Consider the following 55,867-nt stretch of genomic DNA (forward strand, 5'->3'; position numbering starts at 1 on the left):
AAGACGGTGATCGTCATCCTGGCCCCCATGGACTACGACAACATCGCCACCGCCCCGGCCTGGACCGCGGAGGGCTCGATCGGCAACGGCTACGTCGTCATGACCCAGATGGCCAACCAGATCGCAAAGTTCATGCGCGGCCTGGGCTACCATGCCGTCGGCGCCGGCAACGACCTGAGCGCGAGCGTGCCTTATGCGATAGCGGCCGGGCTCGGCGAGGGCGGGCGCAACCAGCAACTGCTCGCGCCCGGCATCGGGCCGCGTCTTCGCATCTGCAAGGTGTACACAGACTTCGAGGACGTCGAGTACGACCAACCCCGCAACTGGGGCATCACCGAGTTCTGCTTGAGCTGCGGCAAGTGCGCCGAGGCCTGCCCTTCCGACGCCCTGCCCAAGCTCGAGAGCGTGGATGGCGGCTTCGGCTTCAAGCCGACCTACGAATTCAGCGACGAGTCGGGCTACACCTGGAACAACCAAACCGGGATCAAGAAGTTCCACGCGGACGCCAAGAAGTGTTACAACTACTGGATTGACAACGACAGCTCCTGCGGCAATTGCATTGCCGCCTGCACGTTCAACGAAGCCGACTACTGGCATCACTGGTTCATCATGGGGATCACCCATGCATCGCCGGCCTTCCTCCACAACTGGATGTCCGAGCTGCATCCGGTTTTCGGCTACGGTTCGGTCAACGACCCGGCGAAGGTGGCGAAATTCTGGCAGACCGGTGAGGGCATGCGCGTCAACGTCAAGATGAAAAACAACATCGGCACGTCCAACAAGTCCTAGGGAGGAGTGAAGATGGAAAGCGTTCAGTGGTTCCTGTTGGGCGTCGTGACGACGCTCTGCGTGCTCGGCTACGCTTATCTCTCCGTGCGCATCAAAGCACCCTGGTACGCCTGGGCCGTGCTGATCGGAGGTACGGTGGCGGTGTTGTTCGGTATCGCTTGGGCCGGATCTTCACTCCACGAGGGCGTCCCGGCGTCCAGTGCCATGGGACTCATGGTCTTCTGCGGTCCCGGAATCGTCGCCATGACGCTCGCTTGGCGCTTCTGGGTGGCGCCCGGTCTGAAGTCCGAGTGACGGGTCCGGTCTGACTTCGGTAATGGAGCCTTGAGGGGAGGGGTCTGTGGCGGTTAGCGAGAGTCTCAAGTCCGTGTGGCAGCGCCTCGCCTTCCCCTTGGCGTTCACCTCGCTGGTCGCCGCCTTCGTCATCGGGCAGATCGCGGCCCAGCCCGACTTCAAGGCGCTGCTTCAGAACCAGCTGCCCGATGCCAAGCTCACCCTGCTGACGGAGGCGGAAGGCGGGCAGGTCGTGTTCCGCGACGAGACCGCGGGGAACTATGTCGTCATCTCCGAAGCCGCGGGCTACGGCGGCCCTCTGGTCGTCGGGATCCGCGCCAGCGGGGAAGGCGAGATCGCCGAGATCCTCAGCCTGCAGAACAAGGAAACCCCGGCCTACTTCGACAAGATGCGCAAGAAGCGCTTCTTCGAGCAGTTCGGCGGAAAGAAGGTCTCCGACAACTTCCGCCTGGGCGACGACATCGACGCGGTCTCGGGCGCCACCATCTCGTCGATCGGGTTTACCGCCGCGGTGCGCAAAGCGATGCACATCGCCGCGACCGAGCACTTCAAGCTGGAGCCGACGTGGCCGGAAACAGAGTGGCTCTTCGGGCTCGACGAGATCGGTCTGATTGCCGTCTTCGCCCTCGCGTTCCTCGTGTCCTACGTCAGGGGACCCGTCGCCAAGTACGGCAAGTTCGTCATGCCGGTGGTCGCCCTGGCTTTCGTTGGATTCTACACCAACACCTCGGTGTCGATCGGCCAGCTCGCCGGGATCGTCATGGGCTACGTGCCGGACTTCAAGCAGCACCTCCTCTGGTGGATCATGATGGCGGGGGTCTTCGGCAGCGTCATCATCCTGGGCAGAAACATCTACTGCGGCCAGGTCTGTCCCTTCCAATACGTGCAGCGGGGCCTCAACAAGGTCAGCGGCGTCAATCTGGCGGTCAGGCCCGGGGTGCAGAAGAGCGCGCGCCAGGTCGTCGGCTGGATGACCTGGGCCGCGCTAATGCTGATCTTCCTCTCGGCCCATCCCACGCTCGGGTCCTACGAGCCCTTCTCGATGATGTTCTCGCTGACCGGCGCGGGGGTGCAGTGGTACGTGCTGCCGCTCTCCATCGTCGGCTCCTTCTTCGTGTTGAACTTCTGGTGCCGGCTGTTCTGCCCGGTCGGCCTGGTCCTGAACGAAATGGTCCGGCTGCGGCGGTCGCTGCTCAAGAGGATTCCTGGCCGTTCGAAAGCGGCTCGTCCGGCCCCCGTGCCGGAAGACAAGGGTGACCTATGGCGAAACGAGAGCTGAAACCTTGGCACTACCAGGTGACGACGGCGCTCGCCGTCGTCACCTTGCTGTGCGTCCTTGCCTTCTTCGTTCAAACCTTCAGGACCTTCTTCCTGACCGACCACGACCCCGTGCTGATGGCGGTCGATCGGATCAAGGAGAAGGTCGAAGAGCGCTGAATTGGCCCTCAGATTGAGTTCGAGCCTATGCCCGAATAAAAGTCTTTGAGCGGCCACCGAGCCACGGAACGATGAGCGACACGACCAGGAAACCCGACACCCGCGAGAAGGCGCTGGACATCAACCTGGATTCCGGCCGTTACGGGACTTTTGCCGAGATCGGCGCCGGCCAGGAGGTCGTGCGCTGGTTCTTCGCCGTGGGCGGCGCGGCGGGCACCATCGCGAAGAGCATGTCCGCCTACGATATGCAGGTCAGTGACGACATCTACGGGTCCGCCAAACGCTACGTCTCGCGCGAACGGCTGGAGGCCATGCTGGAGCACGAGCACCGGCTCAATCTCTCGCGGCTCGACGAGGCGCGCGGCCAGGAGACCGCGTTCTTCGCCTTCGCGGACACCGTGGCGGCCCGGAGCTTCAAGGGCGGCAGGGAATGCCACGGGTGGATGGGCATCCGTTTCCAGGCCAGGCCGCGCGGCGGGGACAACCAGATCGTCGTCCACGTCCGCATGCTCGATATCGAGGCGGTCCAGCAGCAAGAGGCCCTGGGCATCGTCGGGGTGAACCTCGTCTATGCCGCCTGCCGCCAGGCCCAGGATCCGGAGGCGGCGGTCGCGTCCCTGCTGGATGGCCTTTCGCCGGAGCGCGTCGAGATCGACATGATCGACGTCTCCGGTCCCGAGTTCCAGGACGTCGACAACCGAGTCCTGACGCTGAAGCTCGTGCAGCTCGGCTACACGCGGGAGGCCATGTTCGCCGCGAAGGGCCAGCCCGTGCTGCCCGCCGAAGCGCTCTACAAGAAGGCCCCCTTGATCCAGCGCGGCGGCTTCCGGCCGCCCACGCTGATGAACAAGGACATGCAGCGCTGCGCCCTCGAAGCCTTTTCCCGCGATCTGCAGCCCGCCGGAAGCGATATCGTTGCGCTGCTCGAGATCAGCCTGGCCAGCCTGACGGTGGAGGGCGAGGTCGATCTGCAGGACTTCCTGGTGCGTGCCGACATGCTGGAGGCGGCGGGCTACATCGTCCTGGTCTCGAACCATGCCGAAGACCATCGTCTAGTCTCCAGCGTTGCGCGGCTGACCGCCGCCGAGATCGGCGTCGTGCTCCGCGCCGATGCGCTGCGGGATCTCTTCGACGAGGCGAGCTACGCCGCGCTCGACGGTGAGGTGCTCGAAGCTTTCGGCGCTTTGTTCAAGACCCGCGTGAAGCTCTACGTCTACCCGGTCCGCGATCGGGAATCGGGGCAGCTCTTGACCGCGGGCACCATGAAGTTGAAGCCGCCGATGCAGAGCCTGCACGAGTTTCTCTTGGCGCGGCGCTCGCTGGTCGACCTGGAGGGATACGACGAGCGGTGCCTCGACCTGATGCCTCACGATGCCCTGGCACGCATCCGTGCCGGTGATCCGTCCTGGCAGCGGATGCTGCCCGAACCGGTGGTCGAGCTAATCAAGGAACGAGCGATGCTCGGCTATCGATGAGATCTCGAGGGCGTGCAAATGGGAAGGCGCCATGAACAGTGACAGCAAGTCCATCGCGCTGCTGGGGAGCGGCGGCTCCGGCGTCATGACGGCCGGACACCTGCTGCTGGACGCGGCCGGCCGGGCCGGCTGGTACGCCTGGATGACGCGCTCCACGGGCCCTCAGATCCGCGGCGGAGAGGCCGCCGCCATGCTGCGCTTGTCTTCGCGCCCGGTGACCTGCCATCGGGACCGCTTCGACCTGGTGCTGGCCATCGACTGGCACAACGCCGAGCGGTTCGCCGCCGAGCTGCCCATGGCCGAAGACACGCTCTGTCTCGGCGACCCCGCAGCTGGCGAGGTCCCCGAGGCGCTGCGCCGCTCCGGGGCACGCTTTCACGACCTGCCCCTAAAGAGCCTGGCCGGGGAGGTCGAAGGCGGGCGCGCGAACATGGTCGCCCTGGGGGCCGTCGCCGAGCTCCTCGGGATCGCGCGGCCGGCCCTCAAGGCGGCCCTGGGCGGCATTCTCGGCAAGAAGGGCGAGGCCGCGCTGGCATCCGGCGAAGCCTGCCTCGAAACGGGCATGGCCGCTGTTGCGGAGCTGCCCAACGGTCTGCATCTCTCGTCGGCAGGGGAGAAGACCGCGCCTCGCTGGTCGATCACCGGAAACGAGGCTTGCGGTTTCGGCGCGCTGCGCGGCGGCGTGCGCTTCGTCGCGGGCTATCCGATCACGCCCGCTTCCGAAACCCTGGAGTGGCTGGCGAAGGCCCTGCCCAAGGTGGGCGGCCAGCTCGTCCAGGCGGAAGACGAGCTGGCGTCGATCACCCAGATCATCGGAGCTTCCTATGGCGGGGTGCCATCGTTCACCGCGACCTCCGGCCCTGGCTTCGCGCTGATGACCGAGGGCCTCGGCCTCGCCGTCGCTTCGGAAACGCCGGTGGTCGTGCTCAACGTGATGCGCGGTGGGCCCTCGACCGGGATCCCCACCAAGTCCGAGCAGAGCGACCTGAATATCGTCCTCCACGGCCTGCACGGCGACGCGCCCCACGTGGTGATGGCGCCGCAATCCATCGACGACTGTCTGCACACCACGGAGTGGGCCGTCCGCACGGCCGAGGCCCTGCAGACCTCGGTTATCGTCTTGAGCGACCAGGCGCTCGGCCAGGCCCGGGCGGTGATCGAGCGCCCCGGCGATCCGCCGGCCGCCGCCGAACGCCGCGTGCCTCGGGAGGTCCCCGAGGGCTATCAGCGCTATGCCCTGGACGAGCTCGGCGTTTCGCCGATGGCGCTGCCCGGCATGGCGGGCGGGCAGTACACCGCCGAAGGCCTGGAGCACGGGCCTTCCGGCACCCCCTCCAGCTTGGCCGAGGACCACCACGCCCAACTGGACAAGCGCCGGGACAAGATCGAGGGCTACGACTACGGAGACCGCTGGGCGACGATGGAAGGGGACGCGAACGCGGAAATCGCGGTCATCACCTTTGGCTCCTGTTGCGGCCCGGTCCGCGAAGCGCTGGCCGGGCTGCGGGGCGAGGGCATGGCGGTCAGGCTGATCGCGCCCAGGCTGCTGGCCCCCGTGCAGCCCGAGCGCATGGCCGCAGCGTTGCGGAATGTCGAGCGCCTCCTGGTGGTGGAGCAGACGCACGGCGCCCAGTTCTACCGCTACCTGCGGGCCCACTACGATCTGCCCGGCTCCGTTCGCTCGCTGAGCTTGCCGGGACCCCTGCCCATTCGCCCCGGCGACCTGCGCCGGGCGCTGCTCGACTGGAGCCCAGCATCATGAATGACGCAGCGACTCTGACGAGGTCCAGCCCCAAAGCCTATAAGTCTGAGGTGAAACCGGTCTGGTGTCCGGGCTGCGGCCACTACGGGGTGCTCGCCGCCTTGACCAAGGCCCTGGCCGCGCTCGAGGTTCCATCCGAAGAGGTGGCGGTCGTCTCCGGCATCGGCTGTTCCTCGCGGGTGCCGGCCTACCTCTCGACCTACGGGTTTCACGGCATTCACGGGCGCGCTCTGCCCCTGGCGACGGGACTGAAGCTGGCGCGCCCCGAGCTGACGGTAGTGGTGGCCGGCGGCGACGGCGATGGCTTTTCCATCGGCGGCAACCACTTCATCAGCGCCTGCCGGCGCAACGTCGATCTGACCTACATCGTCATGGACAATCAGGTCTACGGAATGACCAAGGGACAGGCTTCGCCCACCACGGACCCGGACTGGGAATTCGGCAAGCTGACGCCCGGCGGTACCGGGATCAATCCCTTTCAGCCGCTGGTGATCGCCCTGGCGTCGGGGGCGAACTTCGTCGCCCGCGCCTCCAGCAGCGACCCCAACGGCGCGGCGCGCTTGATCGCGGAGGCTGTGCGCCATCCGGGGTTCTCCTTCGTGCATGTCCTGAGCCCCTGTCGCACCTTCCGGCCGGAGCAGCAGGAATGGAAGAAGCTCGTGAAACCGGCGCCCGAAGAGGCGACCGACGACCTCGCCACCGCCGCCGGCCATCTGTTCGGCGACACCGGTTTCTACGTCGGGATTCTCTACCGGGGCGCTCGAGCGCCCTACGAGCCCAAGAAACAGCCCGAGCCCGTGGAGCCGGCTGACCTTGCCCGGGAATTCGAGATATGAGCGACCGAATCACGTCGGTGACGGCCGAAGAGCTGCTTGCCTACGCCCTCGTCATCGAGCAGGAAGCGGCCGAGGGATACGCGGAGCTCGCCGATCAGATGGAGGTCCACAACAACCGCGAGGTCGCCGGCCTGTTCCAAAAGCTGGCCGGCATCGAGGCCAAACACGTCGCCAACGTGGAATCCTTGAGCGAGGGGCGCAGTCTGCCGCAGATCTCGATCTGGGATCTGCCGTGGCAGGGCCCGGAAAGCCCGGAGACACCGGCCCGGGACGAGGCCCACTACCTCATGACGCCCCACCACGCCCTGACCCTCGCCCTGGCGGCCGAACGGCGCGCGGCGGCCTTCTTCGCCGCCATGGTCGAGAAAGCGCAAGACGCCGAGGTGCGGGACATGGCCCGGCAGCTCCGCGACGACGAGCAGGAGCACGTTGCCCTGCTGGAGGAATGGGTCGGGCGCTATCCTGAGCCCCAGAAAGGCTGGGACGAAGACCCCGATCCGCCCGCCGCGCACGAATAGGCGCGCGGCCTCCTCTGTGCAGGTCGCCGCAACCCGGCGGCGGCGGTCAGCTCTTGGGCAGACAGTAGATCAGGCAGGGACAGGTCGCGTCGCGCACGACCTGCTGGGCGACGCTCGACTTGATCAGCGACTCGAGCCGGCCCTGCTGGTCATGGCCCATGATGATCAGGTCCGCGTCGTTCTCCTTCGCCACCTTGACGATCTCTTCCGCGACGTCGCCCCATCTGATGAAGGTCTTGATCGCCTTGGCCGCGCTGTCCTTGGTGTAGGCCTCCGCCTCGGAGACGATGCGGTTGGCGATCTTCTCGCCGAGGCGCGCGATGTAGGCGCCGCGCTGCTGTTGCTCGCTCGCCCGAATGCTGCCGAGGTCGCGGAGCGTCGTGTTGTACCAGGTATCGTAGTTGTCTTTCCGCAGGACGCCCTCGACGACCGCCCCTTCGATCAGGTCGTCGGTGATCCTGTCCGGTTCGACCACGCAGAGAAGGCCGAGATTTGCTTCGTAGCTGTCCGCCAGGGCACAGGCGATCTCCAATGCCGTATTGCTCGCTTCCGTGCCGTCCACGGCGACAAGAACGCGTTTGGTCACAGTCGTTTCCTCCCCGAGGTTCCCACCGCGACGATACTAGAGAGAAATCGGCCCGTGCGCCACTCCGCGGTCTCGGCCGGCGCCTCCACACCCTGGAGTAGACGGGAGCGTCAGCTCTTGAGCTTGAGGTAGAGGTAGTCGTAGTAGTCGGCGGTGGTGTTGATCCGCATGAGGGCCCCGGCGAGCATCTGGTGGCGCGCCTCGGGGTACTTACGCACCAGCGGCGCCATCACGTTGCTGAACCAGGCCTCGCCGTGCTGGATGTCGAGCTCGGCGTGGCCGCCGTAGTAGGCCAGGGTCTCCGCGTCCTCGACCCCGACGCGGCGGCAACCGCTGAGAATCCTCTCGTACTGTTCCGGGTCCATGTACTCGGCAACGCCCATCGCGCCCATGTATCTGAAGTAGTTGCGCCGATGAAGCCCGAAATAGACGTAGAGGTTGTAGCCGGCCAGACCCGGCCAATCCAACCTCTCGTGCAGGCCGTTCGACGTCAGCTGCTCGTCGCGAAGGTCGGTACCCGTCCCGCGCAGCAGGCGCTTGAAGAGCTCCGTATGCCGGTCCTGGTTGTTGCCGTCACCCATCTCGTCCCAGAAGTTGACGGCCAGCTCGCCGCGCACCTCGTCGTCCGCGCCCAGCAGCGACAGAACCATCAGGTCGCAGAAGCGCAGCACGAGCGTTCCCTCGTGCAGGAAGAAGTCCAGGACCTGGCCGTTGTCCGCCTCGTGCTCTAGAAAGTCGAACAAGCGGTGCTTGGCGAGGCTGTGCGCCGCGCAGAAGTCCTTCATGAAGGTGACGAACTTGGTTTCGTCACAGGGGATGTCGGCCTGCGAAAGGTCGATGCGGGCGGTTTCGTAGGCCTCCCAGGCCTTCTCGAGGTCGCTGCGCACACGCATGATGAAGGGGTGGTACTGGTTCCCGCCCATCGCCGGATGCGGCGGCCTGATACTGTCGTCGTAGAGGTGGTACAGCGCGCTGTGCGCCTCCAGCAACGCCCGTTCGTCGCGCTCGCGGAAGGCGCGCCCGAGCGTTTCCTCGAGCTGCTCCATGAAGTCGGGAAAGAACGCGCCCCCTGGCGCCAACAGTGTGTCCAGGTCCTGGTGCGCGAGCAGCCAAACGACCTTGTCCGACAGAGACTGCGGCGCGGCGCTGAGCGCCGGAGCCGCCGACGGCTTGCTTTCTCTTAAACCCGATTGCATCGATTTTACCCCCCTCGTCGGCAGGTTCCGGTGCCACCCCTTGCGGGCGTTGCCCCGCATGTTGTGCTCGCGAAGAAGCGAACGTTACGAAACGCATAAATCGATTAATGTAATACATCAAGACTATTCGCCGTTCTGTGAAGCGCTTCACAGGCTTAGCGGCGAAAGGTTCGAAGACGGGGAGGCCGCGGATCTACAGCTAGTCGGCGGCGATGGCCTTCTTCTCGACCAGAGGGAAAGCGGCGGGCAGGGGAACGACGCGTTCCGCCGGCAGGCGTGCGGTCACCGTCGTGCCCTCGCCGACGATGCTTTCGAGCTCCAAGCTGCCGTCGTGCGCCTCGACCAGCGACTTGCTGAGAGGCAGGCCGAGCCCGCTTCCCTCGTAGGTGCGGTTGAGCTGCCCGTCGACCTGCTGGAAGCGCGCCAAGGCCTTGGGGATGTCCGCCGGGGCGATGCCGATGCCGGTGTCGATGATCTGCAGCAGGTAGCCGCTCTTGCGCGAAAGCTGGCCGGTGACCTTCACGCTTCCGCCGCGGGGCGTGAACTTGATCCCATTGGAGATGAGATTGATCAGGATCTGCTTCATCATCCTCGGGTCGGCGCGCAGACAGGCCTCGTCACCGGGCTCGAAGTCCAGGGAGAGCGCGACGCCGGCGCTTTGCGCGCGCTCGGCCATCAGGTTCACGCAGGCCTTCATCAGGTCGGCGATGTCGACGTCGTCCTCGCGGGGCTGGAGGTTGCCGCTCTCGATGCGCGAGAGATCGAGAATGTCGCTGATGACGTCGAGGAGGTGCTGGCCGGCACGAAGAATGTCGCCGGCGTACTCGCGGTATTTGGGTCGCCCAATCGGCCCGAGCCGCTCGCTCTCGATCAGCTCGGCGAAACCGATCACCATGTTGAGCGGCGTGCGCAGCTCGTGGCTCATGTTGGCCAGGAACTCGGTCTTGGCCCGGTCGGCGAGCTCGGCCGCCTCCTTGGCCGCCAGCAGGGCCTCCTCGGCCATCTTGCGTTCGGTGATGTCCTGCACCGTTCCGACCTGCTCGATCAGGCGCCCGGTGCAGTCGCAGACCGCTTCGCCGATCTCGTAGATGTGGCGAACCTCGCCGTCCGGAAGAACAATCCGGTACTCGATGTCGTAGTCGAGCGACTCCTGGTCGAAACGCTTGAAGGCCGCGGATACCCGCTCCCGGTCCTCGGGATGAATGACCCGCGCCATCTCGTCCTTCATGAGGTCGTGGATAGCCTCCGGCTCGACCCCGTGGATGCGCGCGAACTCATCCGAACAGGACACGAGCTGATCGCGCTCGATCGACCAGCGCCAGTTGCCCACTTTGGCGAGACGCTGCGCCTCGGCGAGCGCCGCCTCGCTGTCCCTGAGAGCGGCGAGCGCGCGCTTGTGTGCCGTGAGATCGGTATTGATCGTGCCGACGCCGATCGGTTCCCCTCCGGCGTCCAGCACCGGGAACTTGGTCACCATGATTGAATGGGTCGAGCCGTCCTGGAAGACGATCTCCTGTTCCCGTTCCACCGTGCGTCGCAGTCTCAGCACCTCTCCGTCCTGTGCAACGTAGGCGTCGGCGAAGGTCCTGGGAAAAATCTCGTACGAGGTCTTGCCGATCGCTCCATCGGCCGGGACGCCGTACCACTCCTCGAAGCGCTTGCTGACGATGCGGAAGCGGCCCTCCGGGTCCTTGACGAAGATCGCCGAGGGCGAGTTCTCGACAACGCCCCTGAACAGCTCTTCGCTTTCCTCCGGTCCCGCGGAAAGAGAAGCGGGGAGATCCCCGCGGTGCGCCGCCGGCTTTCCGGCGGTGCCGCGCTTGGTCAGCCAGAGCCGGAGGCCCGCGGCCAGGAGCGCGAAGCCTATCAGATAGCTTCCGTTCTCGAGCAGGGCGGCTACCCAGGGCCCGCCGAAAAGGGTGGCGAGTCGCTCGACGCCGGCGGCGGCATCGATCAGGCTGCCGAACAGCAGGAGCGCGAAACCGCCGGCGACCACGCGCCGGCCACGCTCCAGCGCCGGCTCCTGGCTCTGGCGGGGCGCCAGCAGGATGCCGAGGATCAGGCACAGAGCCAGAACGCGTGCCAGTTCCAGCGCGATATCAAGCGTCACATGTGACACCCTGACTTGGCCGGCAACCTGGGTCGCTGGCGGATCTCGAGATCAGTTGGCTTTTGTAGTCTTTTTTACTTAATAATAAATTGCTATCAAGAGTTTACGTGGCCTGCGGCCCGGCGTCGCGGGATTGGGCCGTCTGGAAACGGTACGGCACGGGAGAAATCTGCGCTAAACCATTGATAAAGAATGGCTACTGCCGTCAGTAAACGGCGACACCGAGCCCGGAGCTACTCTAGAGCGGATCATGTTTAGATGGAACCACTACGTGGTTGCCGGCTAAACATGTGAATCCGCTCTACATCCTAGGTTTAGAGCAGATTCACCGGGTTGATGGATCGCCCGTGGCGATTCCATCAACCCGGATCTGCTCTAGGGCCCGGCGCCGCCGATTGCCTGTCAGCCTTGTTTCACCTCGCTCCACGCGCTCTTGTCGATGTCCAGATCCGGGAACTTGTCCGGGTCGAAGACGGGGAGGTCGTTGCCTGCCTTCAGCTGGTCTGTGAAATCGTTCAGCAGGCGCATGCCGACAGGGAACAGCATGGTGATCGTCAAGAGGTTGACCAGCGCCAGAACGCCCATCATCGGGTCGGAGAAGAAGAACACTGCGGTCGCGCCGGGAGCCGTCGACCCCAGGAACACCAGGCAGACGATCAGGATCCGCAGTATGTGCTTGGAGATCTCGGTGTCGGTGAAGACGGTGAGCGCATTCTCACCGAGATAGTAGTTGTAGATGATGGAACTGAAGGCGAAGAGCAGGATCGCCGCGGTCAGGAAGTATTGGGCCCACTCTCCCATGTGCGAAACCAGGGACTGCTGGGTCAGGGCGACGCCGTTGATGTCCGCCGCCCCGGCGACGTAGACGTCGCCCAGAAGGATCACGAAGGCCGTGCAGGAGCAGATGAGGATGGTGTCGATGAAGACCGACAGGGACTGCACGATGCCCTGGTTGATCGGATGGCGCACGAAGGCCACGGCGGCCACATTGGGTGCACTGCCCAGGCCTGCCTCGTTGGAGAACAGCCCGCGCCGGAGGCCGTTGGCGACCGCAGCGCCCATGCCGCCGCCGACCGCCTCCTCGAAACCGAAGGCATTCTTGACGATCAGCGAGAACACGGCGGGGATATCGCCGATGTTGATCAGCACGATCAAGAGGGCCATCCCGATGTAGCCGATGGCCATGATGGGGACCACCACATCGGCGACCTTGGCGATCCGCTTGATGCCGCCGTAGACGACGAAACCGGTCAGAACCGCGAGCAGGCCGCCGGTCCAGATGCGGTCGATGCCCATGCTGTCCTGGGCCGCACCGGCTACGGTGTTCCCCTGGAAGGCGTTGAAGCCCAGGGCGAAGGCCGCGATCAGGCAAACCGCATAGATGATCGCCAGCCATTTGTACTGCGGTCCCAGGCCGTGGAGGATGTACTGGGCGGGCCCGCCGCGAAAGGTGCCATTCTCGTCCGATCGCTTGAACGCCTGGGCCAGTGAGCACTCGAACAGGCTGGTGGCCATGCCGATCAGCGCAATCGCCCACATCCAGAAGACCGCGCCGGGGCCGCCCAGCGTGATGGCCACGGCCACGCCGGCGATGTTGCCGCCACCGACCCGTCCGCCGACGCTGACAAAGAGGGCCTCGCGCGACGAGACGTGTCGGCCCGGTTCGATCTGACCGCCCGGAAAGAGCACCCGGAACATGCGGCCGAAGAACCGGAACTGGACCAGTCCCGAGGCCAGCGTGAAGAAACAGCCGAGCACCACCAGGAAGGGGATCAGAGCCCATCCCCAGGTGCCGTCGCCGATAGCTGCGAAAATGGATTCAAGGAACTCCATGGTTCCGCTCCCCCTGTTCTGTTGATCGGCTTCTTGTTGTCAGGCGCCAGTACCCGTGGGCCGACAGCCACCGCCTTCCGGCCGCAGCCGGTGATCACGACACTACTGCTTTGCGGCGTACTCTGGTTCGGCGCGGCCGGAGCGCCAAGTCGCGCCATACGTCTGCATGGCCGCAAGGGAGCGAACAGTGTTCCATCTCAACCGTCGGTGATGCAAGCAATCCCGTGATCGATCGCGCCGCGAAGGGCTCGCCCACGATCATCGAGAACAAGCGGCCAAAGGGGTTGACGGAGAATGAGCGACCGCCGGGCCTTGGCGGCAAGGCGCGCGATGGCCGGCGCGCCGGCAAGGGCGTCGCCGTTGGCATTCCGGGGATCGGCCCGCGCCGACGCGAGACGAGGCACCGGACCCAGGCAGGTCCGGTCGAGAGAGACCGGCCTCAGGCGCCCTTCACGGCCGCTTCCTGTTGCTTGCCTTCGGCTTCGTCGAGTTCCTTCAGCTTGCTGCGCAGCCGCGCCTGGCGTTGCGCCGTCATGTCGACGAACTTCTCGACGTCCAGGCTCAGGGCGCCGGCGAAAAGGGTCTCCAGCTCCCTGGGCATGCCCTGGATCGAGAGGCTGGCCCGCTCGCGGATGCCCTCGAAGATCATCCGCTTCTCGTCCAGGAAGGCGGTGGCATCGAACCCGAGCCCGGCGATGTAGTCGCCGTATCTCTGCAGGCGGCTCTGCAGCAGGTGGACGTACTCGCCCAGCAGGAACTCGGTGGCGATCACGAAGGGGCGGGGCGGCTTGTCGGCTAGGGTGTTGAGCGCGTTGATGATGTCGAACAGGCTGTCGGAGAAGCTCATCAGGAGCTCGCGGTACTCGACGTCTATCCGCTCCGCCTCCTTGATCTTCTCCTCGACCCGGGCGTCGGTCGACCACCAGATCGAGAGCAGGAAACCGAGGGTGACCGCGAAGAGGCTGGTCAGGATGATCTTGCCGGCGTACATCGGCCCCGTGACAACGTCGAGATGCTCGAACAGGAACACCGAGCCGACGAAGAGGGTCACGAAGACCACCAGCAGGAGGAACAGAGGTGTGCTGAAGCGCCGCTTGCGCAGCCGCTCCCGGGCCTTGCTGATCCAGGCGCCGTGCCTCAGCTCCATATGCGGGGAGCCGCCAGCGCCGTTCCGGTTGGTCAGCGCGTCCCGGGCTGCCGAGGCGTAGCGCTCGCCCTTTGAGATCGAACTCTCGACGTATTCACTCATGGCGGCGTCCTCCTTCCTCTGTCGGCCGGCGAACCCGCCGGCCCGCCGGTCGCGCCGGCGTCTAGTGCTTGACCTCACCGACCAGCGTGACTGTGGTTCCGAGCTCGGAGAGCGAGGTCGAGCTCTCCGTGATCTTGAAGACGACGATCTCGTCCCGGTGCTCGATCCCGAAGATGCTGCCGGCGGCCTCGTTGTTGGCGGCCGGCAGCTCAAGCCGGTCCACCCGCCGGGCTTTCTCGGCCGCTTCGGCCAGGTGGCCCTTGGTCTTGATTTTTTGGAAGTCCGCCTCGGTCAGGGCGAGGAACTGCGCCTCGCTGTCGTCGAGCTTGTCGATCGCGATCACGACGTTCACACCGTCCACGGTCTTCCAGCCGAGCGCGAAGTCCTCGGCGCCGCTGACCTGCCGTTCGCCGACGCGGCGGAACTCGAAGCCCTCTTGCCGGACCGGCTTGGCCGTCGGCGCCGGGTCTTTGGCCGGGGGCTGGGGGTCGCGGACCTCGACCCGCAGGGTCGCGCGGGCGGTCTGCCCGTCCCCGTCCGTGACCGAGACCCGGAATCTGTAGCTTCCTGCCTTGTCGAGCTTCCGGTTGATGTAGTTCGCGAAGTTGAGCGTGACGTCCTTGTGCTGCCGGACCCGTCGCTCCAGCCCGAAGAGGTCGAAGTGCGCCCGCTCGGGCGTCGTCGCCAGATCTATCTCGTAGGATCGCTCGCTGACGACCAGGTTTTCGATCCGGTTCGGGGCTTCGACCCGGAGACGGATCTTCTCGAACTGTCCGAGGACGCCGCCCTGCGGTTGGGAGATCACGAAGCCCTGAGACGTAATCTCGGGGATATCGGCCGCGACGGCCGGCAGGGCGAACAGCAGGGCGAAGCCCGAAAGAACGCCCGCCCAGCACGCGACCGGTCTCGGCCGGCGAACCGGGAGCCGAACTCTCTCCGCACGAAACCATTTCCGCTGCACATGCCCCTCCCTTGCTGCAACCGAGGATCGGGACGTCTCCCCTTCCGGTAATTACCTTCACTGCTACATGAAAAGCGGGATATGTCTTTGATCCAGCGCAATCCCTTTGCGGCCGCCACTGGGGCGGCGGGTAGGGGCTTTCTGGAGGGCAGGAGATGCCGGCTGCTTCCGGCGTGCCGTACAAAGCGCCGCGGCGGCTTTGCGCCGTTCGAGCAACCGGACTACTCACCCGAGCGCAGAAACACCGACCATCCGGCCTTGGCGGCGAGGCGCTCGAGGGCGAGTGTGCCGACCAGGGAGTTGCCGTTGTCGTTGAGCCCGGGCGACCAGGCGGCGATGGCGCAGCGGTTCGGCACGACGGCCAGGATGCCGCCGCCGACGCCGCTCTTACCCGGCAGTCCGACCCGGAAAGCGAAGTCGCCCGAAGCGTCGTAGTGTCCGCAGGTCAGCATGATGGCGTTGATCCGGCGCGCCCGTTCCTCCGACACGATCTGTTGGCCGGTGACCGGGTCCCGGCCGCCGGCGGCGAGGAACAGGGCGGCGCGTGCCAGCTGCGCGCAGTTCATGGCGATCGCGCACTGCCGGAAGTAGACCTCGAGAACCTCTTCGACCGGGTTCTCCAGATTGCCGAAACCCTTCATGAAGTTGGCCAGACTGGCGTTCCGGAATCCGGTTTCACGCTCGGAGAGCGCGACCTCCCCATCGACCTCGATCGAGGCGTCCTGGCTCAACTCTCTGATGAAGCCGGTAATTTCCTCGACGGCGGCTGCAGCGCGCCGGGAGCCAAGCACCACGTCGCTCACCGCCAGGGCGCCCGCGTTGATGAAGGGGTTGCGCGGGATGCCGCGCTCCCGTTCGAGCTGCACGATGGAATTGAAGGGGGATCCTGACGGTTCCCGCCCGACGCGCTGCCACAGGTCGCCGCCCCGCTTGTTCAAGGCGAGGGTCAGCGTGAAGACCTTGGAGACGCTCTGGATCGAGAAGCGGTCATGCGCATCGCCGACCGCGGTGACCCTTCCTTCCAGATCGACCACGGCGATCCCGAATTTCCGTGGGTCGACCCGCGCCAGGGCCGGGATGTAGTCGGCGACCCGGCCGGTCCCGATCCGCGGTTCCAGAAAGGCCCGCGTTTCCTCCAGTATCGCCTTGAGATCGGTCATCCTTGCCTCTGTCGCCCCCGTCAAAAGCCTGTCCCATCCCCCGAAAGCGCTGTCCAGTTTAGACGTGTGGCCGCTCGGCGGCAGCCTCGTAAATTGCTGGCGAGAGGCGGAGCGGTTATCCTTCTGGGTCCATCCCGATCATCGACTGCACACCCGCTCCCCGCTATGGCAGACCCTGACTACCGCTTGTACTACTGGCCCGACATCCAGGGACGCGGCGAGTTCGTGCGCCTCGTGCTCGAAGACGCGGGCGCGCCCTACGTGGACGTCGCCAGGCTCCCCGACGAGGAAGGGGGCGGGGTGCCCGCGCTGTTGGAGTTTCTCGAGCGCGACGACGTCGGCACGCCGACCCTGGCGCCGCCGGTCCTGCAGCACGGCGACCTCTGCATCAGCCAGACCGCCACCATCTGCGCCTACCTCGGCGAGCGGCACGGGCTCGCCCCGGAGGGCGACGCGCGGTGGCAGGCGCAGCATCTGCAGCTCACGCTCGCCGACTTCGTGGTCGAGATCCACGACACGCACCACCCGATCGCGGGCTCGCTGTACTACGAGGATCAGAAGGCGGAAGCGCAGCGGCGCACCGCGGTGTTTCGGGAGGAACGCCTGCCCAGGTTCCTCGGCTACTTCGAGCGTGTGCTGACGTTGAACGCGGCTGCCGAGGGTCGCTGGCTCGTTGGCGCGGACTGCTCACACGCAGACCTGTCGCTGTTTCAGGTGGTCGCGGGCCTTGAGTACGCCTTCCCCGAGGCGCTTGGCGCCCAGCGCGACGTTTGTCCGAAGGTCTTCGCGCTTGGCGAGCGTGTTCGCCAACGGCCCAAGGTCGCGGCCTACCTCGCGTCCGAGCGGCGCATAGCGTTCAACGAGCTCGGCATCTTCCGTCACTATCCGGAGCTCGACGCCCCGTCCTGAGGCCCGTTCTCCAGAGCGCAGCGCATCTCGCGGTGTGCTTGATGTCCGCGACGTCAGTTCCCGGTCAGGGCGACGTATTCCGGATCGTCCTGGGCCCGACGTTCGAAGCGCAGGAACTCGTAGTAACCGCAATGCCTAAGACCGGGATAGTCCCGGCAGGCTTGCGGCCGGATCTCGTAGATGCCGCAACGCCGGGCTTTCCGGTCGAAGAAGGTGCAGATCGTGCCGAAGATCTCGTCGTCCTGGTGGCGCAGGATGCGGGCCCCTTTGCCGTTGTTCCTCGTCTCGTCCCTGTCTTTCCTGGTGAAGCGCTTCTTGGTGTCCTTGACGGACATTTCGAAGTGCATGGCGAGACGCTCGACGTCGCTCTTTTGGATGGGGATCCTTGGATAGGAGCAGCAATAGCCGGGGCATTTGCTGCAATCGTAACGCTCTGTCACCTGGAAGCGCCTCTCCCTCGGGGCCGGGACGGCAGGGTTGTGCGGAACATTCCCGCCGTCTCCCGGATTGTCAAGCGGGGGTAGGGTCGGTGGGTATCAGGAGTTCACCATGCCGCCGTCGACATTGATGGTCTGTCCGGTGATGTAGCTCGCCTCGTCACTGCAGAGGAAGCGGATCACGCTGGCGACCTCGCGCGGCTGACCGAGGCGTTTCAGCGGAACGCTCTCGACCAGTTTCGGGGCCTGCGCCAGCATCTCCTGGGGCATGGGCGTGTCGATCAGGCCGGGCGCGAGCGCGTTGACCAGGACCTCGGGCGCCAGACGGCGGGAAAGCGAGCGGGTCATGCCGACCAGCCCGCCCTTGGCGGCCGAGTAGGCGGTGTGCGCCCGGCTGCCGCGCTGAAAGGCCAGCGACGAGGTCAGCACGATCCGGCCGGTTCCCTCGGGGTCGAAGCGGGGCAGGCAGGCGACGACCATGTCGAAAGCGTTGGTCAGGTTCGCCGCCATGATCGGGTCGTAGATCTCCCGACGGTCGTCGGGGACCAGACTATCGGGCAGGAAGATCCCGGCCAGGTGGACCAGGGCGTGGATCGGGGCGGGCAGTGATTCAAGGGCGGCCGCACAAGCCTCCGGACCCGAGAGGTCCGAAACCTGGGCGCGCCAGTCCCCGCCAGTGCCCAAAGCTTCCCGCAGCCGGTCCTCCGTATCTTCCCGGACGTCGATCAGATGCAGGCTGGCCCCCGCCTCGAGAAACAGCTTCGCGGTCTCGACGCCGATGCCACCGGCCGCCCCGGTGATGACGATGGCCTTGCCTTCGAGATCCCGGTACATGCCCTTTCCCCTTGATCGCTCTTTTCCGAAGGACCAGACAGATTAGCGAAACCCGGCGCGTATCAGGGAAGAGGTGATCACCCAAGTCGGAACGAGTTCAAGATTTGGTTCAGATTCGCCCAAAGATTTGGATCGGCTTCAAATCCAACCGGACGTGTGGCCGTCGCGATGTAGGCCTGACCGTCACTGATTATGACCCGCTGGATCTGGTCCGCGATCATGCCGCCGTAATTGCCCCGCATAACCCTGACGCCTGTGTTGGACGCGTCGTCTATCTGCACGTCTGTGAGTTCGAAGCCATATGCTCTAATGATCGGATTGCTGTTTTCCATCCACCCGCGGATCGAAAATCCCTGGGCAGGCTCAATGGTCACATTGACGTTCGGTACGAAGTTGCCCCAAGACCGATTGTAGGCGATGACGAAATCCAGACCCATGGCTTGGGCGAGCTGGGGGCGCGGACTCCACGAGCCGTCCTGCGGCCAATTGATGGCGTAACCGCGATTGCTGCGTAAACTTGGTGCGCTTGCCGGTGTGACGCCGGCTGTATCCAATGTAACAGGCCCGGAAACGATTGTTTCGCCAAGCGGCGTGTTCGTTGTCTTGGTCTCGATCGAGATTCCCTCTGTTCCGATCGAGATCTTGTCCGCGCCTTTGATCTTGTCCGAAATCTCGTCTTTGAAGACCAACATAAAGGTCACGCCAAGGACACCGACGACCACCCAGCGCAGATGTTTGGCCGTGAAACCTTTGCCTTCCTCTGCCATCGGAATCTCCAGCGAGCCCTGATTCACCCGAACATAGCATGCCCACCGAACTTTGCCCGCTATGCAATTCCCGTGGATCTGGTGGCTTCAGGCGGTTCCGCCCCGGCCTTTCTCAGCTCTTGGCCGCGTGCTAGGACGAGTGGCGTGATCTTCAGGGAAGAGGGCGGGCCATGCAGGACATCATTCGGCGATTGGAGGAGAAGCGCGACGGGGCACGGGCCGGCGGCGGCGAGCGGCGGATTGCGGCGCAGCACCGCAAGGGCAAGCTGGCAGCGCGCGAGCGCCTCGAGATCCTGCTCGACGAGGACTCCTTCGAGGAGTGGGACATGTTCGTCGAGCACCGCTGCACCGACTTCGGCATGGCCGACAACCGGGTGCCGGGCGACGGCGTGGTCACCGGCTTCGGCACAATCAACGGCCGCTTGGTGTTCGTCTTCTCTCAGGACTTCACGGTGTTCGGCGGCTCGCTCTCGGAATCCCACGCCGAGAAGATCTGCAAGATCATGGACCAGGCGGTCCAGGTCGGCGCGCCGGTCATCGGGCTCAACGATTCCGGCGGCGCCCGCATCCAGGAGGGGGTTGCCTCGCTCGCCGGCTACGCCGACGTCTTCCTGCGCAACGTCCTGGCGTCCGGCGTGGTGCCCCAGATCTCGATGGTCATGGGGCCCTGCGCCGGCGGCGCGGTCTACTCGCCGGCCATGACCGACTTCATCTTCATGGTCAAGGACAGCGCCTACATGTTCGTGACCGGCCCCGACGTGGTGAAGACCGTGACCCACGAGACCGTCACCCACGAGGAGCTGGGCGGCGCCGTCACCCATACGACCAAGTCGGGCGTCGCCGACTACGCCTTCGAGAACGACGTCGAGGCGCTGCTCCAGCTCCGGCGCTTCGTCGACTTCCTGCCGGCCTCGAGCCGGGAGGCGCCGCCGACCAGGCCCTGCATCGACCCGATCGACCGGGAGGAGCTGTCGCTCGACACCCTCGTGCCGGCCGATCCAGCCAAGCCCTACGACATGAAGGAGCTGATCCAGAAGGTCGTGGACGAGGGCGACTTCTTCGAGCTCCAGCCGACCCACGCCGGCAACATCGTGATCGGCTTCGCCCGCATGGCCGGCTCGACCGTGGGCATCGTCGCCAACCAGCCGCTGGTCCTGGCCGGCTGCCTCGACATCGCCTCCTCGATCAAGGCGGCGCGCTTCGTGCGCTTCTGCGACTGCTTCAACATCCCGATCCTGACCTTCGTCGACGTCCCGGGCTTCCTGCCGGGCACGGCCCAGGAGTACGGCGGCATCATCAAGCACGGCGCCAAGCTGCTTTTCGCCTATGCCGAGGCGACGGTGCCCAAGGTCACGCTGATCACCCGTAAGGCCTACGGCGGGGCCTACGACGTCATGTCATCGAAGCATATCCGGGGCGACGTCAACTTCGCCTGGCCCTCGGCCGAGATCGCGGTCATGGGCCCCAAGGGCGCGGTCGAGATCATCTTCCGCGCCGATCTCGACGCCAAGGAGAAGATCGAGGCGCGCACCGAGGAGTACCGCCAGAAGTTCGCCAACCCCTTCGTCGCCGCTTCACGGGGCTTCCTCGACGACGTCATCATGCCGCACAGGACCCGCCGGCGCCTTTGCCGCGCGCTCGCCATGCTGCGCGACAAGAAGGCCCAGAACCCGCCCAAGAAGCACGACAACATTCCGCTTTAGGACTATGCGCTCACGTCCGACATGGGTCCGCGGCGCCGCCGCCTTGGCGCTCCTGGCGCTCGGCTCCCTGCAGGCTCCGGCCGAGGCCGACGATCGAGGCTGCTACCTGGACGAGGTCTGGTTTACCTGCACCGACGATCGCGACTGCGTCCTGATCGACGGCTTCTGCGGCGGCGACCACGCCGTCAACCGGGACCACGCCGAGGCCGCCTACGAGCGCTACTTCGGATGCCTGAAGCAGGCCCACTGCCGCTACGTTGCCGGTGAGCCGAAGGCCGCCTGCGACCGCGAGCTCGGGCGCTGCGTGACCGAGCGCGAGGACCGCATCAGGCTTCGCCTGGGGAACTAGGCGGGTTGCGGCGGCGCCTTGGGACCGGCGTCGTCCGCGTTGCCGCTCTGCAGCGCCCGGGGTCCGACGTTGTCAAGGACAACCCGCCGTGCCACTTTGTGGGCGATTTGGTGAGACTTCCTGGAAAGTTGTCGCCCTAAGGGTTCTGGGACACAATTTTTTTGCCGGGGGAGTACGCATGATTCGTCTCGTCCTTTGCCTCTCCGCCGCGATTCTTTTCTTGGCGGGGCGGGCGCATGCGCAGACCGCGTTCGACGGTTCGGTCGATCTCATCTGCTCGCCGAGCGAAGTCTCGGTCTGCGACAACGCGGCGCGCTGCCGCCACGGCCAGGTACGGGACTTCAGCGTGCCGAGATTCATAACGATCAGGTTCTCGTCCGAAGAGATCGAGCAGAAGTACACCGGTGACAAGACCAGGTACGGTGCGCTGGGTCAGGTCGTTGACACCGGAAGAAAGCTCGTCATTCAGACGGTCATCGAGGGTGCCGCCGATACGATCGTCATCAACAAAAAATCGGGGGATTTCCTCGCCTCGGGGATCGAACCCCTCGTCAACTTCTTCTTGGCCGGCTTCTGCAAGCGCTACTGAGAACGCGCCCCTCCATTCCCGATACGCTGCTCTCACAATGCCCTCCAGCAGAGGGCGTGCGCAGGTGAATCTGCTATCCTTTCCACGATGACCGAGCGGCAGGGACATAGCGCGCCAGCGGCAGGGGGCGGAACCGGCCGGTGGCTCTTCGTCCTGGCGGGACTGCTGATCCTGATCGGGCTCGCCTTTGCCGCCTGGGTCCTGATCGACAGCCTCAATCCCTCGGCCGAGATAAGCGGCCCGACCACCCGGGTCGACCTGGCGACGATCCCGCCGGGCGGGCGCGAGACGGTCACCTGGAAGGGCAACATCCCGATCTTCATCCTGCACCGGACTCCCGAGCAGATCGCGGCGGCGCGGGCCGGCGATTCCGCGCCCATGAAGTTCCCGGAAGCGGATCGGGACCGGGTCCAGCGAGCGGAATGGCTCGTCGTCGTGCCCCGGTGCTGGCGCGGCTTTCTGCCCAAGGGCCAGGCGCCCGGTGAGCCGAGGGGGCGCTGGGGCGGCTGGTACTGCCGGCAGCACGGCGACCTCTACGACCTTTCCGGCCGCCTGCGCACCGCATGGGGCGAGGCGAACTTCGCGGTTCCGCCCTACAGCTTCGAAGACGACCGCTGGCTGATCATCGGCGAAGGTCCGTGACCGTCCTGGCGACCATCGGCTACGAGCGCTGCGCTCTGGACGAGGTGATCGCCGCGCTGCGGGCGGCCCGGGTCTCGCTCATCCTCGACATCCGCGAGGCGCCGGTCTCGCGCCGGCCCGGCTTCTCCAAGCGTGCGCTGGCCGCGGCGCTGGCCGAGGCCGGGATCGATTACCTGCACCTGCGCGGGCTGGGCACGCCGAAGGCGGGGCGCGACGCGGCCCGGGCCGGCGAGATAGCGACCTTTCACCGAATCTTCGCCGAACACATGGAGAGCGCAGCGGCGCAGGCCGATCTCGACCGCGCCGCCCGCTACGCCCATCTCGGCGGCGCCTGCCTGCTGTGCTACGAACGCGACCACCGGCGCTGTCACCGGGACGTCGTTGCCGCGACGCTGTCCGAGCAGGGCGGTTTCGAATTGCGCCACCTGGAGGTCGCGCTGTAAGGGGGGGCGCAGGCGTCCGGGCCGGCCTCGCGCTGCGGGGGACGCGGTCCGCTCACCTTGACAATCCTCAGCGCGCGGTCTGTAACCGAAGGGCAATCGAGCAGCCGTGCAAGGCCGCGAGGGGGGAGGGGCCAGTGTTCAAGAAGATCCTGATCGCGAACCGGGGCGAGATCGCCTGCCGGGTCATCAAGACGGCGCGGCGCCTGGGCATCGGGACCGTCGCGGTCTACTCCGAGGCCGACGCCGGCGCGCTCCACGTCGAGATGGCCGACGAGGCCGTCGCCATCGGCCCGGCGCCGGCGGCCGAGAGCTACCTGGTGATCGACAAGATCCTGGCGGCCTGCAAGGAGACCGGCGCCGAGGCGGTGCATCCCGGCTTCGGCTTCCTGTCCGAGAACTCAGGGTTCGTGAAGGCCCTGGACAAGGCCGGGATCGTCTTCATCGGGCCGCCGACCAAGGCGATCGCCGCCATGGGAGACAAGATCGAGTCCAAGCGCCTGGCCGCCGCGGCCGGCGTCTCCACGGTGCCCGGCCACATGGACCTGATCGAGGACGCCGAGCAGGCGGTCGAGATCTCCCGCCAGATCGGCTACCCCGTGATGATCAAGGCCTCGGCCGGCGGCGGCGGCAAGGGCATGCGCATCGCCCACGACGACGAGGAGGCGCGCGAGGGCTTCCGCTCGGCGCGCAACGAGGCCAAGTCGAGCTTCGCCGACGACCGGGTCTTCATCGAGAAGTTCATCGAGGAGCCGCGCCACATCGAGATCCAGGTCCTGGCCGACGCCCACGGCGCCACGCTGCACCTGGGCGAGCGGGAATGCTCGATCCAGCGCCGCCACCAGAAGGTCATCGAGGAGGCGCCCTCGCCCTTCCTCGACGAGGAGACCCGCGCGGCCATGGGCGCCCAGGCGGTCGCGCTGGCCGAGGCGGTCGACTACCGCTCGGCCGGCACGGTCGAGTTCATCGTCGACAAGGACCGCAACTTCTACTTCCTCGAGATGAACACCCGGATCCAGGTCGAGCACCCGGTGACCGAGCTGATCACCGGCCTGGACATCGTCGAGTGGATGATCCGCGTCGCGGCCGGCGAGAAGCTCGGCTTCGCCCAGAAGGACGTCAAGCTGAACGGCTGGGCGGTCGAGGCCCGGGTCTACGCCGAGGACCCGGTGCGCGGCTTCATGCCCTCGATCGGGCGCCTGGTGCGCTATGCCGAGCCCAAGGTGGCGAGCGACGACGACCTGACGGTCCGGATCGACAGCGGCGTGATCGAGGGCTCGGAGATCTCCATGTTCTACGACCCCATGATCGCCAAGCTGGTCGTGCACGGGCCCGACCGCGCGGCGGCGATCGACGGCCTGCTGGCGGCGCTCGACGGCTTCTACATCCGCGGCATCAGCCACAACATCGGATTCCTCTCGGCGATCCTGGCCCACGAGCGCTTCCGCGCCGGGCGGCTGACGACCAACTTCATCGCCGAGGAATACGCCGACGGCTTCGGCGGCCTCACCCTGACCTCCGAGCACGAGGCCTTCCTGGTCGCGCTCGCGGCCGTCGTGCAGCGCATCTCGTCGGCGCGCGAGGCCTCGATCTCCGGACAGATGGTGGACGGCTCCGGCGCGCCGGGCAACGACTGGATGGTGGTCGAGAACCGCCAGTCCCGGCCGGTCTCGGTGACCGAGAGGAAGGGCTCCTACCGCGTGAAGAGCGATCTGGGCCGCTCGCTGATCGAGGTACATTGGCAACCCGGCGAGCCGCTGCTGCATGCCTGGATCGACGGCAAGCCCTTCACGGTCCAGGTCGACCGCCAGGGCAGCTGGTGGCGGCTCAGCCACGGCGGCGCCCAGATCTACGCCCAGGTGCTGACCGCCCGGGTCGCCGAACTGGCCGCGCGCATGCCCAAGAAGGAGCCGCCCGACCTCTCGCGCTTCCTGCTCTCGCCCATGCCGGGCCTTCTGGTCTCCCTCGCGGTCGAGTCCGGCGCCGAGGTCAAGGCCGGCCAGGAGCTCGCCGTGGTCGAGGCCATGAAGATGGAGAACGTCCTGCGCGCCGAGCGCGACGGCACCGTCGCCAAGATCCACGCCGAGCCCGGCGCGAGTTTGGCGGTTGACCAGGTGATCCTGGAGTTCGGGTAGGGGAATCGATAGAGGAGACGGGTAGAGCCGGAATAGTCCTTTCGCCCGATCAACCAGCCTCTAGAGCAGATCGCGATTGAATGGACTCGCCCAGGCCGATCGATTCAATCGCGTGAATCTGCTCTAGCCCGAAGGCTCTGCTTCCTTGACTTCCTTCAGGGCTTTGATGAGTTCCAAGGACAGCTTCGTGCAAGCGCAACAGTCATGGTGGCGCTTGGCGTCTTGAATGCCGTCGAGCGCGGCCGGAGGGGCGTCGCAGGTTCCCTCCATGCTCTTCTCCAATTGTCCGGCCTGCCCGATCGCGACGAGTTCCGCGAGTTTGGGGAGGTCCGGCGAATCGGGCTCGCGGCTTTCCGAATGGCGCTCGAGAAACTGCGCCAGGGTCCAGCTGAACCTTTCGCATTCGCTGCAGTTGTGCCGCGATTGGGCGGCCGTGATGTCCTCGGCGATGAAGTCCCGCAACTTCTTTGCACCCGCCGAGGTGCCAAGCAGATAATGACCCAGCTCGAGAGCGACGATGGGCGGAAGGCCCTCATGCCTCACGACGGCGGCGATTTCGTCCTCTGTCACGTCTGCCAGATCCAGGCAATCCCGCAAGGTCAGCATGGCCTTTGGAGTCCTATGGTGGTTTTCCCTATAAAAAGTGGGGGATTTTCGAAGGGATTCGATGGGGTGTCAACGGACCTTCGCCAAACGTCCAAGGCATGTGCGTGAATGGCGCGCTCTGTCCGCCCTCGGCTGCGGCATGCTAGAGCGGATTCAACGGGCTTGATGGACCGCCCTGGCGATTCCATCAAGCCTGGATCTGCTCTAGCATCGGAAGAACCACTTGCGCCAAAGACAGAACGAAGGTGAAGAGTCCGGTACCACGGTACAATCGGGAGATGCCGAGTCGCGGACGATCACCGCATTGGCGGCTCGCCGCCAGGCTGGCGGTCGACCAGGTGGTTCTGGGGTTTGGGTAGAGCCACTGGCAACAGGCAGCGCGATCTACCTTCACCGGCTCGATAACACCTCGCTTAGCCCGCCGGGTTGTCTTCGTCGGCCTTTTCAGCCTTGGCCTTGGGCGCGGTTTTGGCGGCCGGCTTGCGCGGCTTCTTGGCTGGGGCGGTCTTGGCGGGGGTCCGCTTGGGCGCCTCGGCCTTCGCGGTCGGTGCCGGTGCGGCGGCGGGTGCCGAGGGGCTTGCCGCGGGCGGCGGGGAGGTCTTGGCGGGCGCCGGCGGCGGAGCGCTCGCGGCGGGCGCCGCTGCTTCCGGCCACTCGCCGAAGGGGAAGGGCATCTCCTCGGAATGATAGGTCAGGAAGCCGGTCATCTCACGGAAATAGATCGCCAGGCTCCCGCCGAAGACCTGGAGCCGCGGGTTGGGCTGGCCGGTCAGCAGCTTGAAGAGGAACTGCGCCAGCACCACCGCTGAGGCGACCATCTGCGCGACGCCGAAGATCACCACGAAGAAGATCATGTAGAGCAACCGCATCCAGGTGCCCCGGTCGGAAAGATGGGACTTGGTCTCATCGTCCATGTTCTTGGCCTCCCCCCTATCGTCATCGTGCCGGCCGCTCGCGCCCGGCCCCAGCTTAGCAGATCGCGCGCTTTTGCGCGCGGCAGGCCTTCATCGCCGCGCGCTCTCTTGTTAAGACAAGTCCATGGAACATCTCGACCGCCCGGACGAGCTCACCTGGGACGAGCGACGGCTCTGGTTCGAAGAGCAAGAGGCGGCCCACGCCGAGGGCGGCGCGGGGGCGCTGTCGGAGCAGGCCTGCGCGCTGATGGTCGACCTGCAGGCTGCGTTCTGCGCCGGGGCCTGGGCAGCCACCGTGATCCTGGCCGCGGTCATCGTCGACGCCCAGGGAAAGGTCGCAAAGGGCGGCCCCGAGCGGCCCTCCTTCGAGGAGCGCAAATGGCTGCGCCAGCTCAGGAACGCCCTGGTGCACGAGCCGCCCAGCGGGCCGACCTTCGTCCTGGAGGACCACTGGACCCGGCGCGGCCAGTGGGAGAAGCACGCGCGGCGGGCTGTCGAGGCGGCCCTGGCCGCGCTCTACCGGCGGAGCGAAGGGACAGAAGGCGCCGCGCGGCGGTCGGGCGGGGCGCGGCGGGGCCGGGCATGAGGACCCAGCTGCGCGTGGTCATCGCCGGCCGGGTCCAGGGCGTCTGGTACCGCGCGTGGACCGCCGAGACCGCCGAGATGCTCGGCCTGGACGGCTGGGTGCGCAACCGCCTCGACGGCACGGTGGAGGCCGTCTTCGCCGGGGCGCCGGACAAGGTCGAGGCCATGGCCCGCGCCTGCGAGGGCGGTCCGCCCGCGGCCCGGGTCACCGAGGTCGCCCGCTTCGAGCACGACGAAGAGGTCGCCCCCGGCTTTCGCACCCTGCCGACGCGGTAGGTTCGCTTTCCCTATGTCGTTGCCGGACTTGATCCGGCAATCCAGGAGCCGCCGCCAGACCCCCCTTTTTCATGCTCGGGCTTGAGCCGAGCATCCAGGGTTATCGGTTAGCCCTGGATTGCCGGGTCAAGCCCGGCAATGACAAAAGGGGGGCGGCAGACCAGGCCTTCAGGGCTTTGCCGGAAATCATGTGAGTACTTTATTTCGGTAATTCTAGAAATATGGTTGACTCGCTTTCCGGCTTGGCCTATATCGAGGTCATGGAACTGAACCACGCCGCGCGCAGCCTGGAGAAGCTGGGCAACCCGACCCGCCTGGAGGTCTTCCGCCTCTTGGTGCGGGCCGGCGCCAACGGGCTTCCGGTCGGCGAGATCCAGGAGCACCTGGGCATCCCGGCCTCGACCCTGTCCCACCACCTGTCGCACCTGATCAACGTCGGCTGGGTGGTGCAGGAGCGGGAAGGGCGGGTGCTGCGCTGCCTGCCGAACTTCGACCTGATGGACGACCTGATCGGCTTTCTGACGTCGGAATGCTGCGTGCTTACAGCAGCCCCCGGCGCCGAGGAGGAGCCTCAACCACGGCAGGCCCGGCGGAAGGCCGGCTGAGAGGGAAGGAGAGAGCGATGAAGCGTCTGCACGTCAGCCTCGGGGTCAAGGACCTGGAGGCCTCGATCAAGTTCTACCAGACGCTGTTCGGCGCCGAGCCGACGGTGCGCCGCCCGGGCTACGCCAAGTGGATGCTCGACGATCCCCGCGTGAACTTCGTGCTCGACGAGAAGTGCGGGACGCAAGGGGTCGACCACATGGGCATCCAGGTCGACGAGGCCGCCGAGCTCGAGGAGGTGACCGCGCGCTTGAAGCAGGCCGGCGAGGACATCCTCGAGCTGGAGAAGACCCAGTGCTGCTTCGCCGTCTCCGACAAGTCCTGGGTGACCGATCCCCAGGGCGTCGACTGGGAGACCTTCAAGACCCACGGCCTGACCACCGACTACGGCGACGCCCGCTCGGCCGCGGCGCTGCGCCAGGCCGAGGCCGACGGCGAGTCCATGAGCCATGTCGGGCAGGTCGCCCGGGCCGGGAACGGGGCCGCGAAGGAAAAGAAAGGCTGCTGCTGAGCTGCTGACCGAGAGCGATGCCGCCCGAGGCGGCATTTCTCATGGTCTATAATTCTATCTTTCTAGAAATATAGAGCTTTTGGAGACGTACCATGACAACCATCACCGCCGCGGTCCAGGGTTTGGGGTCGGCGATCAGGGACGTCGACCGGGTCGGGGCCGCCCTGGTTCTGCTGCTTGCTCTGCTCGCGGTCTTTCTGCCGGCCCAGGCCGCCGAGACCTTCGTCTTCACGCTCGACGCCTTTCTCTGGATTCTGCCGTTCCTGGCGGTCTCGGTGCTGCTCGCGGCCTGGCTCAAGGCGGCGGGCGCGGACAAGCTGATCGGCCGCTCGGTCTCCGCGACGCCGGTCCGCGCCGTGCTGGTCGCCTCGGTGTTCGGCGCGCTCTCGCCCTTCTGCTCCTGCGGCGTGGTGCCGCTGGTGGCGGCGCTGCTGACCGCCGGCATGCCGCTGCCGGCCGTGATGGCCTTCTGGATGGCCTCGCCGATCATGGACCCGGAGATGTTCGTCCTCATGGCGGTCGCCATCGATCTGCCCTTCACGATCGCCAAGACGGCCGCGGCCATCGCCATGGGGCTTCTGGCCGGCTTTGCCACGCTTTCGCTCCAGCGCCTCGGCTTCTTCGCCGCGCCGCTCAAGGACGGGGTGAGCTGCTGCGGCGGCTGCGGCTCGCCGGCCGAGCCGGAAGGGCTGCGCTGGGCCTTCTGGCACGAGGCGGGCCGGCGCCGGCTGTTCGCCGCCGAGGGGCGGAGCGTGGCGCTCTTCCTCGCCAAGTGGCTGCTGCTCGCCTTCGCCCTGGAGAGCCTGATGGTCGCCTGGATCCCGGCCGACCTCGTGGCCTCCAGCCTGGGCGGCGAAGGCTGGCAGACCATTCCGCTGGCGGTCGCGGTCGGCGTGCCGGCCTACCTCAACGGCTACGCCGCCATCCCGCTGATCGGCGAGCTCATGGCCATGGGCATGGCGCCCGGCGCGGCGCTCGCCTTCATGGTCGCCGGCGGGGTCACCAGCCTGCCGGCCTCCATGGCGGTCTACGCCCTGGTCAAGCGCCCGGTCTTCCTCTGGTACCTGGCCCTGGCGCTCGGCGGCTCGCTCGCCATCGGCTTCACCTACCAGGCTTTCCTGGCGCTCTAGCAGGCCGCTGAGAAAGTGCCTCGTCGGCACCATCACCCTTCGACAAGCTCAGGGTGAGGGCGAAATATTTCAATTACTTACCCTCATCCTGAGCTTGTCGAAGGATGACCGTGATCAAGGACTGAGGAGTTCTTCAGCAACCTGCTAGAGCAGCTCCGGGTTTGACTGAGTCGCAGTAGACGATTCATCAAACCCGGTAAATCTGCTCTAACCCTGTGATGCAGAGCGGATTCACATGTTTGGATGGAAGCAGGACCTGCTTCCCTCTGAACATGACCGATCTAGGGTTCAACGCCGGGATGAAGTAGACTCGATTTCCGACCGAAGCCGAAATCAAGGGGGGCCTCGCGCCCCCCTTGCGCTTGGCTCGACACAGGGTAGGCGCGAGGGCGAACGACGTGAGCGAGACGACCGAGGCGAGCCGACTTGCGCAGCGTGGATCGCCACCGACGCCGTCCTTCGGTGTTCAGCTTCCCATCCTCTTCGTCGTTTTTCTGTTCTTCGCCGCCGGCGACCTCTTCGCCCTCCATACGATCGAGTTCGGCGAGGGCAAGTACCGTGCCTATCGCGACACCTTTCGCGCCGCGGCGGCGCAGGTCTTTCAGCCCTCCGAGCGGCCGAGCGACACGGCGGCCTCGAGCGAAGCCGGTGAAGCCCCGGCCGTCGCGATCGAGAGTTCCGGCGCGGAAGAAGAGCCGAGACCGGGCGCCGTCGGATGGACCGTCTTCAGCCTGCTCTTTCTTCCGGCCCTTTTGATTAGCCTGCGGCGGCGCGACTGGGCCGCCCTGGGTTTCGGCATGGCGGCCATCTATGGATTGGGTCTGGGACTGGTGAACAAGCAGTTCGGGCTCGGGCAGGCCCAGGCGGTCAATCTCGCTCTGGGCCTCGCCTTGCCGGTCTCCTTCGCCTGGCTGGTCTTTCGCGGCAAGGTCTGGTCACCGGCGCACGGCGCCCTGCTGATCCTGACCTATCCCTTCGTGGCCGCAATCTCGCCGACCACGGGCGGGGTGCTGTGGTCCCAGGTGCTGCCCTTCTTCAGCTTGCATCTGTCCTTCGTGGTGCTGCTGTTATTGGTGCGCACCGTCTGGCTGATCCTCTCCGAGAATCTCTACGTCGTGCGCCAGCTTGGCCTCGAGGAGTTCATCCGCATCGCCGGCCGGACCCTTTGGAAGTGGTCGCCCATCCTCCTGCTCGCGGTACCCTATTTCACGGCGAGCTACATGATCGACCGCGAGACACGGCGGACGGCCTACGGCCAGCGGCTGATGTGCGCGGAGGTCAAGGCGAGCCGGGCGGCCACAGATGAGACGGCCGCCGAGATCGACTGCGCGAGGCTAGAATGGAGAGAGATCGCAAATCGCGATCTGGAGGCCGACACGCTGGCCGCGGTCAGGGCGCACTTCGGGGAAAAGATCGCCGAGTGGCGCGCCCAGATCGACGCGTATCGCGTCAGGTTGAAAAAGGGCGACCCGGAGCAGTTCTCCTACTTCGTCGGGGAGAGCTACGACCGGGTCTTCACCCCGGGGCTGGGGCTGAAGCCGCCGAAGCATGGCGGTTTCTGGTCGTTCGTTACGCAGCCGGCGGCCAAGGCCGCGCAGGACTCGGTCGAGAAAGCCTATGACCGAAAGCACCGCGAGACCCGCAGGAACCTGGTGCGCGAGGCCGACGACATTGAGCCCACACTGGAAGGTCCCCAGAAGGAGGCCCTGAAGGCGCTGGACGATTTCGAGCGGGAAAGCCTCAAGATCCTCGAGGCGGCGCGGGAGGCCACCCTGACCTCGGTTCAAGGCGGCTTCTTCGTCTCGCGGGCCTTCGACCGGCTGACCTTGCTCCTGTTCTGCGTGCTGTGCGTCAGAACGCTGTTCTACGTCTTCGCCCGCGTCGCCTGCGCACGGGAGGCCGGGACTTTCGTCACGCTGGGTGATCCCGAAGGCCGGGCCGAGATGCCGACCGGCACGATCGCGCGCCGTGGCGCCAAGCTCAGCCTGGAGATCGAGCCAGGCGACACCTTCTACATCGCGAGGCGTTTCCAGCCCCACGGCAAGGCGCCCAAGTTCGCCCTGCCTCAGGCCAACGCGGCGCCCTTTCCGAGACTGCGGAACCGCTGCTACACGATGAACGCCTTCACCCGGACTGAAGGGCGGGGACCGGTGCAGTTCACCGCCACGCGGGGTGCAGAATTCGTCGAGTGGCGGCTCGCCGAGCAGGAAACCGTTGTTTTCGAGTACCGCAACTTCGTCGGCATGTCGGATGGCGTGCGCCTATCCGCACTGATCAGCGCGCGGGTGACCTCGCAGATCTTCGGGCGGTTCATCTTTCCCACGGCGACGGGACCTGGAACGCTGATCCTGATGACCGAGGGGGCGCCCTACGTCGGCGCGAGCGAGAGCGAAGCCTTCAGCATGCCGCCGAGCCGGCTCGTCGCCTGGCAGCAGCCGGCGCGCTTCCACATCGATTCCGAGCTGGGGATGCTCGACATCTACTTCAGCGAGGCCTACGTCGAGCCGCAGACTCGTTCCGCGCTGATCATGGACGTCGACCGGCAGGACAGCTTTGGCACCGGCCTGTCCCGTTTCGTCCGCCGCTTCCTTCTGCCGATCTGAAGGTGGCCACAGACTCTAGAGCTGCAGCTTCATGCCCTCGTGGCTGGCGACGAAGCCGAGGGATTCGTAGAAGCGCTGGGCCTCGCCCCGGGTCTTGTCGGTCGTGAGCTGCACCAGGATGCAGCCGCGCCGCCGGGCCTCCTCGATCGCCCACTCGAAAAGCACCCGGCCGAGGCCCTGGCCGCGCCGGCTGGCCGCGATCCGCACGCTCTCGATCTGGGCCCGGAGCGCGCCCCGGCGGCTCAGGCCCGGGATCAGTGTCAGCTGGAAGCAGCCGATGATTTCGTCATTCGAAACAGCGATATAGAGCATGTTATTGGGGTCCCGCTCCATGGCTGCAAAGGCCTCTCGGTAGCAGAGCGCCACGGGCTCCGAGGTGTCCTCCCGGCTGGCGCCCAGCGCGTCGTCGGCCAGGAGGGCGACGACCGCCGGCAGGTCGTCACGCCGGGCGGGCCTGATCTCCGGATCGGCGGCTGGGGTCATGATCGCCCTCCTGTTTGCTCCCCGTCCTGTTTGCTCCCCGTCGCGGGCACTCTACAATGCCGACCGCCATGGAAGACATCCGCATCAGGATCGAGGAGATCTATATCCCAGCCAAGCGCCGGCGCGACGTCGACCCGCAGAAGGTCGACGCGCTGGCAGAGAGCATCCTCGAGAAGGGGCTGGAGACGCCGATCTCCGTGCGCCACGACGGCAAGCGCTACATCCTGGTATCGGGCCTGCACCGCCTCGAGGCCTGCCGGGCGCTGGGCGAGGAAACCATCCTGGCGATCCTCGGTGGCGCCCGCATGCGGTGATAGGGCCGAGGACCCGCAAAGTACTTGGCCCAAAAGAAGGCAATTGTCAGAAAATCTACTCTAGTAATAAAAAATTTATCTTACAATCTGCAATGATATAGTCAGAAGATACTAGCGTATATTTCCTATTTCTTCAGACAATTACGCTACAACTATTGGGTGCTCGATACTTTTGGGCACCGAATTACTTGGGTAGCGGAGTGTCATAATGCGCTGGTCACCAGGGCTTGATTGGAGCGGCTTGAGGTCCGCTTGCCGCCGCTTCACCGCCTGCGAACGCGGCGCCTCGCTGCCTCTCTTGGCCTTCATGACCATCCCGATCGTCGCCATCATCGGCCTTACCATCGACACCGGGCGCGGCTACCTGGTCAAGGCGCGCATGGGCGACGCGCTGGACGCTGCCATGCTGGCCGCCGCGCACGTCAAGGACGATGACAAGATCGACGACGAGATCCGCAAGTACTTCGACGCCAACTTTCCGCCGGGCTACATGGGCGCCACCGTGACCCTGACAGAGGCCCAGGTCGACGACGTCGCCGGCACGATCGACGTCGGCGCGTCCGCCACCATGGGCACCACCTTCATGCGCCTTTTCGGCCAGGATGACGTGCAGATCGGCACGGGCACCCAGGTCACCCGCGAGACCGTCAGCATGGACGTGGTGCTGTCCATGGACATGTCGGGCTCGATGAGCAACTCCGACGGCTCGGGCAGCACGCGCATCGCCGCCGCCCGGACCGCGGCCCTTACCCTGATCGACGTGCTCTATGGCAACAAGGAGTCCTCGGACCTCCTGACCATCGGCCTCGTGCCCTGGAACGGCGCGGTCAACGTCTGGGAGGACGGCACCACCTACCGAAGGAACCAGACCGTCAACGTGTCGATGCCGAGCTTCACGAACCCCATGAACGGCAACACCCAGAACCGGATCTACCAGGTGAACAACACGCCGGTTCCCTTCTTCAACCGCCCGAGGAACTCCTGGAACGGCTGCGTCTACGCCCGCTACACCAACGACCTCGACAACCCCGACGGCATCGCCGACCACCTGCTCGGCCCGCTGACCACGAGCGACGGCACCCCCTGGCCGGCGTGGCAGGCGATCTCGGGTCCCCTCGATCCCGATCTCGACGAGGACGACGGCGGTTGCAGCGGAGCCTGCCTCTATAGCGATTGTCTCGACCACGGCATCACCCGGCTGACCGACAGCCGGATCGACATCGAGGACGCGGTCAACGCCCTGACCAACCCGGACGGCGTGACCAACATCGCCCAGGGTCTGGCCTGGGCCTGGCGCGTCGTCTCGCCGGGCGAGCCCTTCGCCGACGCCGACCCCTTCCCAACGGGCAACCACCAGCGCGCCATCGTGCTGCTGACCGACGGTGAGCAGTACGGCGGCACCAGGGACGGCTACAACAGGTCCTTCGGTGGCGGCTCCGGCGCCGGCGCCAACGGCATGGACGACCGCCTGCTGGCGGTTGCCGAGAGCGTCAAGGCCAGCGGCATCAAGATCTACGTGATCCAGTTCTACTTCAACGACAGCCCGCTGCAGACGCTCCTGAAGCAGGTCGCCTCCAAGCCAAAGGCGCCCTACTACCACTTCGCGCCCGACGGCGACGCCTTGAACGAAGCGTTCGAGGAGATCGCCGACGACCTATCGGCACTCAGGATCTCGCGGTAACGATCGCTCCCGGCATGCGCTAGCCGGCGCACGGCATCGGCCGGGCCGCGGTGGCGGGAGAGACGAGGTTCCAGCTACGGCCCCGCGCTGGCCCGTGCCGCGAAGATCTCCGCGATCGCTCGGGTCCGACTTTGCAAGTCTTCCGGATCCTTGCCGAGCACCAGGAACTCATAGCCGGCGCCGGCTTCGATCCGGCTCGGCGACAGGACGACCGCCCCGGCGGGCGGTCCGTTGGGCCGGAAAAGGTGGGCCTCCATGTCCCGGCAGAAGGCGTCGAAAGGCCACTTCGGGGCGCGGTCCTCACTGCGCTCGATGATTGCCAGCGGGACCCGCGTCCAATCGCCGATTAGCCGGTTGGCGAGGGTCATGGGGATCGAGGTGCCGCCCCAGCGCCCGTTGCACTCCAGCCAGTGGAGCTGCGCCGTTTCCGCGGTCTCTCCAACGAGGACCAGGTCGAGGCTGCACCGGCCGAAGTAGCCCAGTCTCTGAAACAGGAAACCCAGTGCCGCCGCCTCCGTCGCCATGCGCTGCTGCAGACCCGGCCCCAGGCGCGTCGGCGCCGCGCCGCAGAACTCGAAGCGCGTGGGCGTGAGACTCTGGTCGAAGATGCCCTCGACCACGGCCTCGCCGTCCTCGGCGTGCGGGATCCAGAGTTGAACCGAGGGACTCGCCAGCGTGGGAGAGTCCCAGGAGGAGACCAGGAGCGGATAGTCCCCGCGCCACCCGGTCATGCGCAAGGCGGCGTCGAGCTGCCGCTTCTGATCGGCGAGGGAAAGCCGGGCGAGTCTTGTGGTATCGAGGATAACGTTGCCGGTGGAGCTGGCGCTGGACGGAAGTTTCACCACGACGGCGAGGTCGTGCCGCGCGAGCAGCGAGACCTCCTTGAGCACGGCGGCCAGACCGTAGGCGGCGAAGGTCCGCGGCTGCGCACGAGACCCGAGCGCCTCGCTGACGCAGCGGGAGAACCACAGCTTGTCGTTGACCCGCCGAGTCAGACGGGGTGGCGCCGCCGCCACAGTGACGGGAAGCCCGGCGGCGCGGGCGATGCGGCCGGCCAGTTGCCAGGCGCCGCCCGTGCCCATGTAGGGAACGACATTGAGCCCCCCGAAACGCCGCGCCTTCCTGGCGACGCGGCCGACGAACCCCGGATCCCGGGCGCAGCGAAGCGATAGCGACCTGGCCCTGTTGTCCGGGGGCGGCGTAACGACGTCGAATTCGCCGAGGCCGAGCGTGTGGCGGCAGTAGTCTTCGAAGGCCGGGCAGGGGTCGATGCCGACGACCACGGTATCGCCTGCGCCCGCAAGGGCGCAGGCCCGATAGCTGTAGGACTCGTCGCCCTGGGTTTCGTAGAGCGTGATCGCGCTGTGATCCTCCAGGACGAGGCTCGGGTAGGGCGAGAGGCCGGCGCCGACCCGGTGACCGAAGGGCGCCGTGCTCGCGAGCTCGGGTTCCACGCGCTTGATCTTCCGGGCGAGAGCCTCGAGGCGGCCCCGGGCATCCCACTCGAGACAGGTTTCGTAATGGCCAATGACGGGAAGCGTGACGCGGCGCCGGGGTGCCGCCCGGGGTGGAGGGCCGCAGGCGGGGTCGCGATCGGACTTGGACGATGCCGGGTTCATGCGCTCGTTGTAGAGCTTTGCGGGGCCCGCTTTACGACGCGGCCGCGGCCGCGCCGCGCGGGCCCATCTGTTCGATCCGGAGCCGCATGTCGGGGTCGATGGCGAAGACCGTGGCGTTGGGCACCTGCCGCCAGTCCTCCTGCGTGATCGGTTCCGAGGCGACTTCGACGGCCCGATACGGCCGCTCGGGGTCGTGATGCACGTGGGTCTTGCCGCATATCCCGCAGTGCACCAGTCCCTCCCGCTCCAGGTACCAGAGCGTCCGGTTGAGACGTGATCCGACCATCTGCGCGCCGTCGGTCCAGAGGATGTTGAGCGAGACCTTGGCCTGGCGGTCGGTCTCGGTCGCCCAGGCAACGACCTGCTCCAGGCCGTCGCGCAGCAGGTCCAGCAGCGGACGTTCGGGCTGACGCTGCCAGAGGGTGAGCAGGTAGCGGAAGATGTGCTCGCTGTCCGTGGTGCCGCGGATCTCGCTGCGATGGGGCTCGTCCAACGACGGCAACAGGGCTTCGCGCACAGCCTCGAAATCGGGCACGGTTCCGTTGTGCGCGAGCAGCCAGACGCCGTGAACGAAGGGGTGCGTGTTCTCGAGGCCGGGCCGGCCGACGGTCGCCCGGCGCACGTGGGCGATGGCCATGCGGGAGTAGACCCGGGCGGCGGTCTTCTTGAAATGCTCTCCATGATAGGCCGCCCAGGCCTGCTTCTCGACGAAGGGCAGGCCGTCGGGGTGCTCCGCGACGCCCCAGCCGTGGCCGTGGGTCAAGCCCTCACGATCCTTGATGCTCTGGGCCATGAGTGCGTTCTGCGCCCGGACGAGACTGCACTCCAGCCGGGTCGGCTCGGTCGCGTGGAAGCCATAAAGACGGCACATCAGGACAAAGACACGGTCTGTCTTCCGAGACGCAGCTACCGCTGAGATGGCCTTGTGCGACACGGAAGCGGGTTCAGTTGTTCTTCGCGACAACTAGACCGCGATCGCCGGAAGGGGAATGACCTGAATCAAGCTTGCGCCCTCGAACTGGGGCATACGGACCACGCCGGTGCCGCCTCGAGCGCTTTATGGCGAGGTCTGACCCAGGTTCACGCTTGCTCGAACTTTGGCTTCGAAGGAGCCTCAGCTTAGACAGAAGAAGCAGCGGCGCGTCAGGCCTAATTGATTACAGAGAATGTGAGAAAACCCACAGCCTGCTAGGCGCGCTGTGAACATGATAGGCCTAGGCGGTCTCTGACTTAGCCGACTGGAGAGCAGTAATGGCTGACGAGCCTCACTGCTGAGTAGTGTGGCTCAAAGAACTCATCGAAATGACCACCAGCGACTTGGCGACGATCATCGAGCAGTTGGGTTCTGTCTCTCTGTTGTTTGGTTTGCTCGCTGTAGGTTTGTCGTTCTATCCGGCGATCAGACTCTGGGCTCTTTCGGACAGGAAGACAAAAGTATCATTTAGCCTGTTCTTTTACAAAGTTTCCAGACGCCTGATCTTTGTGGCCTTCATCAGTATTCTCGCGTCGGTCCTTCTATTCATTCTGTCGCGCCTCTTTTTGGCACTGTCTTCCCCTGATCCAAGAGTCGACGGTCAAGGTGTTGCCCTTGTTCAGAATTCAGGGGAAGTGCCTCAGAATGCCAGCGAGCTTTTCACCTGGGGCAATCTTGTTGAGTTCCTTTTGGCCGCCGCCTTCATCTTTTTATTCTATCGATTCTTCCAAACAGAGTTCGTTCAGGCTCTATTCAAGAGAATTCCGAACAAACAGCTCAGAAATACAGTTTCTTTCGCTGCGGTCTTGACCGTGGCGTATCCAAGTTTCACTGCCTTTGAGAACCTTATCAATATTGAGAATATTCGATTCGGGATTGTGGATTCCGAGCCCAAGTCGGATAGCATCGCGAAGCCCGACCCGCCGGCACCCGAACCGCCAGAGCCCGAGCCTGAGACTGTCGTGGTGCCCGAGCCGCCGGCACCCGAACCACCTGAGCCCGAGCCTGAGACCGTCGTGGTGCCCGATCCGCCGGCACCCGAACCGCCAGAGCCCGAGCCTGGTGAGAAAGAGCCGGAAATTGTCCCTCCAAAGGAGTTCGTTGTGCGGTTTGCGTTCGACAGCTCCAAGCTTAATGACGAAGCCAAGATCACCATCGAAGATGCCGTCACTCATGCCATCAGCATCGGCAGCGACAAGATCTCCATCATCGGGCACGCCGACAGTCCCGGCCCGGACGACTACAACCTGAAACTATCGGAGAGACGTGCAGAGGAGATCGAGGCTGCCTTCAACGCCGTCCTCGAAAAGAGATCGCTCGACCCGATCAAGTTTGTCACTTCCGGCAAAGGGGAATCCGACCTCTTGGTACCCGATGAAGAGCGCCATCCGGACAACCGCCGCGCCGTCATCATAATCGATTGAGCTCAGCACAGCTGCTCTCGGCTTGCCTCATGCCTGCTCGAACTTGGGCTCGGCCCTGCCTTTGCGGACCGCTTCCCGGTAGGCGATGTAGGTCGCGCTGGAGACGATGATGCCGCCGCCGATCCAGGTCCAGATATCAGGCGCCTCGCCGAAGGCGTAGAAGCCGAGCAGGGTCGCCCAGACCAGCTGCAGGAAGGCGACCGGCTGGGTCACGGTGATCTCGGCGGCGCGGAAGGCCCGGGTCAGGGTGTAGTGGCCGAGGGTCGCCAGCACGGCGGTCATGAAGAGCCAGAAGAGCTCTTCCCAGGTCGGGGTGCGCCAGACCAGGAGGGCGGGGGGCAGCAGCACCAGGGTCACGAAGATCGAGAGGTAGGCGACGATCGAGGCGGGCGATTCCGTGCGCGTCAGCTTCTTGGTCAGCAGGAACGAGACCGCGAAGAGCGGCGCCGCGGTCAGCTGGGCCAGTGCGCCGATGTCGACCGCGATGAAGCCCGGCCGCAGAATCACCAGGGCGCCGCCGAAGCCGATCAGCACCGCGCCGATCCGCCGGATGTGCAGCGTCTCGCCGAGAAAGAGCGCGGCGCCGATGGTGGTGAAGATCGGCGCCGTGAAGCCGAGCGCCGTGACCTGGGCGATCGGGATCCGCGCCATGGCGTAGAACCAGAGGATCACCGCCAGGCCGTGCACCAGGCCGCGCAGGCCGTGCAGGCCGAGGGTGCGCCGGCTGAGCGGACCGGTGATCAGCCACTCGGCGCGGAGCCTAAGGAAGATCGGGATGAGCAGGAAGAGCCCGATCACGTAGCGGATGAAGGCGGCCTGGACCGCCGGCATGTCGCTGCCCAGGTGGCGGACGACGCCGGTGACGCCGACGAAGAGAATACCGGTCAGGGCCATCCAGGCGATGCCCCGGATGTTCGACAGCGACGCGCGGGAACGGCCGCCGACCGAGGTGGCGTTGCTCATGACTCCCAGACGGTTTGATTGCTTGGGGCCTTGAGGATCAGCGTAGAGCCGGGGCGGCCGCTTCACCAGCGCAAGTTCGGCAGGGCTGCCCTGCGGGCGGGTTGAGGCCAGGCGTCGAGAGGGGTCTTCACGCCGCGCCGTCCCGATGGGGGCGCAGGGCGGCGTAGATCGTCGAGTGGATCGGGGTCGGCACGCCCGCTTGCGCACCGAGGCGGTGCACCGCGCCGGACAGCCACTCCACCTCCAGACGCCGGCCGCGCTCCAGGTCGACCGCCAGCGAGGCCCTGATCGGTGCCGTGCCGTCGAGCCAGCTCATGCAGCGCTCGATGATGTCCGCCGGCAGAGCGACCCCCAAGGCTCGGCCCACGGCCACGCATTCGCCCATCGCGTCCTGGTAGACCGCGCGCATGACCGGGTCGGCTCGCACCACGCCGGTATCGACGCCGCTGATCGCGTTCATGCCGCTGTTGGCAGTCAGAAGAACGAACTTCGACCACAGCATGGCCTCGACGTCCGGGGTGATGGTCGCCTCGATGCCCGCGTCGTTCAGGGTCGCCGCGAAGCGCTTCGCGCGCGCGCTGATCGTCCCGTCGGCCTCGCCGAACTCGATCCTGGCCAGCTGGTTGTTGCGCCGGACCACGCCGGGATCGACGATGGTCGCGGAGATATAGGCCGCCCCGCCGAGGGTCCGTCCTTCGCCCAGCACCGAGTCGATCATGGCGACGCTCTCGACGCCGTTCTGCAGGGTGACGAAGATGGTGTCGTCGCCCAGGAGCGGCTTGCAGAGCGCTGCGGCCTCGAGCGTGTCGTACATCTTGACGCAGAAGAGCACCGCGTCGACCGAGCCGACAGTCCCGGGGTCGTCGGTCGCCGTGACCGGGTCGATGGTGAAGTCGTCGCTGCCGAACTCCCGGATCTCCAGCCCCTTGTCCCGCAGGGCGGCGAGCTGCGCGCCGCGCGCTATGAAGGCGACGTCGAGCCCGGCGCGCGCCAGACGGGCGCCGTAGTAGGCACCGATACCGCCAGCCCCCATGATCGCGATGCGCATCGCCGTCCCCTCCCAGCTTCACCCCCGGCAGAGCCCACGAAGTAGCACAGAGAGCCGGCGTTGTGCCGAGATTCCAGCATAGGAGGGCGCTCGAGGACTCTAAGAACCGCGGCGCGCGCCAGGGACGGACCCGCCCGTCCGTCCGGTCCCCGCCGCCCGGAACGTTGCCATCGAAAATCCGGCTATCTATCCTGGCTGCGCCGACGGGGGGTCGAAGGCACTCATGGAAACGCTCACCCTATACGAGATGCAGCCGATCCATGTGCTGATGCTGAGCATTCTCGTCCTCTACCTCGGCTTCTTTCTGAACCGCAAGATCCGCTTCCTGAGCGATTACTACATTCCGCCAGCGGTCACCGGCGGCCTGATCTGCAGCGTAATCGTCGCGGTCATCTACGCCGCGGCCGACCTCGAGATCGCCTTCGACATGCAGATCCGAGACGTCCTGCTGCTGGTCTTCTTCAGCACGATCGGCCTAACCGCGAAGCTCCGCACTCTGGCGAGCGGCGGCAAGGCGCTGGCGATCCTGATCGCCGTGGCCGGCGTCTTCCTGGTGTTCCAAAACGTGACCGGCGTCTTGCTGGCCATGGTCTTCGACGCCCATCCCGGCTACGGCCTGATGGGCGGCAGCGTCTCCTTCGCCGGCGGCCACGGCACCTCGATCGCCTGGGGCGCCGAGGCCGAAGCCGCCGGGCTCGAACAGGCGAGTGTGATTGGCATCGCCTTCGCCACCTTCGGCCTGATCGCCGGCGGCCTGCTCGGCGGGCCGGTCGCCCGCTGGCTGATCGAGCGCCACCGCATCGAACCGGACCCGAGTGCCGGGGCAGCACTCTTCGGGGAAGAGGAGAGCGCCGACGACGGGCGGGCGGGGGAGCTGTTCAACATCCTCACGGCCATCCTCACGCTGGCGCTCTGCGTCGCGCTCGGGGACTCGGTCAACCGTTTCCTCTTCGACCAGGGCGTGCTGCTGCCGGGCTTCCTAACCGCGATGGCCGTCGGCATCGCGATCACCAATCTCTCAGATGTCTTCCGCTACGAGATCCATCCGGGGACCATCGACAAGTTCGGCGAGGTGGCGCTCAGCATCTTCCTCGCCATGAGCCTGATGAGCATGCAGCTCTGGGCACTGGCGACGGAAGTCGGACCGATTCTCGTGGTGCTCATGGCGCAGATGCTGCTGATCACCCTGGTCGTCGTCTTCGTGGTGTTCCGCGTCATGGGCCGGGACTACGACGCCTGCGTGATCTCTTCCGGCTTCGTCGGCCTCGGGCTCGGCGCCACGCCCGTGGCGATCGCCAACATGGACGCCCTGACCATGCGCTTCGGCCCCTCGCCGAAGGCCTTCCTGGTCGTGCCGCTGGTCGGCGCCTTCTTCATCGACATCCTGAATGCCCTGGTCATCAAGTTCTTCGTCACCCTGCTGCCGCCGGTTTGATCTTGCGGACACGATACCTGCGCCTTTGACCACGCGATCCTGGAAGCGGTCGGCCAAGACTCGCTACCCGGATTCACCGGGACAGCGAAATTGTTGCGCTGCACCGCCTGGTTCCAAGCCAGTTTGGTGACCCGGGCAAGCTGTGTTATTCTGGTGGGATATATGAAGCACTTTTCTATAAGAGGAATTTGTCATGTCATCGATTTATTGGCGGACCACTTTGAGAACACTCTGTGTCGGGCTCGTCATCTGCGTGGCGAGTGGATCCGCGTCGGCTGAGAGCAAAGACGACGGGCGGACCGGGCCGTTGGTGTTCACCGGCGAGGCGCTGGACCGGTACCTCGAGGCCCTCAATCAGCACATCCAGGACAAGTACCTGCAGGAGGACCTGCTCGCCGGCCTGATCGAGGAGCGGGCGCCGGAGTTCGCAACCGCCGCCGCGGCGAGCGCGGCCGTGCCGACGCCCGAGGAGGCGCCCTCCGGAGGGGCGTTCGGCTACGTCGTCTTCGACGGTCGCTCCTTGAGCAGCGGGCTCGAGCTCTTCAACGCCGAGCTCGCGCTGCGCGGCGAGGACGCCTTCGCGCTTGCCGGGCGCGAGACGGCGGTCAAAGGCGCGGCCTTCGCCGCCGCGGCTTCGAGCGCCGGCCTCGATGCGAAGATGGCGGCCCGGCGACGGCAGGCGACCGGCCTGGCGGAGGGCTTCGGCGATGCGGTCAGCAACGACGCCTCGCTCGATGCCAGTATGGTCGCGCTGAAGCTGCGGCTGCGGGACCGTGCAGCGCGCGAGGCCATGCTCACGGCGGCGGTTCGCCCGGTCGATAGCGATAGCTTCGACGCAGCACCGGCAGCGCTGGCTCTGTCCTTCTGAGCGCAGGGCACCGGCCGCCGTTCAGAGCGGCTGCTTCTTCGGTGTCTCTCCGGAACCGCGAAGCGTTTCCGTCAAGACGAGATTCGCTCTCACTCTGGGATGTAGAGCGGATTCACATGTTTGCTCGGAACCATGGGTGGTTCCGAGCAAACATGATCCGCTCTAGTCGCAGCGGCGCAGGATCGGCTCGGGGTCGAGCGCAAAGAGACTGCGGATCAGGTCCGGCACCAGGACGGCCTGGACCGCCTCCGCGTAGTGCACGTCGTCGACCATGACCGGAAAGACCCCGAGCAGGCGCCTGGCTGTCTTGCGCTGGAAGTTGAGAAAGACCGTCGTGGCATCCAGGGGACAGATGTGCAGTAGCATGCCCTCGGGATTGGACCCGTCGTAGCCGTTGTGGAATCCGATGCCCGGCGGGCAGTCCCGGTCGTCGCTGTCCTCGTCGTAGGCCGCGAGCTCGCTGCCCCAGTCGTAGTCGGCGTAGGCGCGGATCGCCTCGTCGGCGGTGACATCCCCGAAATTCTCGGCGGAGTAGTCATGCCGCTGTATCCAATAGCTGAATGTCATGTCTTCACCATTTGACCGCAGAATCCTTCCGCGCGGTCGGTCGAAGACGCCTCGGCGTCAGCCCCGACGGCCGGAGAAGGCGGTCACCCCAAATTAGCCCCAGTACCCGATAAGAAGGGTAGACCATGGACCGGCCGACGACAAACGTTTAGTTCAGTTATAAAATGCGGAAAACACTACAAACATCTGATATTATTGTATTATTTTCGACGTTCTTAACCAAAGACCCGCTCGAATCCGGTGCGCAACGCGGCGTCGACCTCGGCTAGGGAGACCGCCATCCCGAGATCGGCCAGGGAGGTCACGCCGTGCTCCGCGATGCCGCAGGGCACGATCCCCTGAAAGTGGCCGAGGTCCGGATTCACGTTGAGCGCGACGCCGTGATAAGCGACCCAGTGTCGCACCCTGACGCCGATCGCCGCGATCTTGTCCTCGCGCCCGTCGCCCCGTTCGACCCAGATCCCGACCCGGCCTTTGCGCCGCTCGCCGGTCACGCCGAAACCGGCGAGGGTCACGATCAGCCATTCTTCCAGGTCGCAGACGTAGCGGCGCAGGTCGCCGCCGCGCCGCTTGAGATCAAGCATGACGTAGGCCACCCGCTGGCCCGGTCCGTGATAGGTGAACTGCCCGCCGCGCCCGCTGCGGTAGACCGGGAAGCGATCCGGTTGGAGCAGCTCCTCGTCGCGCGCCGATGTGCCCGCGGTATAGAGCGGCGGATGCTCCAGCAGCCAGACCAGCTCGGGCGCGGCGCCGGCGCGGATCGCGGCGACCCGCTCTTCCATCAGGTCGACGGCCTCCGGATAGGCGACCGGCGCGTTCGAGACGCGCCACTCTGTCGCGGGCGACGGGCGCGACCGCGCCGGTACCGCCGTCTCTCGATCGCTCGTGATCATGCCGTCCGAGACATAGCACTCTCGCCCCCGCCTGTCGAAAGGCGAGGGCGCCGGCAGGGGCGCATTCCCTCGGGAGTTTCTCGGTCTTGCGCCCGGACTCTCGCCCGCTATGGTGACCCGGGGGAGGAAGAAAACACCATGGACGAACAGAGCCTTCGCGACGCCGCTCTCCGGTACCACCGCGACCCGAAGCCCGGAAAGCTGCAGATCACGGCGACCAAGCCAATGGCCACGCAGCGGGATCTGGCGCTGGCCTACTCGCCCGGCGTCGCCGCCGCCTGCGAGGAGATCGCCGAGGACCCGGCCGAGGCCTGGAGCCTGACGGCGCGCGGCAACCTCGTCGCCGTGGTGTCCAACGGCACGGCGGTGCTCGGCCTGGGCGCGATCGGCCCGCTCGCCTCCAAGCCGGTCATGGAAGGCAAGGCGGTCCTGTTCAAGAAGTTCGCCGGAGTCGACGTCTTCGACATCGAGGTCGCCGAGACCGAGGTCGACCGCCTGGTCGAGGTCGTGGCGGCCCTGGAGCCGACCTTCGGCGGGATCAACCTGGAGGACATCAAGGCGCCGGAGTGCTTCGAGGTCGAGTCCCGCCTGAGGGAGCGCATGAAGATCCCGGTTTTCCACGACGATCAGCACGGCACGGCGATCATCGTGGCGGCGGCGATCTACAACGGTCTGCGGCTGGTTGGCAAGGAATTGGGCGAGGCGAAGCTGGTCGCCTCGGGCGCCGGCGCCGCGGCGCTGGCCTGCCTCAACCAGCTCGTCTCCCTCGGCATCAGGAAGGAGAACATCTGGGTCAGCGACATCGCCGGCGTGGTCTACGAGGACCGCACCGAGCAGATGGACAAGTGGAAAGCCAAGTTCGCCCGCAAGACCGAGGCGCGCACCCTGGACGACGTGATCGACGGCGCCGACGTCTTCCTCGGCCTCTCGGCGCCTGGCGTGCTCAAGCCCGAGATGGTCAAGCGCATGGCGGACAAGCCGCTGATCATGGCGCTCGCCAACCCGGTGCCCGAGATCATGCCGGAGGAGGCCCGCGCGGCCCGCCCCGACGCGATCATCTGTTCCGGCCGCTCGGACTATCCGAACCAGGTCAACAACGTGCTCTGCTTCCCCTACATCTTCCGCGGCGCGCTCGACGCCGGGGCGACCACGATCAACGAGGAGATGAAGCTGGCCTGCGTCAAGGCGCTCGCCGATCTGGCCACGGCCGAGGCCTCCGAGGTGGTGGCCAAGGCCCTGGGCGGCGAGTCGCCGCGCTTCGGCCCGGACTACCTGATTCCCAGCCCCTTCGATCCGCGCCTTATCCTGGAGATCGCGCCGGCGGTCGCCAAGGCGGCGATGGACAGCGGCGTGGCGACCCGGCCGATCGAGGACTTCGCGGCCTATGCCGACCGGCTCGGCCGCTTCGTGTTCCGCTCGGGCATGCTGATGAAGCCCTTGTTCGAGCGCGCCAAGCGCGATCCGCGTCGGGTGATCTATGCCGAGGGCGAGGACGAGCGCGTGCTGCGCGCCGTCCAGGTCGCCATCGACGAGGGGCTGGCCAAGCCGATCCTGGTCGGGCGTCCCGGCGTGGTGGCCCAGCGGATCGAACGGCTCGGCCTGAGGATCGCCCAGGGCGAGCACTTCGAGCTGATCGATCCGGCCGACGACCCGCGCTACCGCGAGTTCTGGACCGCCTATCACGAGATCATGGAGCGCAAGGGCGTCACGCCCGACGTCGCCCGCACGGTCGTGCGCAGCAACACCACGGCGATCGGGGCGCTGGCCGTCAAGCTCGGCTATGCCGACGCCATGATCTGCGGCATGGAAGGCGGTTACCGGGACCACCTGATTCAGGTCCTCAACCTGATCGGCTGCGCCGAGGGCGTGGAGGACATCTCCGCGCTGAGCGCCCTGGTGTTGTCCCAGGGCACCTACTTCTTCGCCGACACCCATATAACGGTCGATCCGACGGCGGAGGACCTGGCGGCCATGACCGTCCTGGCCGAGCGCAACGTACGGCGCTTCGGCCTCGACCCGCGCATCGCGCTCTTGTCCCACTCCAGCTTCGGCTCTTCCCGGGCGGCCTGCGCCGCCAAGGTCCGCAAGGCCATGGCGATCCTGCACGAGCGCCATCCCGACATCGAGGTCGAGGGCGAGATGCGCGCCGACGCCGCGCTGGACGAGGAGATCCGTGCGCGCCTCTTCCCCAATTCCCACCTCGAGGGCGCGGCCAACCTGCTGATCCTGCCGAGCCTCGACGCGGCGAACATCGCGTTCAACCTGGTCAAGGTGCTGGGCGACGGCCTGCCGGTCGGCCCGATCCTGATCGGCACCAGCGCTCCAGCCCACGTGCTGAACTCCACAGTGACCGCCCGGGGTATCGTCAACATGACGGCGGTCGCCGTGGTCGACGCCCAGGATCGCGATTAGTACCCACTATCAGGATTAGGTGTGTCGTATGACGAGCTATCGAGACTTTCGGTTAGGAGCGTGGTTCGCGGTGATGCGGGCCATCACAAGGGCCGCGCGACCCCCATTGGTCTCAACGGGGCCGAAAGTCTTGATAGCTCGCCCGCAGGGTTGCCGAGGCGCCCGTCCGACGTCGTCAGCGGCGCTCACCGATGCTTCGGCATCGCTTTCGCACCGCGCGCAGCGCCGGGCCTACGCCCCCCTAGCCGGACGAGCGCCTCGGCAATTAGACGGCACACCTAATCCTGATAGTGGGTACTAGGGCGAGGCGCGCCGTGCCATGACCGAGCCACCCCCCAGCGAGGCCGCCACGAATCCCGAGCACCCGCTCGCCGCGCCCGACGAGAACGTGGCTCTGCCAGACGAGCTGATCTATGCGGTCGAGGAGGCCCTGGAGGAGGACGATCGCGAGCGTTTCCTGGGCTTCATCGATTCGCTCCACGTCGCCGACCTCGCCGACCTGCTCGAGTCCCTGACCCGCGACTTGCGCGCCAAGGCGGTCGATGTCCTGCAGCCGGCTCTGGAGCCGGAGGTCCTGACCTACCTCGACGCCGGGATTCGCGAGGAGGTGATCGAGCAGATCGGTCCCCGGGGTCTCGCCCGCGCTCTTTCGGCGCTGGAGAGCGACGACGCGGTCGACGTCTTCGAAGACCTGGACGAGGCATTCCAGAAGCGGATTCTGGCGGCGCTACCCAGGGGTTACCGGGCGATCATCGAAGAGAGCCTGAGCTATCCCGAGGACTCGGCCGGCCGCCTGATGCAGCGCGAGATGGTGGTCGTGCCCTCGGCCTGGACGGTCGGCGACGCCATCGACTTCATGCGCAAGAACAAGGAGTTGCCGAAGGACTTCTACGACCTCTTCATCGTCAACCCCAAGCACAGGCCGATCGGCGCCATCCCCTTGAGCCGCGTCATGCGCAACAAGCGCCCGGTGCGCCTGACCAAGATCATGGACGACGAGGTCCACACCATCCCGATCACCATGGACCAGGAGGACGTGGCCTATCAGTTCCGCCAGTACGGCCTGGTCTCGGCGCCGGTGCTCGACGAGGCGGGGCGCCTGGTCGGCGTGATCACCGTGGACGACGTGGTCCACGTGATCGACGAGGAGGCCGAGGAGGACCTGATGAAGATGGGCGGCGTGACCGAGACCGACCTCTACAGCGCCGTGCTCGACACCACGAAGGCCCGCTTCTCCTGGCTCACGGTCAACCTGATGACGGCGGTCGTCGCCTCGCTGGTGATCGGGCTCTTCGAGGGCACCATCCAACAGCTGGTCGCGCTCGCCGTGCTCATGCCGATCGTTGCCTCCATGGGCGGCAACGCTGGCACCCAGACGCTCACGGTGGCGGTGCGGGCGATCGCCATGAAGGACCTGACCGCGGCCAACACGGCGCGCTTCGTCGGCAAGGAGGTGCTGGTCGGCTCGGCCAACGGCCTGCTCTTCGCGATCATGACCGGCGCGGTCGCCTGGTTCTGGTTCGGCGTGCCCGAGCTGGGCCTCCTCATGGCCGCCGCCATGGTGGTCAACATGCTGGTCGCCGGCCTCTCCGGCACGCTGATCCCGATCGGCCTCGAGCGCCTCGGCGTCGATCCGGCGATCGCCTCCACGGTCTTCCTGACCACGGTGACCGACGTGGTCGGGTTCTTCACCTTCCTCGGCCTGGCGGCGCTCTTCCTGCTATGACGAGTTTCCAACCCGCCGATGCCAAGTTCGATCAGCGCGTCCGCGACTCCTTCGCGCGGCAGTCGATCATGGGCCTGATCGGCGCCGAGCTCACCCGGGTCGAGCCGGGGCTGGTCGAGATTCTGCTGCCCTACCGCGAGGACCTCTGCCAGCAGCACGGCTTCTTCCACGCCGGGGTCACCGCGACCATTGCGGACTCGGCGGGCGGCTACGCCGCCTTCACGCTGTTCCCGGCGGAGACCTCGGTCTTGACTACGGAGTTCAAGATCAACCTCCTGGCCCCGGCAGCGGGCGAGCGGCTCCGGGCGCTGGGCCGGGTGATCAAGCCAGGGCGGACGCTGACGATCTGCGACGTCGAGGTCTTCGCCGGCAAGGCGGGCCAGGAGAAGATCTGCGCCAAGCTGCTGCAGACGCTCATGACCATGCACGGCAAGACGGACAAGGCGGGGTAGCCGGCTCGAACGGCACAACAAACGGGAGGGAAAGCCGATGGCGCGGGAGGTCACGATGGAGTTGCTGGACGAGATCCAGGACGGATTCAACCGGCACGACGTGGCGGCGATCCTGTCCCATTTCACGGAGGACTGCGAGTGGCTGATGGCGCGCGGTCCCCATACCCCGGAGGGCAGGCGGTGCAAGGGCAAGGCGGAGATCGGCCAAGTCCTGACAGCGCGCTATGGGCAAATCCCCGACATGCGTTGGGAAGAGATGCGGCACTGGATCTGCGACCAGACCAAGGCGATTTCGGAATGGGTCGTGCGGGGCACGCCAATGGGTGGCGAACCGTTCGAGTACCTGGGCTGCGATCTCTGGGAATTTCGCGACGGCTATGTGACCAAGAAGGACACCTACTGGAAGTCTGTCGGCTGACGTTCGCGATTGGTCCTCAGCCCGGCGCTCACCGGCCGGAGGGTCCGCGGCGCTTGGAGTAGCCGCGTTGCCGCAGGCAGTCTTCCATTCGCTGCCTCCCCATAGCCGCGCTCCTGGTGGCGGCCGCCCCGCGGGTCTGTTGGATCTCCTGCCGGCACTCGTTGACGGCCGCGGTCGTCTGCTGCCTGGAAGCGCCGGGCTTGCTATGGTCGTCGTACCAGCTGGCGCCGGCCTTGTACTCGCAGGCGGTCAGCGCGCCGAGGCAGAGCGCGATCAGCCCGGTGCGGCCAAGAAGGTACACGGGCGCCACGGTGCGCGCCCGACGCGTGCCATTATCTCTTGTTGAGTGCTGAACCGTCATGATCCGCCGAAGAGCTGTCTTTGTGGCCGTTGCTTCGTCGGAACTCTAGACCGACTTACCGCCCAGCGAAAGCGGGCCTTGACCTGGTCACCCGGCGGCTCGACCATGAGGCGCCGCGTTCAGAGGAAAGGCCTTCCATGATCCCCAATCAGGTGCCGCCCTTCAACTTCGGTCTCGGCGAAACCGCCGACATGTTGCGCGACAGCGTGGCCGGCTTCGCCGCCGACGAGATCGCGCCGCGCGCCGACGAAATCGATCGGACGAACGAGTTTCCGCGCGACCTCTGGCCGCGCCTGGGCGCGCTGGGGCTCTTGGGCATCACGGTCGAGGAGGAGCTGGGCGGCGCCGGGATGGGCTACCTCGAGCACTGCGTCGCCATGGAGGAGGTCAGCCGCGCCTCGGCCTCGGTGGGCCTCAGCTACGGCGCCCACTCGAACCTCTGTGTCAACCAGATCCGGCGCAACGGCAATCCCGACCAAAGATCCCGCTACCTGCCCAAGCTGATTTCCGGCGAGCACGTCGGCGCGCTGGCCATGAGCGAGCCGGGCGCCGGCTCCGACGTGGTCGGCATGCGCACGCGGGCCGACAGGAAGGGCGACCGCTACGTGCTCAACGGCGGCAAGATGTGGATCACCAACGGGCCCGACGCCGAGGTCCTGGTGGTCTATGCCAAGACCGACCCGGACGCCGGGCCACGCGGGATTACGGCCTTCCTGATCGAGAAGGGCATGAAGGGCTTCTCGACCGCGCAGAAGCTCGACAAGCTCGGCATGCGCGGCTCCAACACCTGCGAGCTGGTGTTCGAGGACTGCGAGGTGCCCGAGGAGAACGTGCTCGGCGCGGTGGGCAAGGGCGTCAACGTCCTGATGAGCGGGCTGGACTACGAGCGCGCGGTGCTGGCCGCCGGGCCGCTCGGCATCATGCAGGCCTGCATGGACGCGGTCGTGCCCTACCTCCACGAGCGCAAGCAGTTCGGACAGCCGATCGGCGAGTTCCAGCTCATGCAAGGCAAGCTGGCCGATATGTACACCACGATGAATGCGGCCAAGGCCTACGTCTACGCCGTGGCCCAAGCCTGCGACCGCGGCGAGACGACGCGCAAGGACGCCGCCGGCGCGATCCTCTACGCCGCCGAGAAGGCCACCTGGATGGCGCTGGAGGCGATCCAGTCCCTGGGCGGCATGGGCTACATCAACGACAGCCCGACCGGGCGCCTGCTGCGCGACGCCAAGCTCTATGAGATCGGCGCCGGGACCAGCGAGATCCGCCGTTGGCTGATCGGCCGAGAGCTGTTCTCGGAGACCGCGTGAACCAGTGCGGGCGGCTTATAATGAACGGCGGTTAACCCTCTGTTTTTGAAAAATAAATGTTAAACTAGGAGGAATTGTTTACGCTCGAACACTAGCATGGCGGGCATCGGCTTAGCCTCCGGCCCCTAGGGCGGGGCTCGCCCATGGGAGTGTTCGGCGATGGATCAGGTCCTGGGCCAAATGGGCTCGCTCTTCTTCACGGTGCTCGAGGACTTTCGCGCCTTCCTCCTTGGCCTGGATCCCCTGACCCAGCTCATGCTGATCGGCGGGCTCGTCCTGCTGCTGGTCGTGCTGCGGCTGCGCGCTCGTCTCGCCGCGACCTCGGGCCAGCGGGCTCTGCGCCGCAAATACAGAAAGCTGGTCAAGACCGGGGTGGCGGAGTGGGAACTGCCCTTCCGCCTCCTGGAGAGCCGGGAGGAGTGGGATCATTTGCCTAAAGAGTTCCTGATGGAGCTCGCCTCCCGCCTCGAGCAGCGGGACAAGATCATCGAGTTCATTCTCCTGGTCGAGCGTGACGACTTCGACCGCGAGGATTTCGTCCGCCTGATGAACTACGAGCCAGACACGGCCATGCACGAGCTCTCCGTGATGTTGACCGACCACGCCACGGAGCTGAAGGTCAAGCGGGCGATCGCCGTGCTCGGACTCGCGATTCAGATCGATCCCGAGAACCACCTGGCGATGATCGACCTGGCGACGCGGCACTATTCCTCGAAGCACTACGCCGAGGCGCTGCCCCTGCTGGAGCAGGCGATGTCGCTCAGCCGGGAAGCTCGGCCGCAGCAGGCCGGTTCCGCGCAGACGCTGCACGACATGCTCGGGCTGCTCGGCGAGATGTACGAGGACTGCGCCCAGCGGGCCGGACCGAAGACCGCCTAAACGCCGAACCCGCAGGTTCCAAAGCGGTCTCTGGAAGAGGGTAGAACGCCCGCTTCGGAGATGGGTCAACGGCGCCCGAAGCCTCTCATGCTATTTTATTGACGGCGGCACCCCGACAAGTAAGCAATAATGAAAGTTTGATTACACGCTGTCGGGGAAGATCATGACACTCAATGGAGACGAACCGGGAACGGTCCGGCGCCTCATCCATCGCTTTGTGCCGGGCCTCGAAACCCTGTCCCGCTACGATCGATCCTGGCTTTCGCACGACCTGGCCGCGGGGTTGTCGGTCGCCGCGATCGCCCTGCCCGTCGGCATCGCCTACTCCGAGCTCGCCGGTGTCCCGGCGGTGGTCGGCATGTACTCGGCGATCTTCCCGCTCCTGGTATACGCCCTGTTCGGGTCCTCCCGCCAGCTCATGGTCGGGCCCGACGCCGCGACCTGCATCATGGTCGCGGCCAGCCTCGGGACCCTGGCCGGCGGCGATCCCGAGAAGTACCTGGCGCTCATGGTGGTCCTGACCTTGATGACCGGCGTCCTCTACGTCATTGCCGGTTTCCTCCGACTCGGCTTCATCGCGAATTTCCTTTCCCACCCCATACTCGTGGGATTTCTCAACGGTATCGCCCTGTATATCCTGGTCGGGCAGGTTCCGAAGTTCCTCGGCTACGAGGGCGAGGCCAAGGATTTCTTCGCCAAGCTGGTCGAGCCCATCGACAAGATCGACGAGGTCCACGTGCCGACGTTGGTGCTCGGCATCGGGCTGCTGGTCCTTCTGCTTCTGATCCGCCGCTTTGTGCCTAAGCTGCCCGCCGCCCTGGTCGTTGTAATTGTCGGTCTCGTCGCGGTCGCCACCCTGGGACTCCAGGAGCAGGGCGTCGCGGCGATCGGCGCCGTTCCGGCGGGGCTCCCGACGTTCCATTTCGCGCTGTTCGACGTGGAGACCTACGAGCGGATTTTCGCTGATGCGGCCGCTCTCATGCTGATCAGCTTTACCAGCGGCGTGCTGACGGCCAAGAGCTTCGCCAGCCGCAACCGCTACGAGATCGATTCCAACCAGGAAATGGTCGCCTTCGGCGCCGCGAACATCGTGACCGGATTAGCGCAGGGTTTCCCTGTTACCGGCGCCGACTCGCGGACGGCGGTCAACAACGCCATGGGAGGCAAGAGCCAGCTGGTCGGCATCGTCGCCGCCGCCAGCATGCTCGTGGTCTTGTTCTTCTTGACCGAACCGCTCGCCTTCGTGCCGCAGGCTGGGCTGGCTGCGGTCATCATGGTTGCGGCGGTCGGCCTGTTCGATTTCGCGGCACTGCGCGATCTCTTCGTCATCAGCCGCCGCGAGCTTCTGCTGTCGCTCACCACCACGCTCGGCGTTCTCGTCCTGGGCGCGCTCGAAGGCGTCTTTGTCGCCGTCGGTCTGACTTTCATCTGGCTGCTTCACGTCGGGTCCCGGCCCCATGACGCGATCCTGGGACGTACCAAGGCAATGGGCGTAAGGGGCTTCCATAGCCTCGAGAACTACCCGGAGGCGAAAACCTACCCGGGACTGCTCATCTACCGCTTCGACTCCGACCTTCTGTTCTTCAACGTCGACTACTTCAAGCAGCGCCTGCTCAAAGCCATCGCCGAGTCCGAGACACCCGTCGAATGGGTCGTTGTCGATGCTAGCCCGGTCAACATATTAGATGTGACCGCCATTCAGAAGATCGACGAGCTGCGCGAGGAGTTGGCGGCGCGAGGCATCACGCTTGCCAACGCCCGTGCCAAGACCAGTCTTGGGCGGTTTTTTACAGGCGACTGGTTGAAACGGAGACACGAATCACGTGAAGCGTATGTTTTTTCTACGGTCAGAGCTGCGGTGATCGCCTTCCGCAAGCGAAACAGAGAGGCATCGACGCCAGAAGCCGATGCCTAGAGCAGATCGGGGTTGATGGAACCGTCCGCGGCAGTCCATCAGATCCCGTGAACCTGCGCCAACAAGTTACAACGAACGGATCATGTCGTGGCGGCAACGCTCTGCGGTCCTGTCGCAGTATGTGATCCCGCACCGGTTTCTCTCGGCCCCGCCAGGCCGCCGAGAGGCCTGTTCACCGCTGGACCGGCATCGTGTAGTCTCTTGGGCAGCAAGTCTTCTGCGGGGGAAGGGTTGCCCATGGTCGGAATGTTCATGCGAGCCGGGCGCGGGGCCGTTGTCCCGGTGCTGGTCGCGCTCTTCTGGGCGGGTACGGCGGCGGCCGAGAGCCTACGCGAGCGTCTCTACACCCTGGCGCTGGCGGAAGGCTTCGCGGTCAGCCACGCTGAGCGTCTCCCCGAGATCGAGGCCCGGCCCGACACGCCGCTCCCCGCATCGGTTCCGGTCTCGCGGCGTATCAGGGCAATTCTGGAAGGCTACAACTACGTGCTGGTCTACGATTCCGCGGGCCGGATCAAGGAGCTGCGCGTTCTGGGTCCGGCGCCCAGCGCCGCGGCCGTGCTCGCGCAGGCGAGCGTCTCCACGACCCGGCGCGGGTTGCACCATGTCGTCGAAGCCGAGCTGGTCGGTCCCAACGGCGCGCCGCACAAGATCCCGCTGATGCTGGATACCGGCGCGACCATGGTGGTGCTGCCGCTATCGATGACCGGAAGCCTCGGCTTCGAAAGCAAGGACCTGACCGACGGCTGGGCCGAGACCGCCGCCGGCCGGGTGCCGATCAAGTCGGGCTGGTTGCGGACGATCAAGGTGGGCCGGGTGGCCGAAAAGAGGGTCGCCGTCTCGTTCATCGAAGACAGCAAGCTCGGCGAGCAGACCCTTCTCGGCATGAGCTTCCTGGAGCGCTTCCGCTTGACCATCGACGACCAGAACGACCGCATCATTCTCGTCCCCAGATAAGCCCAGGGCGATATTGCCTCGAGGCGTCTGTTGCGGATTCACAGGATCGATGGGCCGCCCCGGCGATTCCATTTGATCGCGTTCTGCTCTAAACCTGAGATATAGAGCGGATTCACATGGTTGGTTGGAAACCACGAAGTGGTTCCATCTAAACATGATCCGCTCTAGTCTCGCGGCCGAGCATCGACCGAGTCTGAGCCGCCATGAGCCGCGAGACCATAGAGATCACCCGGGAAGTCCTGGAGACGTTGAGCACGGTCTCCGCCGCGACGCTCTCCATGCAGCTGCTGAAGCGCGGCATCCGCAACGGCTCGATGATCGGTCCCCGGCCGCTCGATCCCGCCAGGCCGCGCGCCGCCGGGCCGGCCTTCACGCTGCGCTTCATCCCGATGCGCGAGGACATCGCCAGCCTCGATAGCTACGCCAGGCCGGGTTCCCTGCGTCAGGCGATCGAGGAGGTGCCGGCGGGGAGCTTCGTCGTGATCGACGCGCGCGGCGAGGCGGGCGCGGCGACCCTGGGCGACATCCTCGCCGCCCGGCTGGTCGCCCGCGGCGCCGTCGGCGTGGTTAGCGACGGCCCGTTCCGCGACGTCGCCGAGATCCGTCCGCTCGACCTCGCCGTGTTCTCGACCGGCGCGGTGGCGCCGCCGTCTATCGCCCGTCTCGTCTTCGCGGACTGGCAGGTGCCGGTCGGTTGCGGCGGGGTGGCCGTCGTGCCGGGCGACGTCATCGTCGGCGACGAGGACGGCTGCATCGTCGTGCCCCGGAATCTGGCTGCCGAGGTGGTCCGCGACGCGGTTGAACAGGAACGCTTCGAGCGCTTCGCCCAGATGAAGGTCAAGGGCGGCGCCCCCGTGCTCGGCCTCTACCCGCCCGGCGACGAGGCCCTGGCCGCCTACCAGGCCTGGATCGAACAGGGAGAGCCGGAGCTTT

The 55,867-nt window shown here is 66.0% G+C and carries 55 protein-coding genes (1 of these 55 cut by a window edge); 35 read left to right on the top strand and 20 right to left on the bottom strand.

What is annotated here, in order from left to right; translation table 11 throughout:
- The 8 genes from QNJ67_12050 to QNJ67_12085 all read left to right on the top strand — a co-directional run.
- Positions 1–789: reductive dehalogenase domain-containing protein (locus QNJ67_12050; protein ID MDJ0609699.1), on the top strand; the 789-nt coding region annotated here is incomplete at its 5' end.
- A gap of 12 nt (positions 790–801) precedes the next feature.
- Positions 802–1,083 carry a hypothetical protein gene (locus tag QNJ67_12055; GenBank protein ID MDJ0609700.1) on the top strand — a complete coding sequence of 94 codons (282 nt, stop codon included), beginning with the start codon at positions 802–804 and terminating at the stop codon, positions 1,081–1,083.
- Positions 1,084–1,129: 46 nt separating this feature from the next.
- Positions 1,130–2,362, top strand: a complete 1,233-nt coding sequence (locus QNJ67_12060; protein MDJ0609701.1) for an FMN-binding protein — start codon at positions 1,130–1,132, stop codon at positions 2,360–2,362.
- A complete protein-coding gene (locus QNJ67_12065; GenBank protein MDJ0609702.1) occupies positions 2,344–2,520 on the top strand; it encodes a hypothetical protein in 177 nt (58 codons plus the stop codon). Before QNJ67_12060 ends, QNJ67_12065 begins: the two co-directional genes overlap by 19 nt.
- Positions 2,521–2,591: 71 nt before the next feature.
- Entirely contained in the window at positions 2,592–3,995 is a 1,404-nt protein-coding gene (locus QNJ67_12070) for a hypothetical protein (GenBank protein MDJ0609703.1), read from the top strand.
- A 31-nt stretch (positions 3,996–4,026) separates the two neighbouring features.
- Positions 4,027–5,757 carry a 2-oxoacid:acceptor oxidoreductase subunit alpha gene (locus tag QNJ67_12075; GenBank protein MDJ0609704.1) on the top strand — a complete coding sequence of 577 codons (1,731 nt, stop codon included), beginning with the start codon at positions 4,027–4,029 and terminating at the stop codon, positions 5,755–5,757.
- On the top strand, positions 5,754–6,593 hold the full coding sequence (locus tag QNJ67_12080; GenBank protein ID MDJ0609705.1) for a thiamine pyrophosphate-dependent enzyme: 840 nt from the start codon (positions 5,754–5,756) through the stop codon (positions 6,591–6,593). The genes QNJ67_12075 and QNJ67_12080 overlap by 4 nt, the downstream gene beginning before the upstream one ends.
- The gene (locus QNJ67_12085; GenBank protein MDJ0609706.1) at positions 6,590–7,111 is read left to right on the top strand and encodes a ferritin family protein; all 522 of its coding nucleotides are present in this window, start codon (positions 6,590–6,592) and stop codon (positions 7,109–7,111) included. Before QNJ67_12080 ends, QNJ67_12085 begins: the two co-directional genes overlap by 4 nt.
- Before the next feature lie 46 nt (positions 7,112–7,157).
- Here QNJ67_12085 and QNJ67_12090 read toward each other — a convergent pair whose 3' ends face one another.
- The 7 genes from QNJ67_12090 to QNJ67_12120 all read right to left on the bottom strand — a co-directional run bounded on the left by QNJ67_12090 (position 7,158) and on the right by QNJ67_12120 (position 16,206).
- Positions 7,158–7,697, bottom strand: coding sequence for a universal stress protein (locus tag QNJ67_12090; GenBank protein MDJ0609707.1), 540 nt, complete (start codon positions 7,695–7,697; stop codon positions 7,158–7,160).
- Positions 7,698–7,807: 110 nt separating this feature from the next.
- Positions 7,808–8,893 carry an iron-containing redox enzyme family protein gene (locus QNJ67_12095; protein MDJ0609708.1) on the bottom strand — a complete coding sequence of 362 codons (1,086 nt, stop codon included), beginning with the start codon at positions 8,891–8,893 and terminating at the stop codon, positions 7,808–7,810.
- A 199-nt stretch (positions 8,894–9,092) separates the two neighbouring features.
- On the bottom strand, positions 9,093–11,003 hold the full coding sequence (locus tag QNJ67_12100; GenBank protein MDJ0609709.1) for a PAS domain S-box protein: 1,911 nt from the start codon (positions 11,001–11,003) through the stop codon (positions 9,093–9,095).
- 402 nt (positions 11,004–11,405) lie between these two features.
- Positions 11,406–12,836 (bottom strand): alanine/glycine:cation symporter family protein, encoded by a 1,431-nt coding sequence (locus QNJ67_12105; protein ID MDJ0609710.1) that lies wholly within the window; start codon positions 12,834–12,836, stop codon positions 11,406–11,408.
- A 439-nt stretch (positions 12,837–13,275) separates the two neighbouring features.
- Positions 13,276–14,085, bottom strand: coding sequence for a hypothetical protein (locus QNJ67_12110; protein ID MDJ0609711.1), 810 nt, complete (start codon positions 14,083–14,085; stop codon positions 13,276–13,278).
- A 61-nt stretch (positions 14,086–14,146) separates the two neighbouring features.
- Positions 14,147–15,046: a hypothetical protein gene (locus QNJ67_12115; GenBank protein ID MDJ0609712.1), complete on the bottom strand. Its 900-nt coding sequence runs from the start codon at positions 15,044–15,046 to the stop codon at positions 14,147–14,149.
- A 221-nt stretch (positions 15,047–15,267) separates the two neighbouring features.
- Positions 15,268–16,206, bottom strand: coding sequence for a glutaminase (locus tag QNJ67_12120; protein MDJ0609713.1), 939 nt, complete (start codon positions 16,204–16,206; stop codon positions 15,268–15,270).
- A gap of 165 nt (positions 16,207–16,371) precedes the next feature.
- Between QNJ67_12120 and QNJ67_12125 the strand changes: the two genes are divergently transcribed.
- A complete protein-coding gene (locus QNJ67_12125) occupies positions 16,372–17,115 on the top strand; it encodes a glutathione S-transferase (GenBank protein MDJ0609714.1) in 744 nt (247 codons plus the stop codon).
- Positions 17,116–17,168: 53 nt separating this feature from the next.
- Here QNJ67_12125 and QNJ67_12130 read toward each other — a convergent pair whose 3' ends face one another.
- The 3 genes from QNJ67_12130 to QNJ67_12140 all read right to left on the bottom strand — a co-directional run bounded on the left by QNJ67_12130 (position 17,169) and on the right by QNJ67_12140 (position 19,153).
- Positions 17,169–17,555 carry a YkgJ family cysteine cluster protein gene (locus QNJ67_12130; protein ID MDJ0609715.1) on the bottom strand — a complete coding sequence of 129 codons (387 nt, stop codon included), beginning with the start codon at positions 17,553–17,555 and terminating at the stop codon, positions 17,169–17,171.
- Between the two features lie 96 nt (positions 17,556–17,651).
- Positions 17,652–18,386 (bottom strand): SDR family NAD(P)-dependent oxidoreductase, encoded by a 735-nt coding sequence (locus tag QNJ67_12135; GenBank protein ID MDJ0609716.1) that lies wholly within the window; start codon positions 18,384–18,386, stop codon positions 17,652–17,654.
- Positions 18,387–18,463: 77 nt separating this feature from the next.
- On the bottom strand, positions 18,464–19,153 hold the full coding sequence (locus QNJ67_12140; GenBank protein MDJ0609717.1) for a hypothetical protein: 690 nt from the start codon (positions 19,151–19,153) through the stop codon (positions 18,464–18,466).
- Between the two features lie 170 nt (positions 19,154–19,323).
- On the opposite strand from QNJ67_12140, the gene QNJ67_12145 reads away from it, so the two are divergent.
- The 6 genes from QNJ67_12145 to QNJ67_12170 all read left to right on the top strand — a co-directional run bounded on the left by QNJ67_12145 (position 19,324) and on the right by QNJ67_12170 (position 25,011).
- Complete coding sequence (locus QNJ67_12145; protein MDJ0609718.1) at positions 19,324–20,856, top strand: acyl-CoA carboxylase subunit beta; 1,533 nt, start codon at positions 19,324–19,326, stop codon at positions 20,854–20,856.
- Positions 20,857–20,899: 43 nt separating this feature from the next.
- Positions 20,900–21,205 (top strand): hypothetical protein, encoded by a 306-nt coding sequence (locus tag QNJ67_12150; protein MDJ0609719.1) that lies wholly within the window; start codon positions 20,900–20,902, stop codon positions 21,203–21,205.
- A 178-nt stretch (positions 21,206–21,383) separates the two neighbouring features.
- Complete coding sequence (locus tag QNJ67_12155; GenBank protein MDJ0609720.1) at positions 21,384–21,794, top strand: hypothetical protein; 411 nt, start codon at positions 21,384–21,386, stop codon at positions 21,792–21,794.
- Between the two features lie 87 nt (positions 21,795–21,881).
- The gene (locus QNJ67_12160; protein ID MDJ0609721.1) at positions 21,882–22,436 is read left to right on the top strand and encodes a ubiquinol-cytochrome c reductase iron-sulfur subunit; all 555 of its coding nucleotides are present in this window, start codon (positions 21,882–21,884) and stop codon (positions 22,434–22,436) included.
- Entirely contained in the window at positions 22,433–22,879 is a 447-nt protein-coding gene (locus QNJ67_12165) for a DUF488 domain-containing protein (GenBank protein MDJ0609722.1), read from the top strand. The genes QNJ67_12160 and QNJ67_12165 overlap by 4 nt, the downstream gene beginning before the upstream one ends.
- A gap of 134 nt (positions 22,880–23,013) precedes the next feature.
- Complete coding sequence (locus QNJ67_12170) at positions 23,014–25,011, top strand: acetyl/propionyl/methylcrotonyl-CoA carboxylase subunit alpha (protein ID MDJ0609723.1); 1,998 nt, start codon at positions 23,014–23,016, stop codon at positions 25,009–25,011.
- Positions 25,012–25,134: 123 nt separating this feature from the next.
- Here QNJ67_12170 and QNJ67_12175 read toward each other — a convergent pair whose 3' ends face one another.
- Together QNJ67_12175 and QNJ67_12180 are read right to left on the bottom strand one after the other, a co-directional pair.
- Complete coding sequence (locus QNJ67_12175; protein ID MDJ0609724.1) at positions 25,135–25,617, bottom strand: hypothetical protein; 483 nt, start codon at positions 25,615–25,617, stop codon at positions 25,135–25,137.
- A gap of 413 nt (positions 25,618–26,030) precedes the next feature.
- Positions 26,031–26,531, bottom strand: a complete 501-nt coding sequence (locus QNJ67_12180) for a DUF4389 domain-containing protein (GenBank protein ID MDJ0609725.1) — start codon at positions 26,529–26,531, stop codon at positions 26,031–26,033.
- Between the two features lie 124 nt (positions 26,532–26,655).
- Here QNJ67_12180 and QNJ67_12185 point away from each other — a divergent pair, with 124 nt between their 5' ends.
- The 6 genes from QNJ67_12185 (at position 26,656) to QNJ67_12210 (ending at position 32,239) form a co-directional block, all read left to right on the top strand.
- Positions 26,656–27,117 (top strand): hypothetical protein, encoded by a 462-nt coding sequence (locus QNJ67_12185; GenBank protein MDJ0609726.1) that lies wholly within the window; start codon positions 26,656–26,658, stop codon positions 27,115–27,117.
- The gene (locus tag QNJ67_12190; protein ID MDJ0609727.1) at positions 27,114–27,392 is read left to right on the top strand and encodes an acylphosphatase; all 279 of its coding nucleotides are present in this window, start codon (positions 27,114–27,116) and stop codon (positions 27,390–27,392) included. Before QNJ67_12185 ends, QNJ67_12190 begins: the two co-directional genes overlap by 4 nt.
- 260 nt (positions 27,393–27,652) lie before the next feature.
- Positions 27,653–27,997, top strand: coding sequence for a metalloregulator ArsR/SmtB family transcription factor (locus QNJ67_12195; GenBank protein ID MDJ0609728.1), 345 nt, complete (start codon positions 27,653–27,655; stop codon positions 27,995–27,997).
- A 17-nt stretch (positions 27,998–28,014) separates the two neighbouring features.
- The gene (locus QNJ67_12200) at positions 28,015–28,506 is read left to right on the top strand and encodes an ArsI/CadI family heavy metal resistance metalloenzyme (GenBank protein MDJ0609729.1); all 492 of its coding nucleotides are present in this window, start codon (positions 28,015–28,017) and stop codon (positions 28,504–28,506) included.
- A 92-nt stretch (positions 28,507–28,598) separates the two neighbouring features.
- The gene (locus tag QNJ67_12205; protein MDJ0609730.1) at positions 28,599–29,636 is read left to right on the top strand and encodes a permease; all 1,038 of its coding nucleotides are present in this window, start codon (positions 28,599–28,601) and stop codon (positions 29,634–29,636) included.
- A gap of 398 nt (positions 29,637–30,034) precedes the next feature.
- Positions 30,035–32,239: an AIM24 family protein gene (locus QNJ67_12210; GenBank protein ID MDJ0609731.1), complete on the top strand. Its 2,205-nt coding sequence runs from the start codon at positions 30,035–30,037 to the stop codon at positions 32,237–32,239.
- A gap of 15 nt (positions 32,240–32,254) precedes the next feature.
- On the opposite strand, the gene QNJ67_12215 is transcribed toward QNJ67_12210, so the two are convergent.
- A complete protein-coding gene (locus QNJ67_12215; protein ID MDJ0609732.1) occupies positions 32,255–32,722 on the bottom strand; it encodes a GNAT family N-acetyltransferase in 468 nt (155 codons plus the stop codon).
- A 68-nt stretch (positions 32,723–32,790) separates the two neighbouring features.
- Between QNJ67_12215 and QNJ67_12220 the strand changes: the two genes are divergently transcribed.
- The gene (locus QNJ67_12220) at positions 32,791–33,036 is read left to right on the top strand and encodes a ParB N-terminal domain-containing protein (protein ID MDJ0609733.1); all 246 of its coding nucleotides are present in this window, start codon (positions 32,791–32,793) and stop codon (positions 33,034–33,036) included.
- A 208-nt stretch (positions 33,037–33,244) separates the two neighbouring features.
- Positions 33,245–34,717, top strand: coding sequence for a VWA domain-containing protein (locus QNJ67_12225; GenBank protein ID MDJ0609734.1), 1,473 nt, complete (start codon positions 33,245–33,247; stop codon positions 34,715–34,717).
- A 74-nt stretch (positions 34,718–34,791) separates the two neighbouring features.
- On the opposite strand, the gene QNJ67_12230 is transcribed toward QNJ67_12225, so the two are convergent.
- Both QNJ67_12230 and QNJ67_12235 read right to left on the bottom strand, forming a co-directional pair.
- Entirely contained in the window at positions 34,792–36,171 is a 1,380-nt protein-coding gene (locus QNJ67_12230; protein ID MDJ0609735.1) for a hypothetical protein, read from the bottom strand.
- A gap of 196 nt (positions 36,172–36,367) precedes the next feature.
- Positions 36,368–37,207 (bottom strand): class II glutamine amidotransferase, encoded by an 840-nt coding sequence (locus QNJ67_12235; GenBank protein MDJ0609736.1) that lies wholly within the window; start codon positions 37,205–37,207, stop codon positions 36,368–36,370.
- A 431-nt stretch (positions 37,208–37,638) separates the two neighbouring features.
- On the opposite strand from QNJ67_12235, the gene QNJ67_12240 reads away from it, so the two are divergent.
- Positions 37,639–38,733: an OmpA family protein gene (locus QNJ67_12240; protein ID MDJ0609737.1), complete on the top strand. Its 1,095-nt coding sequence runs from the start codon at positions 37,639–37,641 to the stop codon at positions 38,731–38,733.
- A 27-nt stretch (positions 38,734–38,760) separates the two neighbouring features.
- On the opposite strand, the gene QNJ67_12245 is transcribed toward QNJ67_12240, so the two are convergent.
- On the bottom strand, positions 38,761–39,696 hold the full coding sequence (locus QNJ67_12245) for a DMT family transporter (GenBank protein ID MDJ0609738.1): 936 nt from the start codon (positions 39,694–39,696) through the stop codon (positions 38,761–38,763).
- A 127-nt stretch (positions 39,697–39,823) separates the two neighbouring features.
- A complete protein-coding gene (locus QNJ67_12250; protein ID MDJ0609739.1) occupies positions 39,824–40,744 on the bottom strand; it encodes a 2-dehydropantoate 2-reductase in 921 nt (306 codons plus the stop codon).
- A gap of 223 nt (positions 40,745–40,967) precedes the next feature.
- Between QNJ67_12250 and gltS the strand changes: the two genes are divergently transcribed.
- Positions 40,968–42,179 (top strand): sodium/glutamate symporter, encoded by a 1,212-nt coding sequence (gltS, locus tag QNJ67_12255; protein ID MDJ0609740.1) that lies wholly within the window; start codon positions 40,968–40,970, stop codon positions 42,177–42,179.
- 307 nt (positions 42,180–42,486) lie between these two features.
- A complete protein-coding gene (locus tag QNJ67_12260; GenBank protein ID MDJ0609741.1) occupies positions 42,487–43,047 on the top strand; it encodes a hypothetical protein in 561 nt (186 codons plus the stop codon).
- A gap of 162 nt (positions 43,048–43,209) precedes the next feature.
- On the opposite strand, the gene QNJ67_12265 is transcribed toward QNJ67_12260, so the two are convergent.
- Entirely contained in the window at positions 43,210–43,614 is a 405-nt protein-coding gene (locus tag QNJ67_12265) for a hypothetical protein (GenBank protein MDJ0609742.1), read from the bottom strand.
- A 215-nt stretch (positions 43,615–43,829) separates the two neighbouring features.
- Positions 43,830–44,507 carry a lipoyl(octanoyl) transferase LipB gene (lipB, locus tag QNJ67_12270; protein MDJ0609743.1) on the bottom strand — a complete coding sequence of 226 codons (678 nt, stop codon included), beginning with the start codon at positions 44,505–44,507 and terminating at the stop codon, positions 43,830–43,832.
- 138 nt (positions 44,508–44,645) lie between these two features.
- Here lipB and QNJ67_12275 point away from each other — a divergent pair, with 138 nt between their 5' ends.
- The 4 genes from QNJ67_12275 to QNJ67_12290 all read left to right on the top strand — a co-directional run bounded on the left by QNJ67_12275 (position 44,646) and on the right by QNJ67_12290 (position 49,515).
- Entirely contained in the window at positions 44,646–46,919 is a 2,274-nt protein-coding gene (locus QNJ67_12275) for an NADP-dependent malic enzyme (GenBank protein MDJ0609744.1), read from the top strand.
- 319 nt (positions 46,920–47,238) lie between these two features.
- The gene (gene mgtE, locus QNJ67_12280) at positions 47,239–48,645 is read left to right on the top strand and encodes a magnesium transporter (GenBank protein MDJ0609745.1); all 1,407 of its coding nucleotides are present in this window, start codon (positions 47,239–47,241) and stop codon (positions 48,643–48,645) included.
- A complete protein-coding gene (locus QNJ67_12285) occupies positions 48,642–49,097 on the top strand; it encodes a PaaI family thioesterase (GenBank protein ID MDJ0609746.1) in 456 nt (151 codons plus the stop codon). The genes mgtE and QNJ67_12285 overlap by 4 nt, the downstream gene beginning before the upstream one ends.
- 37 nt (positions 49,098–49,134) lie before the next feature.
- Positions 49,135–49,515: a nuclear transport factor 2 family protein gene (locus QNJ67_12290; protein ID MDJ0609747.1), complete on the top strand. Its 381-nt coding sequence runs from the start codon at positions 49,135–49,137 to the stop codon at positions 49,513–49,515.
- A gap of 28 nt (positions 49,516–49,543) precedes the next feature.
- Here QNJ67_12290 and QNJ67_12295 read toward each other — a convergent pair whose 3' ends face one another.
- Complete coding sequence (locus QNJ67_12295) at positions 49,544–49,825, bottom strand: hypothetical protein (GenBank protein MDJ0609748.1); 282 nt, start codon at positions 49,823–49,825, stop codon at positions 49,544–49,546.
- A 188-nt stretch (positions 49,826–50,013) separates the two neighbouring features.
- Here QNJ67_12295 and QNJ67_12300 point away from each other — a divergent pair, with 188 nt between their 5' ends.
- The 5 genes from QNJ67_12300 to QNJ67_12320 all read left to right on the top strand — a co-directional run.
- Positions 50,014–51,186 carry an isovaleryl-CoA dehydrogenase gene (locus tag QNJ67_12300; protein MDJ0609749.1) on the top strand — a complete coding sequence of 391 codons (1,173 nt, stop codon included), beginning with the start codon at positions 50,014–50,016 and terminating at the stop codon, positions 51,184–51,186.
- Between the two features lie 159 nt (positions 51,187–51,345).
- A complete protein-coding gene (locus QNJ67_12305; GenBank protein MDJ0609750.1) occupies positions 51,346–52,065 on the top strand; it encodes a hypothetical protein in 720 nt (239 codons plus the stop codon).
- Between the two features lie 163 nt (positions 52,066–52,228).
- The gene (sulP, locus tag QNJ67_12310) at positions 52,229–53,980 is read left to right on the top strand and encodes a sulfate permease (protein MDJ0609751.1); all 1,752 of its coding nucleotides are present in this window, start codon (positions 52,229–52,231) and stop codon (positions 53,978–53,980) included.
- Positions 53,981–54,217: 237 nt separating this feature from the next.
- Positions 54,218–54,934, top strand: a complete 717-nt coding sequence (locus tag QNJ67_12315; protein MDJ0609752.1) for a retropepsin-like aspartic protease — start codon at positions 54,218–54,220, stop codon at positions 54,932–54,934.
- Between the two features lie 203 nt (positions 54,935–55,137).
- Positions 55,138–55,867, top strand: the 5' portion of a protein-coding gene (locus tag QNJ67_12320; protein MDJ0609753.1) for a ribonuclease activity regulator RraA. Its footprint extends 2 nt past the window's final position; only the first 730 of its 732 coding nucleotides appear in the window; its start codon is at positions 55,138–55,140; its stop codon straddles the right edge of the window (only 1 of its three bases is visible, at position 55,867).

The sequence above is a fragment of the Kiloniellales bacterium genome (assembly GCA_030064845.1).
Lineage (GTDB): Bacteria > Pseudomonadota > Alphaproteobacteria > Kiloniellales > JAKSDN01 > JASJEC01.

Bases quoted from the DNA above. Each gene is read 5' to 3' on its own strand.
- QNJ67_12055 (MDJ0609700.1), top strand. From the start codon at position 802: ATGGAAAGCGTTCAGTGGTTCCTGTTGGGCGTCGTGACGACGCTCTGC.
- QNJ67_12065 (MDJ0609702.1), top strand. From the start codon at position 2,344: ATGGCGAAACGAGAGCTGAAACCTTGGCACTACCAGGTGACGACGGCG.
- QNJ67_12070 (MDJ0609703.1), top strand. From the start codon at position 2,592: ATGAGCGACACGACCAGGAAACCCGACACCCGCGAGAAGGCGCTGGAC.
- QNJ67_12075 (MDJ0609704.1), top strand. From the start codon at position 4,027: ATGAACAGTGACAGCAAGTCCATCGCGCTGCTGGGGAGCGGCGGCTCC.
- QNJ67_12080 (MDJ0609705.1), top strand. From the start codon at position 5,754: ATGAATGACGCAGCGACTCTGACGAGGTCCAGCCCCAAAGCCTATAAG.
- QNJ67_12085 (MDJ0609706.1), top strand. From the start codon at position 6,590: ATGAGCGACCGAATCACGTCGGTGACGGCCGAAGAGCTGCTTGCCTAC.
- QNJ67_12095 (MDJ0609708.1), bottom strand. From the start codon at position 8,893: ATGCAATCGGGTTTAAGAGAAAGCAAGCCGTCGGCGGCTCCGGCGCTC.
- QNJ67_12105 (MDJ0609710.1), bottom strand. From the start codon at position 12,836: ATGGAGTTCCTTGAATCCATTTTCGCAGCTATCGGCGACGGCACCTGG.
- QNJ67_12110 (MDJ0609711.1), bottom strand. From the start codon at position 14,085: ATGAGTGAATACGTCGAGAGTTCGATCTCAAAGGGCGAGCGCTACGCC.
- QNJ67_12120 (MDJ0609713.1), bottom strand. From the start codon at position 16,206: ATGACCGATCTCAAGGCGATACTGGAGGAAACGCGGGCCTTTCTGGAA.
- QNJ67_12125 (MDJ0609714.1), top strand. From the start codon at position 16,372: ATGGCAGACCCTGACTACCGCTTGTACTACTGGCCCGACATCCAGGGA.
- QNJ67_12135 (MDJ0609716.1), bottom strand. From the start codon at position 18,386: ATGTACCGGGATCTCGAAGGCAAGGCCATCGTCATCACCGGGGCGGCC.
- QNJ67_12140 (MDJ0609717.1), bottom strand. From the start codon at position 19,153: ATGGCAGAGGAAGGCAAAGGTTTCACGGCCAAACATCTGCGCTGGGTG.
- QNJ67_12145 (MDJ0609718.1), top strand. From the start codon at position 19,324: ATGCAGGACATCATTCGGCGATTGGAGGAGAAGCGCGACGGGGCACGG.
- QNJ67_12155 (MDJ0609720.1), top strand. From the start codon at position 21,384: ATGATTCGTCTCGTCCTTTGCCTCTCCGCCGCGATTCTTTTCTTGGCG.
- QNJ67_12160 (MDJ0609721.1), top strand. From the start codon at position 21,882: ATGACCGAGCGGCAGGGACATAGCGCGCCAGCGGCAGGGGGCGGAACC.
- QNJ67_12175 (MDJ0609724.1), bottom strand. From the start codon at position 25,617: ATGCTGACCTTGCGGGATTGCCTGGATCTGGCAGACGTGACAGAGGAC.
- QNJ67_12180 (MDJ0609725.1), bottom strand. From the start codon at position 26,531: ATGGACGATGAGACCAAGTCCCATCTTTCCGACCGGGGCACCTGGATG.
- QNJ67_12185 (MDJ0609726.1), top strand. From the start codon at position 26,656: ATGGAACATCTCGACCGCCCGGACGAGCTCACCTGGGACGAGCGACGG.
- QNJ67_12190 (MDJ0609727.1), top strand. From the start codon at position 27,114: ATGAGGACCCAGCTGCGCGTGGTCATCGCCGGCCGGGTCCAGGGCGTC.
- QNJ67_12195 (MDJ0609728.1), top strand. From the start codon at position 27,653: ATGGAACTGAACCACGCCGCGCGCAGCCTGGAGAAGCTGGGCAACCCG.
- QNJ67_12200 (MDJ0609729.1), top strand. From the start codon at position 28,015: ATGAAGCGTCTGCACGTCAGCCTCGGGGTCAAGGACCTGGAGGCCTCG.
- QNJ67_12205 (MDJ0609730.1), top strand. From the start codon at position 28,599: ATGACAACCATCACCGCCGCGGTCCAGGGTTTGGGGTCGGCGATCAGG.
- QNJ67_12215 (MDJ0609732.1), bottom strand. From the start codon at position 32,722: ATGACCCCAGCCGCCGATCCGGAGATCAGGCCCGCCCGGCGTGACGAC.
- QNJ67_12220 (MDJ0609733.1), top strand. From the start codon at position 32,791: ATGGAAGACATCCGCATCAGGATCGAGGAGATCTATATCCCAGCCAAG.
- QNJ67_12225 (MDJ0609734.1), top strand. From the start codon at position 33,245: ATGCGCTGGTCACCAGGGCTTGATTGGAGCGGCTTGAGGTCCGCTTGC.
- QNJ67_12235 (MDJ0609736.1), bottom strand. From the start codon at position 37,207: ATGTGCCGTCTTTATGGCTTCCACGCGACCGAGCCGACCCGGCTGGAG.
- QNJ67_12240 (MDJ0609737.1), top strand. From the start codon at position 37,639: ATGACCACCAGCGACTTGGCGACGATCATCGAGCAGTTGGGTTCTGTC.
- QNJ67_12245 (MDJ0609738.1), bottom strand. From the start codon at position 39,696: ATGAGCAACGCCACCTCGGTCGGCGGCCGTTCCCGCGCGTCGCTGTCG.
- QNJ67_12250 (MDJ0609739.1), bottom strand. From the start codon at position 40,744: ATGCGCATCGCGATCATGGGGGCTGGCGGTATCGGTGCCTACTACGGC.
- gltS (MDJ0609740.1), top strand. From the start codon at position 40,968: ATGGAAACGCTCACCCTATACGAGATGCAGCCGATCCATGTGCTGATG.
- QNJ67_12265 (MDJ0609742.1), bottom strand. From the start codon at position 43,614: ATGACATTCAGCTATTGGATACAGCGGCATGACTACTCCGCCGAGAAT.
- lipB (MDJ0609743.1), bottom strand. From the start codon at position 44,507: ATGATCACGAGCGATCGAGAGACGGCGGTACCGGCGCGGTCGCGCCCG.
- QNJ67_12275 (MDJ0609744.1), top strand. From the start codon at position 44,646: ATGGACGAACAGAGCCTTCGCGACGCCGCTCTCCGGTACCACCGCGAC.
- mgtE (MDJ0609745.1), top strand. From the start codon at position 47,239: ATGACCGAGCCACCCCCCAGCGAGGCCGCCACGAATCCCGAGCACCCG.
- QNJ67_12285 (MDJ0609746.1), top strand. From the start codon at position 48,642: ATGACGAGTTTCCAACCCGCCGATGCCAAGTTCGATCAGCGCGTCCGC.
- QNJ67_12290 (MDJ0609747.1), top strand. From the start codon at position 49,135: ATGGCGCGGGAGGTCACGATGGAGTTGCTGGACGAGATCCAGGACGGA.
- QNJ67_12300 (MDJ0609749.1), top strand. From the start codon at position 50,014: ATGATCCCCAATCAGGTGCCGCCCTTCAACTTCGGTCTCGGCGAAACC.
- QNJ67_12305 (MDJ0609750.1), top strand. From the start codon at position 51,346: ATGGATCAGGTCCTGGGCCAAATGGGCTCGCTCTTCTTCACGGTGCTC.
- sulP (MDJ0609751.1), top strand. From the start codon at position 52,229: ATGACACTCAATGGAGACGAACCGGGAACGGTCCGGCGCCTCATCCAT.
- QNJ67_12315 (MDJ0609752.1), top strand. From the start codon at position 54,218: ATGGTCGGAATGTTCATGCGAGCCGGGCGCGGGGCCGTTGTCCCGGTG.